This is a genomic window from Flavobacterium sp. (assembly GCF_039930565.1).
Taxonomy (GTDB): Bacteria; Bacteroidota; Bacteroidia; order Flavobacteriales; family Flavobacteriaceae; genus Flavobacterium.
Map to the genome: position 1 here is coordinate 1 of NZ_JBDTTP010000004.1, position 57,671 is coordinate 57,671.

Sequence of the window (57,671 nt, forward strand, 5' to 3'; positions counted from 1 at the left end):
TATCAACAATCATGTTTCCTTTTGGCTGCATAATATCGATACCAATACCAATTGCAGCTGCCATAGGCTCGTGAATAAGGTAAACTTCTTTTCCGTTTACTCTTTCACAAGATTCTTTTACAGCTCGCATCTCTACTTCAGTGATGCCAGAAGGAATACAGACTACCATTCTTAAAGCCGGAGTAAACATTCTTTTCTTTAATGCTGGAATACTTTTAATGAACATATTGATCATTTTTTCCGAAGCATCAAAATCAGCAATTACACCATCTTTCAAGGGCCTTATGGTCTTGATGTTTTCATGTGTTTTACCCTGCATCATGTTAGCTTCCTTACCAACAGCAATGATTTTGCCTGATATTCTGTCACGTGCAACGATTGACGGACTATCAATAACAACTTTATCATTATGTATGATTAAAGTGTTTGCGGTACCAAGGTCTATCGCAATATCCTCGGTCATGAAATCAAAAAATCCCATAAGTTTTTTAGGGGTTTAGAATGTTATAAATTATTTTGAACAAAGTTAAACAAATTAATGTTTAAAATGACGTGTTCCTGTAAATACCATTGCAAGATTATTTTCGTTGCAATAATTTATGCTTAATTCATCTTTTATTGAACCTCCTGGCTGGATTACTGCTGTAATTCCTGCATTTTTGGCTAATTCTACACAATCCGGAAATGGAAAAAATGCATCGCTTGCCATGGAAGCCCCATTTAAATCAAATCCAAAAGCATTAGCTTTTTCAATAGCCTGCATTAAAGCATCTACTCTTGATGTCTGACCAGTTCCCGATGAAATTAATGTTCCGTTTTTAGCAAAAACAATCGTATTTGATTTGGTGTTTTTACAAATTTTTGAAGCAAATATCAAATCTTCTATTTCGTGAGCGGTAGGCTCTGTAGTAGTAACGGTTTTTAAATGCTCTTTAGTATCTGTAATATTATTTCTGTCCTGAATTAACAAACCGTTAAGACATGTTCTCACTTGTCTTGAAGGTAATTCAACTTCATTTTGAACTAATATAATTCTGTTTTTCTTTTCTTGTAAAACCGCAATTGCATCGTCATCATAACTCGGAGCAATAACTACTTCACAAAACAATTTATTGATTTCCTGAGCTGTAGCTAAGTCTATTTTAGTATTCGCGATTAAAACTCCGCCAAAAGCAGATGTTGGATCACAAGCCAATGCCGCTAAATAAGCTTCGCTAATTGTTTTTCTTGAAGCCAGTCCACAAGCATTATTATGTTTTAAAATTGCAAATGTTGGTCCGTCAGTTTTAAATTCATTAATTAAATTTACTGCAGCATCAACATCTAATAAATTATTATAAGATAACTCTTTTCCGTGAACTTTTTTAAACATTGCATCAAAATCTCCAAAAAAGAATCCTTTTTGATGTGGATTTTCACCATATCTTAAAACCTGACCGCCAGCAATACTTTCTTTGTAAATAGTTTCGTCAGTATTGAAATAATTAAAAATTGCTCCATCATAGTGAGAAGAAACATGGAAAGCTTTTGTAGCCAACAATCTTCTGTTTTCAAGAGTTGTTGCCCCATTTTGCTCTGTAATCAAATCCAAAAGCACACTATATTCGTTTACTGAAGCAACAATTACAGTGTCTTTGAAGTTTTTTGCACCAGCACGAATCAATGAAATTCCGCCAATATCAATTTTTTCAATTATATCCTGTTCGCTGGCACCAGAAGCAACCGTTTTTTCAAACGGGTACAAATCAACAATAACCAGATCAATCTGCGGAATATCAAATTCTTTCATTTGCTGAACATCACTTTCGTTATCCTGACGATTTAATATTCCACCAAAAATTTTCGGATGCAGTGTTTTTACTCTTCCACCAAGAATTTCAGGAAAGGAAGTAATATCTTCAACAGGAACTACCGGAATGCCCAGATTTTTAATGAAATCTTCAGTTCCTCCAGTCGAATAAAGTGTAACGTTTTGTTCGTGTAATTTTCTAACGATAGGCTCTAATCCATCTTTTGAAAAAACAGATATTAAGGCCGATTGTATTGTTTTAGTTGTGCTCATTGTGTAGTTATAATTTTCAGACTGCAAAAGTAGTTTTTTTGATAATATATTTAAAGGAATTCTTGTAACATTATAGTAAAAAAATCTACTGATGAGTAAGTTACCTTTTATTAGGTTTTTGATTTAAATTTATTGAATTTTACTTTATCGCAAAAATAGAATGTATGATAGTTTATCTTAGGTTATTAAAAGAAAGTTTAAGCTTTGCCATAAACGCTTTACGAAATAATAAATTACGGACTTTATTATCGTTACTAGGTGTTACTATTGGTATTTTTTCGATTATTGCCGTATTGGCTGCAGTTGATTCTTTGGATAGAAAAATCTCTAAAGATTTAAGCAGCTTAGATAAAAATACAATCTATTTAATGAAATTCAGTTTTGGTCCATCTGAAATTCCGCAATGGAAGAGAGAACAATTTCCAAATGTAAAATATGATGAATACATAGCGCTTAAAAATTCACTCAGCAATACAGATCAGGTAGGATATCAGCTTTTTGTAAACAGGGAAAGTCTGAAATATGATTCTAAAACTGTTGCAGATGTAAATATTGTTCCTTCATCCTTCGAAATGGTTGATATTGATGGATTAAATTTTGATAAGGGACGATTTTATAATGAATCTGAATCGAATTCAGGAACTGCTGTAATTGTTTTAGGATTTGAAATTGCAGAAGGGCTTTTTGGTACAACAGATCCTATTGGAAAAAATATTAGGTTATACGGCCAGCGTTTTACGGTTATTGGAGTAATGTCAAAACAAGGAGCAGGATTTTTTGGTGATAGTAATGATACATCTGTTTATTTACCAGCCAATTTTTTACGAAGGATGTATGGTGACAGTGATTCGATGACTCCTGTAATTGTTTTAAAGCCTGTAAAAGGGGTAGATATGGAGGCTTACAAGGCAGAAGTTACTCAAAAATTAAGAACAATTCGAGGGATGAAAGCAGGGGATATTGATAATTTTTTTATTAATGTGCTTTCAGGATTTACTGATTTAATTGATGGAATATTAGGACAGATGAATGTAGTGGGATGGATTATCAGCGGATTTTCTCTTTTGGTTGGAGGTTTCGGAATTGCTAACATTATGTTTGTTTCGGTGAAAGAACGAACCAATTTAATTGGAATTCAAAAATCGCTGGGAGCTAAAAATCGATTTATTTTATTCCAATTTTTATTTGAAGCTGTAATTTTATCCGTAATTGGAGGTGTTATTGGGTTATTATTAGTTTGGGGGATTTCGGTTCTTTTAACCACATTACTTGATTTTGAATTTGTTTTAAGTATAGGAAATGTAATTTTAGGAACAAGTTTAGCTGCCATAATTGGATTGATATCGGGAATATTGCCAGCTATTTCTGCTGCAAATTTAGATCCGGTAGAAGCAATCAGAACAGGTATGTAGGTTTTTGATTCTAAGTTTTTGTTTTTTTTATCGGAGGTTTTATAAATTTAATTTCTTCAGGAAATGTGATTTTTGTCCTGTCCCATTTAATATTGTTTGAGAGATAGTAATCATTGTTTTTCTTATATTTAAGAACTGTATCTTCTTCTTGGGTAGTTCTTCCTATATAATAGAAATCACGATCTTTTAAAGATGCTTTTAATGCAGTAATTAAATTAAAAAAACTTTCAGATTTTAAAGTATCTAATTTTGATGAAACAAAAGTTAGATTTCGAAAATCATCCTTATAATTCAGTTTTACAAAATCAGATAAACTTTTACTTGGAATTTCGATTAAATCTTTGGGTTGTAAATTGATAAAATGTGGAATTGTGTCATTTTCAAATCCATTTCCGCAAAAAGGAAATATTGCGTTTCCTTGAAAATAATAATAAACGTATTTGTTCCGTAAATTAGAGAGCCGGGTATTGGAAGTGGAGGAGGTATTTTCTTCTTTTTTAATTCTTATGAAGTTTGACTTTGTTCTTTTGAAATAACATAAGGAATTGACTTTTGAATCTTCTCTTTTTTAGCACAATTCAAAAAAAACACACAAATAATAAAACCAATAAATATTCTTTTCATAAACTAAGATTTGAATTAAAGGTATAAAAAAATCTCACCTGCAATTAAGCGGATGAGATTTTAAATATTTTAGAAGTTTAAAAACTATCTAATATTATTATTCTGAATCAAATCAATATACAAGTTAATCTTGTCTTTCAATTCTTTTCTAGGCGTGATAAAGTCAAGGAAACCGTGCTCTAAAAGAAATTCAGCAGTTTGAAAACCTTCCGGTAAATCTTTTCCTGTAGTATCACGAACTACACGCGGACCGGCAAAGCCAATCAAAGCGCCTGGTTCAGAGATGTTAATATCTCCTAACATGGCATACGATGCAGTTGTTCCTCCGGTTGTAGGATCTGTACAAAGCGAAATATAAGGTAATTTGGCTTCTGCTAATTGCGCTAATTTTACAGATGTTTTGGCTAACTGCATTAATGAATAAGCAGCTTCCATCATGCGGGCTCCACCAGACTTAGAAATCATTACAAAAGGTAATTGGTTTTTGATAGCATGATTAATACCCCTTGCGATTTTTTCTCCTACAACAGCTCCCATAGATCCGCCAATAAAAGCAAAATCCATGCAGCAGATAACTAGTTCTTTTCCTTTAGATTTTCCTACTCCCGTACGCACAGCGTCTTTAAGATGTGTTTTTTCCATTACATCTTTCAGTCTCTCAGCATATTTTTTTGTATCCACAAAATGCAAAGGGTCTTTTGATGTCATGTTTTTATCTAACTCAACAAATTCGTTGTTGTCAAATAAAATTTCAAAATAGGTGGCGCTTCCAATTCTAACGTGAAAATCATCTTCCGGACTAACAAATAAGTTTCGGGCTAATTCGTCAGCGTCAATAATTTTTCCGGTAGGAGATTTATACCACAATCCTTTCGGAACGTCCATCTTATCTTCTGTAGCGGTCGTAATTCCTTTTTCCTGTCTTTTAAACCAAGCCATATTTATTAATTGATAATTGACAATTGATAAATATTGTGATTATCAATTGTCAATTGTTAATTGTTAACTACAAAGTGTTTACGTTATTCAAATCTGCAAAAGCTTGCTCAAGCCTTGCATTGAATGTCACTTCACTTTCACGAACCCATCTTCTTGGGTCGTAATATTTTTTGTTTGGAACATCAGCACCTTCTGGATTACCGATCTGAGATTTCAAATAGTCTATATTTTTAACCATATAATCACGGATTCCTTCAGTAAATGCAAATTGTAAATCTGTATCAATGTTCATTTTGATAACTCCGTAGCTAATTCCTTCTCTGATTTCTTCAAGTGTAGAACCTGAACCTCCGTGGAAAACAAAATCTACAGGATTGTGACCAGTGTTGAATTTGTTTTGAACGAAATCCTGGGAATTTTTTAAGATTTTTGGAGTTAATTTCACGTTTCCTGGTTTGTAAACACCATGAACGTTTCCAAAAGCCGCAGCGATAGTAAACTTAGGGCTTACTTTAGATAATTCTTCGTAAGCATACGCTACTTCTTCTGGCTGAGTATATAATTTTGAACTGTCAACATCAGAGTTGTCAACACCATCTTCTTCACCACCTGTAATTCCAAGTTCGATTTCTAATGTCATGCCCATTTTGCTCATTCTTGCCAAATACTCTTTACAGATCTCAATGTTTTCTTCGATTGGCTCCTCAGACAAATCGATCATATGAGAACTGAATAATGGTTTTCCTGTTTCTGCAAAATGTTTTTCAGATGCATCTAACAAACCATCAATCCAAGGTAATAATTTTTTTGCGCAGTGGTCAGTATGTAAAATTACAGTTGCACCGTAAGCTTCTGCTAAAGTATGAATGTGTTTTGCTCCTGCGATTCCTCCTGCAATTGCTGCTTTTTCACCTGCATTAGATAAACCTTTTCCAGCGTTGAATTGTGCTCCTCCGTTAGAAAATTGAATTATAACCGGAGCATTAAGTTTTGCTGCAGTTTCAAGAACTCCATTAATTGTACTCGATCCGGTAACGTTTACTGCCGGAAGTGCAAATCCTTTTTCTTTTGCATAATTAAAGATTTCCTGTACCTGATCTCCTGTAGCTACTCCTGGTTTAATATTGTGTGCCATTGTAATTCTTTTTTAGTTGTTTTTAGTTTTTAGGTTGCAAAAATAAGAATTAATTAGCATTAGAACGGATAATTTATCCCAAAATTTAAAACCGAGTGCCCAAAATTGTACTCTTTGAACCAACGATTACCCGGCTCATGTGCCGGATTATAAGTCTTAAACCCTAAATCTAAACGAATAACAAAAAAGCTTAAATCATATCGTAAACCAAATCCTGATCCTAACGCAATTTCTTCGAAATCGTTTAAGCTCGAGAATTTTGCCTTTTCATCAGTTACATTATCGAGTACATTCCAGATATTTCCGGCATCGGCAAAAATCGCACCTTTAACATCTCCAGCAATTTTAAACCTAAATTCACCGCTAAGGGCAATTTTCATATTGGCTTCATTAAAGTCATTTACTGCATCTGTACTTCCGGGACCTAACGCATAAGGCTGCCATGCTCTGTTATCATTTGAACCTCCGGCATAATAACTTCGTGTAAAAGGAATGTAATCTGAGTTTCCAAAAGGAATTGCGATACCAAAAAAACTTCTTACTGCTAACACTTTTTCTTTGCCAAAATCCCAGTGTTTGATATAGTCAAATTCTGTTTTTATATATTCTGAATATTCTAAATTAAAGATCTGATATTTATCATTTGAATTTTTAGGTAAACCTGCCACATTTGAAATAGCCGTTAATAAAGTGCCTGCTGATTCTATTTTAGTTTTAAATTGATAAAAAGTATTGTCTGCTAAATCTTTTTTGGTTGTTTTGGTAAAAGTATAACTTGTGGCTAAAATAAAATCATTTTCTGTAAGCCGGACTCTTCTTTCTTCGATGCTTTCTACGTTCTGATATTCATTATTTTGTGGTGTTAATAAAGTGTTTCCGGATAAAACATCATTTGTAAAGCCTCTAGTTCCTTCATTTACAATAAGATTTCCATTACTGTCAACATACGATGGATTGACATTATAAACATTTGCAATGTTGTTTAATTCATCATAAGAAGAAGTATATACTTTATAATAATTATTCGGATTCAAATTACGGATATATTGCGCATTTAGTAAATCTAATTTTGCAGTATTATATCTTTTTGGAGACCAAAGGTAGGACATTCCTCCTGTGAAGCTCTCCTTGTCCAGTCCAATGTTTCTTTGTTTGGAAAAACCAGCTGCTATTGATGTAGATGGAATCATACTTTTAGGAATAATTTTCTCTGTACCAAATGGCATTAAAATTCTAGGGAAATTAAGTTTCATATCAACCCCATATTCTGAAACATTAAAAAAATTATTATTTGGATTTGCCATGTCCTTTGAAGATCCAATATTTAAACGCGCTGAAATTTCTAAAGTTTCAGCTCTGTTAAACACATTCCGAATCGTTTCTGAAACACTGGCTCCAATTCCAAAATCCTGGATGTTAGAATGCGTTAAATCTAAACTAGCTCCAAAACTATATTTTTTTCTTGGTGTTAAATAAACATTTGCAATTAATGACTGAGCTGTCGAATCACGTTTGTCTACTTCATATTGTATGGAAGGATAATTGAAAATTTTCAGATTGTTTAAATAACGCGATGAAAGAGTCGTTCTAAAATCGGCATAAGTCCCCCCCTTTGTAATAAAAATGGCATCTGTAATAGCACGGGGTTTGTATTTTAATTTATCATAACTATACAAATTAAAGTTGTTGTAAGTGGTACTATCCTTAATCCGGCTTTTTGCACGTGCAGGAGAATAATCAGTATAAATATTAACATCACTGATTTTATAAAGTTTAAAGGGTTCGGTTCTACTGGAATCCTTTTCCTGAATACTATTGTTTTTGATAATTAAATTGATATCAGCCTTGTTTTTTTTACCGATAGTATCAACGTCAAAAGTAACATAAGTGGGTTGAAAATAGTAGGCTCCATGATTTCTAAAATAGGTCGTAACACGATTCTTTTCTTCTTCAAAATCACTGCTTTTATATTGATTTCCTGATTTTAAAAAAGAGGGTTCCGGGTTTTTTTTATGCAATGAATCTAGAGCCGGAGTACTAATGGTACTTTTAATAGAATCTAAAATGAAAGCAGGGCCAGTCGTAATGTTGTAATTGATTTTTCCTCTTTTATGAGCCAAAGTGTCAATATCATAATTTGTTGCTACATTAAAATAGCCATTATTAAAATAATAAGATTTTAAGCGAAGTAAAGTTTTTTTAGTTTTTGAAGTATCAATAATTACCGGCGGTTCGCCAGTTCTTTTTAAAAAATCATGAATTCCTTTGTACCAAAATGATTGTCCAAGACGGTCAACTTGTTTAGCAGATAATATTTTTGATTCCCGTTCGTATTTTCCCGGATTATGTTTAAATTTTGCCTGATAGGTGGAGTCAGGATTTAAATTGGCTAGATTGTATAAATTCAAACGCAATTTGTAACCTAATAAAGTACTGTTCGGGTTTTGGTACATTTGGTTTACTGCAGTTTCGTCATTGGTAGACTTTCCATTAGCCAGAATATTGTTTTTTACAAGAAGCATTTTCCCATCCGGAACTCTTTTTACGGCATTACAAGCAGAAATAAATATTGCTATTAAAATAAATGCTCCTATTTTTGTCGAATTCTTTTTCAAGTGTTTTTAATATTTAATTCAAAAGTACATTATTTTATGGTTAGTAAAAACCAAATAAAACTTATCTCAGGTTTACATCAAAAAAAGCAACGTTTCGCAAATCAATTATTTTTCGCAGAAGGGATAAAGGTAATTCAGGAATTATTGCAATCCAATTTTGAATTAGAGCATTTGTTTACCACGCAAAATGATTTTGAAACGGTTGAATTTTCAAAACGTATTTCTATTACAGAACAGGAACTTAAAAAAATAAGTGCTTTAACAACTCCAAATTCATGTTTGGCTGTTTTTAAAATTCCTTCGGAAAATAAAATAATCAACTCAGGTTTAATTGTAGCCTTAGACGATATTCGTGATCCCGGAAATTTAGGGACAATTTTACGCCTTTGCGACTGGTTTGGTATTAGACAAATCATTTGTTCTAAAGAAACCGTTGATATTTATAATCCGAAAGTAGTTCAGGCCACAATGGGATCTATAACAAGAGTAAATGTAAATTATGTCGATTTGAAAGCTTTTATCACTCAAACAGAATTACCGGTTTTTGGAACTTTTATGAACGGAGAAAACATTTACCAATCGAATTTGCCTCAAAACGGAATCATTATTATGGGTAATGAAGCCAAAGGTATTTCAGAAGAGATTGAAAAAATGGTCACAAACCGACTCACGATTCCCAGATTTGGAGCGATGCAAAAAACTGAAAGTTTAAATGTAGCTACCGCAACAGCAATTATTCTTAGTGAGTTTAAACGAAATACTTAGGGTTTTGTTTTAATGAAAAGTAAAATTTATTAAAATTGCCCTTGATTTCATAGAATCAATATTGTCTGTCCATGGACTAGGTGACTTACTATCGCGAATTAATTCATCTGTTATTCCGAAAACACCTCGGATCGAAGGTGAGAAAATAAAGTATTCAGAGAAAAAGTCAACACCAAAACCAAGTTCATAAGCTGATGACCATTGTTTTACCCTGAATTTTTGTTCAAAGTTATCATCCTTTGATTTTGAATTGCTGGATAAATTTAAGGTAGTAGAAAATCCTCCAACCAAAAACGGTCGTACATTTCCTGTACGTAAAGCAGAAAATTTAAGCAATAACGGAAAATGAATATAAGTACTGCTGACTTCTCTTAAATAATCCTGTTCTGAATTGAAATTGGGATAATATAAATCTCGTTTAGTGTAATATATACCTGGTTCAAAACGCAGATTAAGATATTCCTGTAATCTTACATCCGCTACAACTCCGACATTGAATCCGGTTGTTTTTTTTACCTGGATATCCTGTTGCACAACTTCTTTATAATCAAATTTAAAATCAAAACTGTTGAATCCCAAATAATAACCAAAGTAAAGGCGCTGTTTTTGCCAGTTTTCAAGGTTAATAATAGGATCTTTACTAAACATGCTTTTAGCGAATTGTGAATATCCTTTTGCTGAAAAGATTAATAAAATTAAGATTACTGTTTTTTTCATACTATTTTTTAGAAGCTGAATAAATGGTTGCAACTCCAAATGTTTGAGGCATGGCCACAACATCTATAAACCCAATTTTTCTTAAAATATTGTTTAAAGCTTCTCCATATGGAAAAACTGCTGCTGATTCTGATAAATATCCGTAGGCAGAATTGTCTTTTGAAAATAATTTGCCTATAATAGGCAGGATGTTCCTAGTGTAAAATTTATATCCCTGTTTATATGGTGTTCTATCCGGCACAGAAGTTTCTAAAATAACAAATACCCCATTTGGTTTTAAAACTCTTAAGATTTCAGCAAAACCTTTTTCTAAGTTTTCGAAATTCCTAACTCCAAAACTAACTGTTATAGCATCAAAATAATTATCCCCAAAAGGAATTTTTTCAGAATCCGCTAAAACAAGCTCAATAATAGCAGATAATTTTTTTTCTTCGATTTTCTTTTTCCCAACTTCAAGCATTCCGGCAGAAATATCCAAGCCGATAATTTTTTCAGCATTGGTTTGTGCCATTAAAATTGCAAGGTCACCTGTTCCTGTTGCAATGTCCAGAATGATTTTAGGTTTTGTATCTGAAACGATTTTTAATACTTTTTTGCGCCATTTTACATCAATTCCAAATGAAATGACGCGGTTCAGGCTGTCATAATTTCCGGAAATGGTATCAAACATTTGGGCAACCTGTTCTTTTTTGCCTAGTGTGGAATTTTTATATGGAGTTATATTTTCAGACATTTTTTTTAATTTACGCAACAAATATAAGATAAACTATTTAACTGCAATATGTTTCTTTTAATGGGTTAAAAATGTTTTTAGCACTGATTTTGCAAAATCACTAAAAGTGGGTATTGTAAGTGAGATATTTATTAATGAATTTAGCAATTGTAAAAATGTTAATATTTTCAATGATAAATAGAGGTACAATGACCCAAATCAAGTGGGTGCTGTTTGCGCTTGGCATCTCATTTGTTCTTGTAAGCTGTTTTGAAAGTACTGTTTTTGATAACAGTGTTGTATTTAAAGCGCAAAATACGTTCTTAGGATTAAATTTGTTTTTGGAAATTTTAATTTTCTTTGCCTTTAGTACCTTCGTGGTATTTGGTATTAAGGGTTTTTTTGAGATGTACTCTCAAAAAGTATCAAATGTTATTATATTTCTTTCAGGAGTATTCTTAATATTTGTAATTTTTATTTTATGTTATCAAATATTGTTTCTAGAGTAGGTCATTGCTCTACATCATTGAATTAAATAAAAACATCCTCAATAGAGGATGTTTTTTTATTTACGAATGTAAGTTTCATAAGTGTAATCGTAAAGATGATTTTCGTCTTTAAAATTTGGATCAGATTCGACTAATTGCCATTCCTTTTTAGGTATTTCAGGAAAAAAAGCATCTGCTTCAAAGCTATGGTGGACTTTGGTTATTTCTATAATGTCTGCAAACTGCATTCCTAAAGTGTAAATTTCTCCTCCTCCAATAATATAAGAGTCTTCATTTTGTGGACACATAGCTAATGCCTTTTCAATAGTGTCAACTATAATACAACCTTCCGGTTTATAGTGTTCCTGTCTTGAAATCACAATATGTGTTCTGTTGGGTAGTGGTTTAGGAAAGCTTTCAAAAGTTTTTCTTCCCATAATTATATGATGGTTTGTGGTAAGAGATTTGAATCTTTTAAAGTCATTAGGAAGGTGCCACACTAATTTATTCTTTTTTCCCAGAGCATTATTATCTGCGACTGCTGCTATTATTATAATCATGTTATGCTAAACTAATTTTTATTTTCTGAATTCCCGTTAATAGAAGATTCTAATTGATTGATTCTTTTTTGTTGAAGTGCAACCAAACGGTCAATTTGTTCTCTTTCCCATTTTTTATTCATAAATCGATCAGTAATGTAAATTTTTATGAAATGTAAAATAAATATAAAAAGCCATCCTGTAATAATCCAAACACACCAATTTTGCTCTGTTCCAATACTGAATCCAAAAAATCTGTTGGAAACAAATAAAAAGAGGCTTCCTAATGCGAAAAGAACAAAATGAAAATAAAGTATTTTTTTTTGACGAATTCTTCTGCGTGCATATTCGTATTGTTCATGTACTTCCTTTTCCATAAATGTTATTATTAAGCTTATAAAGTTATGATTTATTTTTAAAACATAATATTCTGATTGTAGAATAATTCCTTTAGCAAGGAGTAAGAATTGAAATATTGAAAATATATCAGTCTAAAATAATGAGATGTTTAAAAAAACATCCTTTTTTTGTTATTATCATAAATCGATTTTGTAAGTATTGTTTACTGAAACGAATTCACGAAATTTGTATAAATCTAAAAATGAAATAGTTATGTCTTTGAAGAAGCAATTTGTAAAAACAAAACCAGTTTGTAAAGTAACATTTGCGATTGAAGCAAAAAATGCTAACTCAGCAGCTGTAGTGGGGGATTTTAATAACTGGAATATAGAACAAGGAACATTGAGTAAATTGAAAAATGGAACTTTTAAAGCAACTTATGATTTAGTAAAAGATGCCATTTATGAGTTTAAGTATGTAGTTGACGGCCTTTATATTAATGATCCTGAAGCTGATTCTTATAAATGGAATGATTTTGCAGGCAGTGAAAATAGTATTGTAATAGTATAAGAAATCCGCTTGATTCAAACGGATTTCTATATGATTTTATACAGCAACACTTCCTTTTATGCCGGCATGTGGTTCGTAATCTAAAAGAGTAAAGTCGTTATAATCAAAATCGAAAATATTTTTAATCTCCGGGTTTAAAATCATTTTTGGTAATGGTTTCGGTTCACGGGTTAACTGCAATTCTAACTGTTCAAAATGGTTATTATAAATATGTGCGTCCCCAAAAGTGTGAATGAATTCACCACATTCCAATTCGCAAACCTGGCCAATCATCATGGTCAAAAGTGCATAAGAAGCAATATTAAAGGGAACACCTAAAAAAATATCAGCACTTCTCTGGTATAATTGACAGGAAAGTTTTCCTTTTGTTTCGCCTTTTTCAATATCGGGACTCGAAACATAAAACTGAAAAAAAGCATGACATGGAGGTAAAGCCGCTTTATTGTTGGCAACGTTTTCTTCAAATGCTTTTTTTGTATCCGGTAATACTGATGGATTCCATGCCGAGATTAACATTCTACGGCTATTTGGATTTGTTTTTAATTCAGTAATCAGTTCCGAAATCTGATCAATTTCTTCACTATTCCAGTTACGCCATTGATGTCCGTAAACTGGTCCCAAATCGCCATTTGAATCTGCCCAGGCATCCCAGATTTTCACTCCGTTTTCCTGAAGATATTTAATATTGGTATCGCCTTTTAAAAACCAAAGTAATTCGTAAATGATGGATTTTAAGTGTAATTTTTTTGTTGTAACCATTGGAAAACCTTCACTTAAGTCAAAACGCATTTGGTAACCAAATACACTTTTTGTTCCTGTTCCTGTTCGGTCTCCTTTTTGGCAGCCGTTTTCTAAAACGTGTTTTACTAAATCTAAGTATTGTTTCATATTTTTAGCTGTAAGCTCTACGATATAAGCGCTGCGCTTCAGGAATTTTGCCTAAAACCTATTGTGCTTATAGCAATAATTATCATCTTTTTGAGATTTCGTCTCTAATTTTGGCTGCTTTTTCATAATCTTCCTGGGCTACTGCCTTATCCAAAAGCTCATTTAATTCCTGCAGACTATGTTTTGTATAAAGATTACCAGACTGATTAGTTTCTTCTTCATGTCCAAAAGTTTCAGGATTTGAAAGAACATCGTCTATTTCCTGAGATCCCTGATCAGTTTCTGCCGAATTAGATTTTAAATAAATTCCTGCTTTGTCAAGAATATTTTTATAAGTAAAAATTGGCGCGTTAAATCGTAATGCCAATGCAATAGCATCTGAAGTTCTGGCATCAATAATTTCTTCGATTTTATCTCTTTCACAAATTAAACTCGAATAAAAAACACCGTCAACCAATTTGTGGATAATGACTTGTTTTACCACAATGTCAAATCTTTCTGCAAAGTTTTTGAACAAATCGTGTGTTAATGGGCGAGGGGGTTTAATTTCTTTTTCTAAGGCAATAGCAATTGATTGGGCTTCAAAAGCACCAATGACAATTGGTAATTTTCTTTCGCCATCAACTTCATTCAAAATTAATGCATAAGCGCCATTTTGAGTTTGACTGTATGAAATTCCTTTTATGGACAATTTTACTAGACTCATATATATTGGTAAAAAAGGGCATTTTACTGCCAATTTTAGTACTTTTTTAATTTAAAAATAAAGGTGCAATTTTAATCAAAAAATATGGAACAAAAAAGCTGCCTAAAACAAAGATACGATTATCTTATTTTTAGGCAGCTATATTTTTATAGAGAATTTTAAATTAAGAATGTTGAGCTTTAAAAGCTTTTAATTTTTCTGTTAGTTTAGGAATAATTTCAAAAGCGTCTCCAACAATTCCATAATCAGCAACTTTAAAGAATGGAGCTTCAGGATCATTATTAATAACTACTTTTACTTTAGATGAGTTAATTCCTGCAATATGCTGGATCGCACCCGAAATACCTACTGCAATGTATAAGTTTGTTGCGACTGGTTTTCCTGTTTGGCCAACGTGTTCACTGTGGGGTCTCCATCCTAAATCGGAAACTGGTTTAGAACATGCAGTTGCAGCACCTAAAACAGCAGCTAAATCCTCTATTAGCCCCCAGTTTTCAGGACCTTTCAATCCGCGTCCGCCAGAAACTACAATATCAGCATCAGCTATAGATACTTTACCGCTTGCTTTTTCTACAGATTCTACTTTTACACCAAAATCATTATCTCCAATTGTTGGATTAAAATCTTCTTCAGTTGCAGAACCTGCACTTTCAAAAATTCCGTAAGAGTTTTTAGCAAGACCCAAAACTTTTACATCTGTAGCGATTTCGGTAATATTGAAAGCCTTGTTTGAGAAAGCATTCCTTTTTACCTGAAAAGGTGAAGTGCTAACTGGTAATCCTACAACATTGGAAGCAAATCCAGCATTCAATGCAACAGCCACCAATGATGAAAGATAAATACTGTCTGTAGTAGAAGAAAGCAAAACTACTTTTGTTCCTTCTTTTTCAGCAGCTTGTTTGATTACGTCAGCATACGCCTTAGCTGTAAAGCCTGCTAATTTATCGTTGGTTACTTTTAATACTTTATCGACTCCGTATTTAGCTAATTCATTAACATTGCTATTGTTAACAGTTAAGGCTGTAACGGTTGTTCCTAAAATTTCGGCTAGTTTTTTAGCGTACGAAGCTAATTCAAATGCTACTTTTTTAAATTTTCCTTCTGCAGATTCTGCATATATTAATATTGACATAATTTCTATTATTTTGAATGTTGAATTATAAATTTTAATGAAATTGTGAATTTTAAATGTAAATATTAATTCACAATTTAAAATTATATAACCTTTGCTTCGTTGTGTAATAAATTAACTAACTCATCTAAATTATCAGCCGAGATTAATTTTACTGCTGATTTAGGATCAGGTTTTTCGAATTTTACTGCTTTTGTATTTACAGGGGCATCCACTGGTTCAAGAATTGTAAGTGCTTTTGTTCTGGCAGTCATAATTCCTCTCATATTTGGGATACGTAAATCTTTTTCTTCAACAAGACCTTTTTGACCGCCAATAATTAATGGTAAAGTAGTGCTTACCGTTTCTTTTCCACCGTCAATTTCACGAACAGCTTTTACATTGTTTCCATCAACAGTTAAAGAAGTACAAGAGTTTAAAAAATTAGAACCTAAAATTCCGGCAATCATTCCGGGAACCATTCCTCCATTATAATCTAAAGATTCTTTTCCTGCAATTACTAAATCATAGCCACCAGTTTTAATTACTTCAGCTAATTGTTTAGCAACAAAAAAACCATCAGTTGGATTAGCATTTACACGTATTGCTTCGTTTGCGCCAATTGCCAAAGCTTTACGCAAAGTTGGTTCAGTATCAGGACCACCAACATTTACAACTGTTACCGTAGCACCTTGTTGTTCCTGAAACCAAATGGCACGTGTTAAACCAAACTCGTCATTAGGATTAATTACATATTGTACACCACTGGTATCAAACTCTGAGTCACCATTGGAGAAGTTAATTTTTGAAGTAGTATCAGGCACATGGCTGATGCAAACTAATATTTTCATAAGTATATATTTTATATTTATAATATTCTTTTACAAATTTAGAATTTAATTTGGAATAATTATACTATGCATGCATAATATTTTTAAAAACTATTACGATTTCGGGGATTTACAATTTCAATTTAATATTTAGCAGGAAATAACCGGATAAGGTTTTATAAATATTCTGTTCTGTAAAATTATCTAATCGGGTCAGGGAAATTTGTTCATTATTTTTGATGTTCAAAATATCATAACCAATTAAACTCATCTCTACTTTAGATTTAGGAAAAACATATCTAAGTTTTGGATTTAACTCATATGTATCATTAGAGGATATATTGGACTCAAATTTCTTATAAGAAAATTTCGTTGTAAAAGAAATTCCTTTAGAAATTTTATAACTGACTTCTGTATATGGATTTATGACAGATAAGTAATTTGATGATATGTCGTCTTTGTAATTATCTTTTGCATACAAAAAGCCTGTTTCAATTTGAAAACTTGTTTCTTTAAATCTGGAAAGAATAGAAAAATAACCGGATATAGATTTAGAATTTAAACTTTGATTTTGATTGTTGTAAAAGAAATCTTTATTACTGTCAGAATATGATGCACTGCTTCTAACAGAAAATGGAATCTTAGAAAATGTTTTCTCTAAAAATACTAAAGAATTAAATCTGTTTTCTAATGGAGCTAACTTATAGGAAAGAGTATTTAAAACAGAAGTTGAAATCGAATTACTTGAAATGATATTTTTTGATTTAAAATAAGAAACATTTGCAATTAATGAAAATCTGTTTTTTGAATTAAAATAAAAATAATCCATAACTGTTTGAAAGTTAGGAGTTATAATGTCAAATTTTATATCCTGATTGGAAAAAATTGTTCTGTAATTGCTTATGATTTCACCTTGTATGAGATTGTCTGCTTTTGCTAAATTATTATTTTTACTATAACTTAATTTAAGATAATGACTCGAATTGAAATCTTTTTTTAGAGTGAATTTTGGCGCAAAAAATGTCTTGGAATTAAATTCGCTATTGAATTCATAATCTATTTTGGAATAAGATAATGATGATGTAAATGTAGTTTTACTGAATAATTTGAATTTAGTATCAAAACCTAGAGTGTTGTTTTTTTTAATGAAATCCATGTTGTTTTCAAATTGGGAAAATCGAATTTCATTATTCTGAAAAATCTCTTTTTGCCTATTTGATTCCAAAAACAAATTAAAATTCAACTTTTTTATTTTAAAAAAATAGTCTGATTTAAAAATAATTTCATTTCTGCTTATTTTAGTTTTTTGAAATATTTCATAGTTTGAATCATCAAAGATTAAATTTAAAAATTCATTGTTTGAATTTATATTCAAGCCATTCTTAGATTCTAAAATGTTTTGTTTTAGTGTTACGTTTAGACCTTTGTCTTTTTTAAAAATGGTATTAAAATTGAATTGATGGGTTAGATCAAAGTTAGAAAATTCTATTTTGTTTGATAAAAGGTTTGTATTGTTCTCAATTTCGGATTTATTATTTTTATCCAATCCGGAAAAGGAAATTTTATAGTTTAATAATGATTTTTCATTGAATTTTGCCGCAATATCGAAATGTGAAATATTAATTTTAGATTTTTCATTTATATTCTTTATTTCTTTATTGATCAAAGGATTAGGTTCGGTAAAGTACTGTTGGATGATTGATTGTTCTTCTAGTTGATCGGTATTGTTAATAATTGAATAAAAATTTATTTGTACTTTTTTTATGGGGGAATACTTTAAATTTAATCCTGTAAAATAAGAAGATCTCATTTTGACATTATTTCCGATTGTTAGAAAACGAGGAAGTTCTTCGTTTCTTGTAAAAGTGGTTTCTCCGGTTGTATTCTCTTCTTTTTGATTCACAAAATTCATGTAGTCATCAACAGAAATAGAAAGTTGTCCGGTATTATTTGAGTCGCTAATTAAACTTAATAATAACTTTTTTCTAAAGCTAAATAAAGTAGAGTGTAATTTGTATTTAGAATCATTACCAATGCCTGCCTCAATATTGCCCGTTATCTTGTTTTTAAATTGTTCCTTTATATTTATATTAATTGCGGTAATATCAGATTTTTCATTTGTTCTCAGATTTTTAAATTCAGTGTAATTCTTAATGAGCTCAATGTTTTTAATCATTTCTGAGCTTATATTTTCAGTGGCAATTTTTTGTTGATTGATAAAAAATTCTTCACCATTAATTAATAGTTTATCGACATTTTTTCCGTTTGCTTTAATTTTTCCTTGTTGGTCAATATCCAATCCGGGAAGTTTTTTGATTACATCTTTTAATGTTTCCTCAGTTCCGTTCATGAATTTTTCAATTCGGTATCTTAAAGTATCTCCGATTTCAGTAATACCTCTGTTTTCGTTTTTTATAATAACGTCTTTTAGTTCAATCTGATTTTCCTGAAGAATAATATTTTCAAGATTTAAAAATTTTTTGTCTATTTCGATTATTTTGATAAGTGTAGAGTAGCCAAATGCAGTTATTTTAAGATTATAATTAGCTTTTTCTTTTATTTCGAGCTTGTAGAGACCATTTTTGTCAGTTTGAATAAATGCTATAGTGTTGTCCGTTTTTATATTTTTTATTTGGACAGTTGCCTGATCAATAGGAATGTTTTTGGAGTTAATAATTTTTCCAGTAACGACACTTTGAGAATGTAGGGATATAGTAAACAGAAAAAAAAGCAGGTAAACTGCTTTTTTTAAATAAAATTTATTTTGTGAATGAATATTTTTTAAATAAAATTTATTTTGTGAATGAATAAAAGTCATGATTTATTTTCGTTGGGCCAGATATTCCTCAAAACTCATTTCTTTGGCTGAATTATTTGGTTGTTCAATTACTGTGTTTTCTTCGCTAAAAGCTAATTTTTGAAATGTTAAAATAGATTTATCATCTAATTCTAATTGAATGATAAAACCAGGTAAGCCACTATAAAACATAGGTCCATCATTTATGGGGATCTCTTCTGTGTACCAAGCTGTAATATTTTGATTAGAGTTAAATTCGGTATTTTTAGTTGTTGCTTTTTTGCAAGTGAAGCCGTTTATAATTTTACTTTCAGGATATAGTTTCCAATTATGTGATGGAAGTTTTATTTTGACATTTGTATCGACCCCATCGTTTGTCATTAAGACTTTATATGTTTTTGAATCAAAATCTTTATAATTAATTACTGCTGATGATAAGTGAACAGTAGAGGTTGTTGCTATTTTATCGTCGTATTTTTCTATGAAAATAGTATCAATAGATGTTTTTTGAATACTAATTAATTTTTGGATAGATTTTTTTTGAGAATAAACATAATTGAAAACTTCTGCTTTTTTTGCTTTCTCAGATAAAGATGGATTGTCTCCACTACCTTTTAGTTGTTGTCTGGTATAGATACCCTTTAGACTTTGGGATTGTAGTTGATATGAGAATAATATAAAAAAGAGTATAACAATATTTACTTTCATATTTTTTGTTGACATTAGATTTCTTACAAAGTTATTAATTTGATGTTTTATAAAGTCATAAAATCTGTACAACTTTAAATTGTACAGATTTACATGATTACAAATTCTATTTGTCTTGGTTAATTTAAATTATACCAAGTACAATGATAAGTTTCAGTAGTCGTTGTGTTACCTGCCATATCAGGAGCACTTGTGTCAGTAGATGCTAAATAACAAAACCAAACATCCTCTTCATTATTGGATTTGTCCTCATAAGTTATTACTGATTCTTTTGCAGTCAAAACAGTTGATTTAACCTCTTTGTCTTTTGCGAAACCTGAAAATGCTACAAGTGCAAAACTTAAATTTATACTTACAAAGTAAAATATAATAAATTAATTTTGAAAGTTTTTATTTACTTTTTGCTGAATTATAAAATTCAATTTGTGTTAATGTGAAATAAACAATTTATTGAGCTGAAATTTAGATTTAGCTAATTGTTTGTATTGTAAATGTAATTTTAACATTAGAATAAAAAACAAATTATTAGAAGTTTGTAGAAAAAAAATATTTATTTATGAAATTTGCATAAAGAAATCGATTTCGTAGTTATGAAATCGGTTTTTTTATAAGTCAAAACTTCAATAAAATGTAATTAATGCAGAGTGCTACTTTTTTTAAACTCAATTTATGCTTTTAAGTAATTTAAAATATTTATTTTTGCTCTTCAGAAAAAAGAACATAACATACAACTATGAGAACAATACAATTTAGAGAGGCCATTTGCGAAGCGATGAGCGAAGAAATGCGTCACGATGAATCCATATATTTAATGGGCGAAGAAGTTGCAGAATATAACGGAGCTTACAAAGCTTCAAAAGGAATGCTTGCTGAGTTTGGCGAAAAAAGAGTAATCGATACTCCAATTGCAGAGCTTGGTTTTACAGGGATTGCAGTAGGATCAGCGATGAATGGCTGTCGTCCTATCGTAGAATATATGACTTTCAACTTCTGTTTGGTTGGTATTGATCAAATTATAAATAATGCTGCTAAAATGCGTCAAATGACTGGTGGACAGTTTAATGTGCCAATCGTTTTTCGCGGACCTACTGCTTCTGCAGGTCAATTAGGGGCAACTCACTCTCAGGCTTTAGAAAACTGGTTTGCTAATACTCCGGGGCTTAAAGTTATTGTTCCTTCAACTCCTTACGATGCAAAAGGACTTTTGAAATCAGCCATTCGTGATAATGACCCCGTAATTTTTATGGAATCTGAGCAAATGTATGGTGACAAAGGCGAAGTTCCGGACGGAGAATATACAATTCCACTGGGAGTTGCTGATATTAAACGTGAAGGAACGGATGTTACTATTGTTTCTTTCGGAAAAATCATCAAGGAAGCTTTTATTGCTGCTGATGAATTAGCAAAAGAAGGAATTTCATGTGAGATTATCGATTTAAGAACCGTTCGTCCAATGGATAACGATGCGATCTTAAAATCAGTTAAGAAAACAAACCGTTTGGTAATTCTAGAAGAAGCATGGCCTTTTGCCAGTATTTCATCTGAAATCACATACATTGTACAAGAACAGGCTTTTGATTTTCTTGATGCGCCAATTCAGCGTATTACAACAGCAGATACACCTGCGCCTTACTCTCCTGTTTTGCTAAAAGACTGGCTGCCAAATGCGGCTGATGTAGTAAAAGCAGTAAAAAAAGTAATGTATAAATAATAAAATAAACAATGCTCATAAAACTTCATCAGTCATACTATAATTGATGAAGTTTTTTTTTTGCCGGATTATGAAAAAAATAATTTTACTCTGCCTGTTTTTTGTATTTGTACTTGCAAATATTGCTACTGCACAGACCAAAGTGAGTGGAATCGTTTTAGATAAATCCAATCAGCCTATTCCCTTTGCAAATGTTGTTTTTAAAGGTTCCAATACCGGAATAGTTTCGAATGAAGATGGACGTTTTTATCTTGAATCGCCCACTACCTATACCACATTAATAATAACTTCTGCTGGTTTTTCAGATAAGGAAGTGGAACTTGAAAAAGCGGTAAATTACAATTTTAAAGTTGTTTTGGGAGAAGCTGAAGCACTCAATGAAGTCGTGATATTTTCTGGTAAAACATCCAAAAAAAATAATCCTGCGCTGGATATTCTAAGAAAGATCTGGGAAAGAAAACGTAAAAACGGACTCTACCAGTTCAATCAGTATCAATTGCAGAAATACGAAAAAATAGAGTTTGATATGAACACGATTGATAGTGCTTTTATGGAAAACAAACTCTTTAAAGGAATGGAGTTTATATTTCAGCATGTTGATACTTCTGATGTAACCGGGAAAACATATCTTCCAATTTTTATCAACGAATCCATGTATGATGTTTACGGTGATAATAAATTAAAGAAAACAAAAGAAAATATTAAAGCAAGCAAAACATCAGGATTTAATGGCAATCAGCAGATTTTGTCTTTTGTAAAAGATTTATACTCAGATTATAATATTTACGATAATCATCTTACCTTTTTTGATAAAAGTTTTACCAGTCCTCTTTCAAAAACAGGAATTGATGTTTATAATTATGTATTGAAAGACAGCGCTTACATTGATAAAAAATGGTGTTTTAATATTGTTTTTTATCCAAGACGTAAAAACGAATTGACTTTTAAAGGTGATTTTTGGGTAAACGATACCACTTTTGCCATCAAGAAAATTAATATGGCAGTTACTAAAAGTGCCAATATTAACTGGATAAAAGATATTTATATCGAACAGGAATTTGATGTTCAAAATGATTCGGTTTTTCTGTTGACACGCGATTATATGATGTCTGATTTTGCTTTAAATAAAAAAGAAAAATCTAAAGGGGTTTATGGAAAACGAACTACCTTATACAGGGACCATAAATTTAATATTGAGAAACCTGAAAAATTTTATAAGGAAGAAGTTAATTATATAGATAATGAGGTTTATAATAAACCGGAAGAATTCTGGAATGAAAATCGTTTCGAAAAGCTAAATAAAGACGAAGAAGGCATTTATAAAATGCTTGATACCTTGCAGACGGTCAAGAAATTCAGGCAACTCTATAATCTGGTTTCTATTTTAGGAAGCGGATATGTAGAATTTAAAAACTTCGATTACGGGCCTATTTTTTCTACATTTGGTTATAATGAAGTCGAGGGGCTAAGACTAAGAGTAGGAGGAAGGACTTATTTTGGGCAAAATGATCCCTGGCGAATCCAGGCATACACGGCTTATGGTTTTGATGATGACAAATTCAAATATGGTGTATCCGGAAAATGGATGGTGGATAAGAAAAAAAGAGTCATAATTTCGGGAGGAAACAGACGTGATATTGAACAAATTGGCGCCAGTTTAACTACAACTAATGATGTTTTAGGCCGAAGTTTTGCATCATCTGCCCTATTTACTTCGGGAAGCAACGGAAAATTGACCAACATTAATTTGAGTAATGTTTCTGTCGAAATGGAACCCATGAAAAACTTTGTTGTTCAGGCTGGAATTTCATATCGAACCTTAGCATCAGCATCGCCAACTTTCAGTTTAGATTATTACACAACTTTGCCAACTATTGCAAATCCAGCAGGTGTTGTGGCAGGCGAAGTAAAACAGTTTGAGGCCAACGTTCAATTCGAGTTCATGCCTAATCGAAAAACTATTGGTTTTGGTGTAGAACGTGATCTTGTTGACAGTCCGTTCAGCCATTTCTTTGTTAATTTCAGTTATGGACTAAAAGGGGTTTTAGACAGTGATTTCGCTTATGAAAAAATTCAGCTATTTTATAAACAGCCTATTATCATTGGACCATTAGGAAGATCAAATATTATTTTGGAAACCGGAAAAACCTTTGGTGCAATTCCGCTGGGATTAATGAGCGTAGTTCCCGGGAATCAGACTTACTTTACAATCGAAAACACATTTAGTAACCTAAATTTCTACGAATTCATAACCGATCAGTATACCACTTTGCAATGGAATCATGATTTTGGGGGAAGACTATTCTCCAGAATTCCGTTTATGAGAAAACTAAACTGGAGGGAATTTGTAGGTGTAAAAGGAGTTTACGGAACAATCTCGAATGAAAACAGAGCGATAAACGCTTCTGATCAGCCATATGTCGCACCAGAAAATGTATACTGGGAATACAATGCCGGAATAGGAAATATCTTCAAGGTTTTCAGAATCGATTTCTCGTGGAGAGGAAGTTATCTAAACACTCCTGACGCTAATAAATTTGCCGTAAAAGGATCTTTCGGATTCTATTTCTAAAACAGATATGGTTATTTTCAATAAAAAAGAAATCTCAACATCATAACGAACCATGTTGAGATTTTTTTTTTAATTTATACAAGTTTAATTAGAAGCTATTCCCGCTATACGTTGCAATCTTTTATTTTTTAAAGAAAAAAACAAAAGGATTTCCACTGCTATCGGGGCTAAAAAACTCTTCGTCATGCAAGAAGCTATTGATTTCCTATCAAATAAAAATCCAATATTTCAGGAGATTATCGAGAAATATGGATTACCAACAATTCCCAAACGACCTCAGGGTTTTGAAACTTTGGTATTGTTAATTCTCGAACAACAAGTTTCTGTAGATTCGGCGAAAGCCACATTCTTAAAAATAAAAGCTTACACAAGCTGTATGCCAGAATCCATGTCGGTTTTGCCTGATGAAGAGTTTCGAAAATTAGGTGTAAGCAGGCAAAAAACGAACTACATTAAAATTTTAGCGCAAGCAGTTTTAAATAAAGAACTGGACATTGAAAGTCTGGCTTCAAAATCTGCAAAACAGGTTCGGGAAGAACTTATAAAGTTGAAAGGAATAGGAAACTGGACTATTGATATCTATTTAATGTTTTGCTTACAGGAACCCGATTTGATTCCGTTAGGCGATATTGCAGTCATAAATACCATCGGGGAATTACTGAATATTCATGACAAAAAAGAGATGGAAATTCATGTTGAGCAATGGAGTCCATACAGGTCTTATGCGACCTATTTATTGTGGCATTATTACTTAAATAAACGAAATCGAAAAATTACGTATTAACTATCTGTTATATAAAAGTAAAGTATATTAATTAATGAATAAAAGGGATAGATTAATGTGTTTTTTTCATTGTAAAAAAGGATTCTTTGGGTTACTTTTGCAATTGAAACCCACAAAAATAAAAAAAACATTCCGATGAAATAAAGTGGGTTCCTGACAATCAAAATTTGAATATTATCGGGAAGAATTTATAGAAATAATAAAAAGTAAAAATGACCGCAGACAAACTAACAACTTTCGATGTATTAATCGAAATACCAAGAGGAAGCAGAAATAAATATGAGTACGATTTTGAAATCAAAAGAATGCGTTTCGACAGAATGTTATTCTCTTCAATGATGTATCCTGCTGATTATGGATTTATTCCGGAAACTTTAGCTCTTGATGGTGATCCTCTTGATGTATTGGTTTTGATAAACGAACCAACTTTTCCCGGATGTGTAATAGAAGTAAAACCAATTGGTGTTTTCCATATGGCTGATGATAAAGGACCGGATGAAAAAATCATTTGTGTACCCGTTTCAGATCCAATCTGGAATTCATTAAATAATCTTTCTGATATCAATCCACACTTGTTAAAAGAAATCGAGCATTTCTTCCAGGTTTATAAAGATCTTGAAAACAAAAAAGTGGATGTTGAAGGTTGGGGAGACGTAAACGAAGCATTTGCAATTATTGCTGAATGTACCAAGCGTTTTGATGATATTGAGAACAAACCGGAAGGATTATTTAGTATTAAATAATTTTTACCCCTCTATTTTATAAAAAAAGCAATACTCCGTCAAGAGTATTGCTTTTTTGTTTAAATTCGTTTAGTTAGTTGACTATTAACCAAAAACCATTAAAATATTATGAATGCATTTATGATTTACTTGCCAATTGTAATGGCAATTTTAGGATTACTTTTCATGGGAATAAAAAGGAGTTGGGTGTTGAAACAAGACGCAGGAGATGGTAAAATGAAAGAGATTTCAGATTACATCTACGAAGGAGCGTTGGCTTTCTTAAAAGCAGAATATAAATTATTAACCATCTTCGTAATTATTGCAAGCATTGCTTTAGCAGGAATTACATTTATTCCGGGAGTAAAAACACATTTATTAATTGTAGTGGCATTTATTTTTGGGGCCTTATTCTCAGCTTATGCAGGGAATATAGGGATGAAAATAGCAACCAAGACAAACGTTAGAACCACACAGGCAGCCCGAACAAGTTTGCCTCAGGCTTTAAAAGTTTCTTTTGGAGGCGGAACCGTAATGGGTTTAGGAGTTGCAGGTTTAGCAGTATTAGGTTTAACAGGTTTCTTTATAATTTTCTTTAATCTTTTGTCAGATGGTGTTTGGAAAGACACCGAAACCATGACAGTAGTTTTGGAAACATTAGCAGGATTTTCACTTGGTGCAGAATCAATCGCATTATTTGCCAGAGTAGGTGGAGGAATCTATACGAAAGCGGCGGATGTTGGTGCTGACTTAGTGGGGAAGGTAGAAGCTGGTATCCCGGAAGATGATCCTCGTAATCCTGCAACAATTGCAGATAACGTTGGTGATAATGTAGGGGATGTTGCCGGTATGGGCGCTGATTTATTTGGTTCATATGTAGCTACTGTTTTGGCAGCCATGGTTCTTGGAAACTATGTTATTAAAGACATGGGTGGAAGTATCAATGACGCTTTTGGCGGAATTGGCCCTATTTTGTTGCCAATGGCTATTGCCGGTTTTGGAATTATATTTTCAATAATCGGAACTACATTGGTAAAAATTTCTGATGATAATGCTAAAGAAGCACAAGTACAAAAAGCATTAAATATAGGAAACTGGGTTTCGATTGTATTGACTGCAGTTGCCTGCTATTTTTTAGTACAATATATGTTACCGGAAACCATGCAAATGAGCTTTTTCGGTGAAGGTTCTAAAGATATTTCAGCCATGCGTGTTTTTTATGCCACATTGGTTGGATTAGTGGTTGGTGGTGCTATATCATCTGTAACGGAATATTACACAGGATTGGGTACAAAACCAGTTATGGCAATTGTTCAAAAATCTTCTACAGGAGCAGGAACAAATGTGATTGCAGGTTTGGCAACAGGAATGATTTCTACTTTTCCAACAGTTTTATTATTTGCAGCGGCGATTTGGATTTCGTATGCTTTGGCAGGATTTTATGGAGTTGCTTTAGCAGCTTCAGCGATGATGGCAACAACTGCCATGCAGTTGGCTATTGATGCGTTCGGGCCAATTTCTGACAATGCCGGTGGAATTGCTGAAATGAGTGAATTGCCAAAAGAAGTTCGTACCAGAACCGATATTTTAGATTCAGTTGGAAATACTACTGCTGCAACCGGTAAAGGTTTTGCTATTGCATCAGCAGCCTTAACTTCATTAGCCTTATTTGCAGCGTATGTAACCTTTACAGGAATTGACGGAATCAATATTTTTAAAGCACCGGTTTTAGCGATGTTATTTGTGGGTGGAATGATTCCGGTAGTGTTTTCCGCTTTAGCGATGAATTCTGTTGGAAAGGCCGCTATGGATATGGTTTACGAAGTGCGCCGCCAGTTCAAGGAAATTCCTGGAATTATGGAAGGAACCGGGAAACCGGAATACGGAAAATGTGTTGAAATTTCTACAAAAGCGGCTTTACGAGAAATGATGCTGCCTGGAATTTTGACAATTGGTTTCCCGATTGCAATTGTGTTATTAGGAAAATTAGTTTATGCGGATAACAATCAGTTAATTGCTGAAATGTTGGGAGGCTACATGGCTGGAGTTACTGTTTCAGGAGTGCTTTGGGCAGTTTTTCAAAACAATGCCGGAGGTGCTTGGGATAATGCTAAAAAATCTTTTGAAGCAGGAGTAATGATTAATGGAGAAATGACATACAAAGGATCTGATGCTCATAAAGCTGCCGTGACCGGAGATACAGTTGGTGATCCTTTTAAAGATACATCCGGACCATCAATGAATATTTTGATAAAATTGACCTGTCTGATCGGATTGGTAATTGCGCCAATTTTAGGAGACGGGCAAACGCCAACAGGCATAGCTCAAAAAGGTGCATCATGTTGCGCCAAAACTGAAATGCATGCAGGGATGTTATCTAAATGCGGTGATTTGTCGACTATGACTAAAGAGGAATGTATTCAAATGTGTAAAGAAAAAGGCTGCACACCAGAAGAAACAGCAAAATGTCTGGCTCACTTTAATGCAAAAGGAAAATACATTCACCAAAAAACCGATTGTTTTGATACATCAAAATACGATAAAAAACAGGTTGAGGTTAATTTGTCTACCACAAACGGTGTAACAGTTGGAACAGTAACCAAAACCGAAAATGGACAAACAACTACAGAAGTATATGAAGGACCTGAAGCTGAAGTTAAAGCTAAAGTTGCAGCAGCTCAATAAGAATAAAAAAAATAATTAAAAAAATGCCTCTAAGACTAGAGGCATTTTATATTTAAAGTTGTTCTTTCATTTCAATCAATTCCTTTTCAATATCCAAATTGATAAAATCAGATTTAAGCATACATTTCAAAAGTCTTTTCAAAAAACTATTTGGTAATTTTTCTTTCAGAATAAGATTGCTTTTATCGTATTTCAGAAAAGAAGAAAGGTTTTCTTTGCGAACATTATTTCTGAAAAATATAAAAGTGTCTTTACTAAAGCTAAATTTATTTCTACCAAGTTCGATTTCTTTTTGAATAAAAAAGTACGGAATATTTCCAACTACTGAACAGCCAAAATTATCGGATGGTAAATTCAATTTATTTTGAGATGTAGTTAAAGTGTGGATAATATATGCAAATTCATCATTACGATTTAGTACTATCAAGAATTTGTCTTTACTGTCATTTCCGTCCTGAAATTGATAATCTTGAATCAAAATTAAATGTCCTTGTTGTAAAATTTCCTCCGGCATAATTAATTTAGCTTATGCTTTCCTGAAAAGATAAAGATTCAAATGAAGATTTTGCCGCCATTTGTAAGACAGGATTGTTTTCTAATAAATCATTGAATTCAATAGAGTGATTCGTGATTTTTCCTATCTGTTTGAAGTGATCCTTTAATTTATGTTCAGAAACCATTTTGTGCCAAAGTGAACCTTCTTCGTGCAGAAAATTGATTAATTCTGTAGCATTCCAATTTCCATATTTGAAAACAATAGTCTCTAATAGCTTTAATTCATATCTGTTAAATATGCTTTCATTGAAATTACCATTAGGTTTAAGAAAAACTTCCTCTGAATTTCTCTCTGAGTTGAATTTTTTCTCTAATTGAATAGATTGTAATAAGGATAATTCTTTGCCTTGGTAGCAAAACACTTCCTGATGTTTGATTTCATTATAGACATCTATGGCAACAGGACCATTTTCCCAAACTTTATAGTCTAGCCAAGTTACAGGAGTTCCTGTTTCCTTTATGGAAGTTTCGTCCAGAATATAAAGCAGTTTTAACGTTTTGGTCATAGATAAATAATCTATTTGTGACGCAAAATAGTTTAAAACATTTCCGATTTTATCGTTATTTATTCGTCTAAACATAAGTAAATATAAAGAAATGTTTTAATATTTTTCGTTAAGGGACTGCAAATGTATGGTTTATTTGCTGAATTGAAATGAGAATAATTCTGCATCACTTAAATATTTAGATTTTAAGAATCCATTATGATCAGTTTTTTGGAATTTAAAAATATGGAAATGCCTTAATTACCTAAAAGATGTGAATAAGGCATTTTCTATTAAAATCTATTTTTAATCTACTAATTCAAAACCAGATTTCAGTTTAATATCTGCTGATGAAGTGCCAATCATAAGTTCAAAATCGCCCGGCTCAGCATTCCATTCTAATTTATTGTTGTAAAAAGAAAGTTTTTCTTTGTCAATTGTAAATTCGATAGTTTTAGATTCTCCTGCATTTAGCTTTACTTTCAGGAAATCTTTCAGTTCTAAAACAGGTCGTACAACAGAACCAAATTTATCCTGCAAATACAACTGAACTACTTCTTCTCCCATTACTTTTCCAACATTTGATAATTGAAAGGAAACTTTAATAGTTTCTGTATTTTTCATTTTTACAGCGGATAATTTCAAATCAGTATAATTGAACTTAGTATAACTCAATCCATATCCAAAAGGGTATTTAGGAGAATTTTTCAAGTCAATATAAGCCGAAACATAATTAGTTGCATTTTCATTTGCCGCAGGTCTTCCTGTACTGAAATGATTGTAATAAATTGGAATTTGTCCTATCTCTCTTGGGAATGTCATTGGCAATTTACCCGACGGATTGTAATTGCCAAATAAAACATCTGCAATAGCATTTCCGGCTTCAGTTCCGAGCCACCAAGTGTATAAAATAGCAGGAGCATTGTCTGCAGTCCAGTTAAAAACAAGAGGCCTTCCGGCATTTACTAAAACAACAACTGGTTTTCCGGTGGCCATAATAGCTTTTACAAGATCTTCCTGAACACCTGGTAAGTGAATATCACTGCGGCTTTTTGCTTCTCCGCTCATATTGTGCCTTTCACCAATACTTAAAATTACAACATCAGCTTGTTTTGCTTTTTCAACAGCTTCTGCAAAACCATCTTTATTATCACCGTCAACCTCACAGCCTTTGGCGTAGAGCAATTTCGTATTTTTGCCTACTTTGTTCTGCAGTCCATCCCATTGCGAAACTATCCATTTATCATAATTAACTTCTGGTAAATCAACAGCCCAGAATCCCATATTAGCTTTATATTCTTTTACCAGAGGACCAATAAAAGCAATAGTTTTCAGGTTTTTGGAAAGAGGCAGAGTCTGATTATCATTTTTCAATAAAACAATACTTTTTTTTGCAACTTCCAGAGCCGCTTTTTTGTTTTCAGGATTGTTCAGTTCTTTTCCTTCTCTTTTTGCATCTGAATATCGGTAAGGATCATCAAATAATCCTAATTCGAATTTTTTACGGAGAATTCTTTTTACCGCATCATCAATTAAATCAACTGATATTTTATTTTCTTTTACTAACTCGGCCAGATTATAACGATAAGCATTGCTTTCCATATCCATATCACTTCCGGCTGTTATGGCAGAAAGTGCCGCCGCCTTAAGGTCTTTTGAATAGCCGTGTGCTACCATTTCTCCAATCGATCCCCAATCTGATACTACAAACCCCTGAAAGTTCCATTTTCCTTTTAGGATATCTCTTTGCAAATGGGCGTTTCCTGTTGCGGGAATTCCATTTAGATCATTAAATGAATTCATGAAAGTAGCTGCACCGGCATCTAAAGCCGCTTTAAAAGGCGGCAGGTAAGTTTCCCATAACATTCTTTCACTCATGTCAACTGAATTATAATCTCTCCCGCCAACTGCTGCGCCATAAGCAGCAAAATGTTTCACACAGGCCATAACCGAATTCAAATCGCCCAATTTAGTACCCTGAAAACCTTTTACCCTGGCATATGCAATTTTAGAGCCTAAATAAGTGTCTTCACCTGCTCCTTCCATCACGCGTCCCCAGCGTGGATCCCGGCCAATATCTACCATTGGCGCAAATGTCCAATGGACTCCACTTGCCGAAGCTTCAGTGGCAGCAACTCTTGCAGCAAGTTCAATAGCGCCTAAGTCCCAACTTGCAGCTTCTGCTAATGGAATAGGAAAGGTCGTTTTGTATCCATGAATGACATCCTGACCAAATAACAACGGAATTTTAAGACGTGACTGCATGGCAAGTTCCTGATATTGTCTGGTATATTTTGTTCCTATAATATTAAGCATAGAACCTACTAAACCTGCTTTTATTTCGGCCTGTTTGTTTGAATTTATGGTAATGGGACCAGTAGCTGAATTGTCGCCCGTATATTGATTGAGTTGTCCAATTTTTTCTTCAATTGTCATTTTTTTTAATAGTGCATTTACTTTTTGATCTATTGTTTCTTCTTGTGCAAATCCAAAAAAAGATACTGCTAACAAAACAAGTGTTACTGTTTTTTTCATTTTTAATTAGTTAATTCAATATAAACTGGAAGATGGTCTGATGGGTATTTTAAATTTATTGCGTCACTTAGAATACCATGTTTCAAAACTTTTAAATCGCTGTTTTTAGAAATAAAAATATAATCTATTCGGAGGGTAACAGCTTCATTATGTTTGAAATTATTAAAAGTTCCTGATGGACCAAATGGTTTTTCTTTTGAGATTTCCCTTGTGTCATCCATGACTTTTTTTATCTCCAAAATTTGTGGTGTATTGGATTCTGAATTAAAATCACCCATAAAAATTACCGGATATTTTTTAGTATTAACTTCTTTTATTTTTGACAGGATAAGTTCAACTCCTCTAATTCTTGCCTCATTTCCAACATGGTCAAGATGTGTGTTAAATACCCACAAAACTTTTTTAGTTTTCAAATCTTTAAACAATCCATAAGTACAGATCCTGTTATAGGCAGCATCCCAACCTTTAGATATATTATTTGGAGTTTCTGATAGCCAGAAAGTATTTGATTTTTGGAGTAAAAATCGACTTTTATTGTAATAGATGGTACAAGCTTCCCCTTTTTCGTTTCCATCTCTTCCAATGCCCAATTTATTATAATTAGGTAATGCTGAGGCTATATCTAAAACCTGATTTGGTGTTGCTTCCTGAACCCCAAAAATATCAGGATTGTAAAATTGTATTTGCGAAGTGAAAAAATCTTTTCTGTTTGACCACGAGTTTTCTCCATCAGAAGCAATATCCAAACGTATATTATAGGTCATTATTTTTAAATTTTGACCATAAGAAAAAAGGCTAATAAAAATTAACACTAAAGAAAAAAGTAAAAAGCGAAATTTTCTCATTCAATAATTTTATTTTTGATCAGTGTTTTTACTGTCTGTAAAATCTAAATAATTCAAATTTAAACCTCCTGTTTCAAAAATTACCTTGATTTTATTAGTTCCTGATTTTAATGATATTCCAGATATAAAAATACTTTTCCAATTATCATCCCCACCAGTCGATGGCAATATAACACTTTCAGATTTTTTGCCATTTATTTCTAAATTGAGTTTGCCTTCAACATTACCTGAATAACGAATTGCTGCATTATATATTTTTTCCTTTGGAATTTTAACAGTGTATTGCAGCCATTCCCCACTTTCTATATACGAAATTTGATATCCGTTTGAGCCGGAGTCTTTACAAGGTAAAATATCAACACCATCATTTCGCATAGAATTTCCTTTGTTCCATTCTACAGAATTTCCGGTATCTACCTTGTAATTTACAAAATCCTTGTCCAGATATGCATGTTCATTGGCTCCTAAATCATATTCAGTTGCGAACATTTTTCCGGGAATAGAATGTTTTTTAAATGGTTTTGTACCATTTGTCTGAACTTGTCTAAACATGGCATCAATTACATCGGGTTTTACAGTCACATTTTCCATTTTGTAATTTTCTGCTATTTTCATTAAAGCACTTTTGGCAAAATCGACAGAAGGTTTATCTCCGCCATCTTTCCAGTATTTTAATAAAACATCATATTCAGGAGTTTTTGTAACCGAAGTTACCCCGGCAATGTTTTCTATTTTTTTCATTGGCCAGAAAGCCCAGCCTATGTTATTTTTTTCTACTAAAGAAATAGCATCCTTAAACCATACATTTGAATTTTCACCGCTTTCACCCAACCACAGAGGAACGTTATATTGTGTTCTGTAATCGAGCATTTTTTGAATAGAAGCTGTTGTGTTATAATTCCAGTATTTATGAAAACTCAACGCCATATTTTCATCCCATAAAGGAAAAATTCCATTATAGTTATTTCCCCAGCAATTCCCTTCAATAAAAATTAAATGATTTTTGTCAACTTCCCTAATAGCTTTTGTTACAGCAATCATTAATTCTCTTAAAGGACCATTTGAATTCTCGTCACAGCCATTTTTATTGGTTCCGTTAAAATTCCAGTTAGGCTCATTAATGATGTCATAAGCTCCAATCCACGGATTATCTTTATAACGTGCAGCTAACTTTTTCCATAAGGCAACCATTTTTTTCTGATTGGCTTTACTTTCCCAAAGAGAAGGTTTGGTGGTATCATAATCTGAAATAGCCGCATCATTTCCTTGTCCTCCCGGTGCAGCATGCAAATCTAAAATTAAATATATTTTATTTTCTTCACACCATTTCAATACGTTATCTGTCATAGTAAATCCCTCATTAATCCAGGTGATTTCGCCATTTTTTTCCTCTTCAATAGCAGGTGTATATAAATTATAGTGCATTGGGAGACGAATAGAATTGAATCCCCATGCAGCTAAAGAATCTATATCCCGTTTTGTAATTCCGTTGGCTTTATAAGTGTTGTAAAATTCTTTTGTGTTTTCTTCACCAATTAAATCCTGAATTTTTTGTTTAATCATATATTGCGGACTGGCGAAGGGCTGTGTTTGAAGCATATATCCCTCCTGAACCATCCAGCCACCTAATCCTAAACCTCTTAATACTATATTTTTTCCTTTGCTATCGACAATTTTTTGTCCTTCTCTGTGCAGGAAACTTTGTGCAAAAGTGGTTATTGAAAATAATAAGACCAATATTTGAATTAATTTTTTCATGATTTTAATCAATGAGAAGATGTTTTAGATTTTAAGAAATCACGTTTGAACTATGAATCTGTTGTTTTTGAAAAATTAAGCACTTAAATCTTTAATATACTAATGTTTGTATGGCATGTGGAGGAATTTTAACTGTAGTTTTTTCAAAATCAATGATAAGACTATATGCTATTTCTGTATCGGTCTGATTCATTACTATAGTTGCTATTGTTCCGTCTGTATTCAAAAATGAAGTGCTTAATAAATTACTTCTGCTTACTGCTGAACTTACACGTACTGCATCCAGATGAATAAATTTTGAGAAATGCCCAATGTAATAATAAGAAGGAGTGTATATTAATTCTCCAGTTGTTGTATCTGCATGAATAGGAGCAAAACAAAAATTACCAACATGATTTGGGCCTCCATTTTGATCTAAAAGAATGTTCCAGTCTGTCCAGCCAGTAGTTCCGTTATTGAAATCATTAATCATAGAAATACCATATCTCTCTGCATTAGGCCAAAACTGATATTTTGACGCATCAAATCTTTCTACGCACCCTTCGGTAAATAAGAGTCCCTTGTCGGGATACGCTTCATGAACTTTACGAACATTTTCAAACATTGGCAAACCTCCAGACCAGGTTTCATACCAGTGAAAACCCATTCCCCAAACATATTTGTAAGCTTCTGGATCAGAGTAAATTACATTGGCCCTTTGGTTCATTAAATCACGATTATGATCCCATGCTATGATTTTTACATCACCTAGTTTTTCTTTTTTTAGTGTTGGTCCAAGAAAGTTTTTTATGAAATCTCTTTCATCTTCAGCAGTATAAATACACGATTCCCATGTTTGTACTGCCATTGGTTCATTTTGTGTTGAGGTTCCCCAGATAGGGATTCCTTCTTTTTCATATGCTTTTATGAATTTTGTATAAAAATTAGCCCATGTCTGATAATATTCCGGTAATAGTGTTCCGCCTTTCAATACATTTTTGTTGCTTTTCATAAAAGCATTGGGTGACCATGGTGCTACATAAGTAGTTAATTTTCCGCCAGCAGTGGCTATTGCCTGCTTAATTAACGGAATTCGATATTGCTTATCATGTTCAACAGAAAAAGTCTTTAAATCCTTGTCGCCTTCTTCAATATAAGAATAGCTTCCACTGCTAAAATCAGAACTTTGTATCGTTGTTCTTAGCAATGAATAGCCTATTCCTTTTTGTTTATCGTAGTAGGCATTTAAAAATTCAGTTTGTTTTTCTTTTGAGAGTCCATCAAAAATTTCCGCACTTGCATCGGTAATAGCACCACCAATTCCCATAAAAGTTTGAAACTTTTTTGAAGGCTCAACAAATACTGATATTTCAGTTTCTATTGGCTGTTTTGAAGGAGTAAAAGATAGATTATCTGTAGGGGTTAATCTTAATTTTGTATTATCAGCAGTAGTGTATACTGTGATATTTTTATTTTTTTTAGAAAATTCCTGTATTTGCTTTTTAATTTTCTGTTGTGAATAACAAGCTATGCAAAAGCATAGACAAGTAATAATAAAGCCTATTTTTTTCATTGAATAAGGTTAATTGATTGAAGACTTTTAGATTAGTCACTTTAAAATGGATTAAAAAATAGTCCATATCAAAAGAATATGGACTATTTTAAACAACCAAACTTAAACTTACCTTTATTATAATTTTTTGATGATTCAAGAAAGGAAGCTTTAGATCTTCCATTCTCGAATACAAACTAACAAATATTAATTATTGGGGTTTGAAAACAAATGTCCATCCTGTAGCATTAGCTTCATTGTTACTTAAATAAAGTACCATTTTGTCTGCCGTAAGTGTTACGATTGTGTAAACTCCATCTTTGTTTCCAGCTGCATAACCCAGCATTTTTGATCCTATAATGGTCAATTTTTTATTTACAGGATCTAACTCAAAACTTCCCTTTGTTGGTGTTGCTGTTTGTGTTTCATAGTGATTAAAGTTCGCCCCTTTATCCAAATCAAAATGCATTTTACCTGTTGCATCACTTGGTCCACAACAGTCACCTGCATTCCACCATGCTGTCATTGCTCCGTCTGGACTGCCTGGAGGAGACATGAACCACCATAGTTTTCCAGATCCGGCAGTTCCATCAAAAACCCATGTTTTTCCTGCAGCAGTGTTTTCACTAACCAAATCATAATAATCTTGATCTAAACGAGTATCCAATTGATCAATTTGTACATCAATTGTTTTGGTGAAAAATTTGGAACCTAAGCTTCCAACATAAGTAAATGTTGATTTTCCCGGAATAGGATAAACAACGGTTACTTCATTTGTTAGTGCTTGACCTAAATTATAGTCCCAATATCCAGTAATTCCTGGTGAAGCCATTTTTAAAGTAATTTTATTTCCTCCCGGGGTACTTTGCGTAGCGATTAACTCAACCCCTGCAACATCCGTAGAATCGGTTAAATTCTGCTCATCTACAATTGAATCGCATGCTGTGAAAACAAGCAAAAATGATGCAAGGATGAGATAGATTATTTTATTAATTTTCATATTTTCTTTTATTAATAGTTATTATTTTACCATCCTGGATTTTGATTGTAAACTCCATTTGCTAATCTCATTTCCGTTTCAGGAATCGGAACCAAACCTTTAGTTTCAGTTCTGTATTTTACACTGTAAGTTGCATCAGTACCAGTATTTTTAACAGGAAATGAATCATTAAATGCAGTCTCAACATCTCCCCAGCGAACCAAATCAAACCAGTGTAGACCTTCGAATGCAAATTCATGTAAACGCTCTTCTTTTAAAGCTTCGATTGAATACCCAACAGGAGGTAATCCTCCGGCTCTTGCTCTAACAGCATTTATTCCAGCAGAAGTTTGAGTAATTTCTGAATGCATTAATAACACATCTGCAAAACGCATAAAGATAAAATCCTGTGCATGCATTAACTGCATATCTGTATTTTTCCATCCATATAACTGAACAAACATTCCTACCGTTGCTCCCGCTGCAGTTGGGTATTGTAAAGAGGTATATTTTTTATTGTAATAACCTGTTTCGTGAGTACCAAATCCAGCTACATAATTTTCTGTACCCTGATCTGCTTTACCAACTTCAAGTATAGAACCTCTTTTTCTTGGATCAAGATCTGACCAGTTATTAAACAATTTAGGGTTCACAGTACACCATCCCCAACCAGCTCCAAAAGGAACTAATGAGTTATCACGTAGAGAATTAAATAAAACAAGTCTATTTGTATAAATATTTCCATTACTCCAGCCCCAATCTCCAAATGAGAATCTTTGTACAAACATTGATTCAAAATTTCCTGTTCCAAAAGTTGGAGTAGAACCATCCTGACCAATCCAGGATAAATTTTCAGTGGTTGCCCATGGAAGAATATTTTTCCCTGAAGCTTTATTTACATATGAATACGGCCATATGTTTCTAAAATCAGATGCTAATTTATATCCACTGTTATTAATACAATCATTCAAATGAGCAGCAACATCATTAGCAGTTAATTTTGAACCATCAACTAATGGTAAATCTGTTGTAGCTTGTTTTTCAATATTAGTCATATATCCTGTGTAGAATAAAAATACACGTGCTAGATATGCCTCAGCAACCCATTTATTTGCATGCCCATACTCTGCCGTTGGAATACTCGGAAAAGGTCTTGCCGGCATTGTCTCAATTGCCAGTTTTAAATCTGAAGCAATTTGTGCAAATGTTTCTGTATATGTTGCACGTGGTCCATTTTTCACACCATCAATTGTAGTAATCAAAGGTACTCCACCAAAAAATTTAGCTAACCTGAAGTAAAAAAAAGCTCTCATGAATAATGCTTCACCAATAGCTTGCTTTTTAAACTCTTCCGCTTGAGCAGGAGTATCAAAATAAGTATTGAAGTTGGTAGCTGACGTTTTCTCAATAATTGCATTTGCTCTCGCAATTCCTTTATATGACTGACCCCACATATCATAATATGTATCATCAGTAGGATCTTCAAAATTGTCGACATACTTAGCCGATTTATCATCGGGTCCACCGCCACCTAACATCATATTATCCATTAAATTGGCAGCCATTTGTTCTTCACTATGAACATTCGTGGTGTAAATAGCATTATATACACCAGCTATTGCTTCGTTAATGTCAGTAGGTGATTTATAGAAAGTCTCGAGGCTTTTATCCTTAAGATTCTCAGTATCCAGAACATCAGAGCAACTTGATACAGCGATAATTGCTGAAATTGCTATAAAATATTTTATGTTTTTCATTGTAAATGTATTTATATTAAAAATCCGCACTTAAACCAAACATCACCGTTCTTGCTTGTGGATACAATCCAAGATCAATTCCAGAAGCCCAGCCTTCAGTGTGTTTACCTGAACTGTCAGGGCTAGTTCCAGCAAAACGTACCTCTGGATCCATTCCATCATAATTAGTAAATGTATATAGGTTGTTAACAGCTGCATAAACTTTAAGATTAGAAATGAATTTAAAGTCTTTAAGGATTTGATTAAAATTATATCCAAGAGTTACATTGTTAATTCTTAAGTAATCAGCATTTTGCATGAAAATATCAGAAATCAGCTGAGTATTCCTGTTTACTACAGAACTTAACCTTGGCATTTTATCTGACGTTCCTTCACCGTGCCAACGATCAAATACATCTGAAGTATAGTTTTGTTTTGGATTATCAGCAAAAGAGCGGTAAGATTGCATTACCTGCATTCCGAATTTTCCTGCCATAGTAGTATTCAAATAAACATTTTCATATTCGAAATTTAATTGGATACCTAATTCGAAATCCGGATTAGGATTACCAAGATAAACTCTATCGGCATCATCAATTACACCATCTTGATTTTGATCTACAAAACGAACATCTCCAGGACGTTGGTCTGCAAAATAAGGTTGTCCTGTAGGTCCTACATAAGCATTAACTTCTTGTTGATTTTGTAAAATACCATCGGCCTTATATCCATAGAAATAACCAATTGGCTGTCCAACCTGTGCTCTGGAAATTTCACCAGTACCTTGTGATAATATATTACTTGGACCATGAATTATTCCATCAGCATTATCAACTTTAGTTACTTTATTAGCATTTTTAGCTCCACTTACAGTAATGCCATATTTAAATCCTCCTATTTTATCTTTCCAATTTACAGAAAATTCAATACCCTTATTCTCAATGTCTCCACCGTTAATATAAGGTGGCGGTGCTCCTGCAGATTGACCAATAGATGCTAATACTAACCAGTCAATTGTTTTCTTTTTGTACCAGTCAAAAGTTATACCTAATTTTGAATCAAATAAACTTGCATCAAATCCTAAATCTAACTGTTCTGAAGTTTCCCATGTAATGTCTGGATTTGTAACTCTTGAAGGATATGCTGTTGACCCAGAAACTGGTTTTGTATCTCCAAAGAAGTAACCTGGGAAAACATTAGAAATAGTAGCTGAATATTGGAAATTGTCAACTGACTGATTTCCATTTTGTCCCCAGCTTCCTCTTATTTTTAATGAATTAAGTACATTAGAAGTACTAGACATAAAATCTTCTTTTGTAATTACCCAACCTGCAGATACTGACGGAAAATAACCCCATCTGTTTTCTTTTGCAAAATTTGAAGATCCATCTGCACGCATAGTCGCAGAAAGTAAATACTTTTCTTTATAATCATATTGTGCTCTCGCCATATAAGACATAATAGCACCTCCGCCAGCAGCCCAATCAAATCCGCCAGCAGTAATATCATTAATTGAAGTTACAGGTAGTGTATTGTCTAAATAAGCATATTTAGGATCTCCCGGAAATTTTAAACCATTTCTGGAACCGGAAACATTATTATTTACAATGTTTTTAATTAATTCGGTACCTACCAACGCATTAAAACTATGATCTCCAACTTGTTTCGCATAAGAAACTGTATTTGTCCATGTTGAATTTGCTCCTATATATTCACTTTGTGAAGCTCCTTCAACTGCATCATCATAAAGCCTTCCTAAATTGTATTTTGGATTCATTGATCTGCTATAGCCAAACCAAGAATCAATTCCATAAACAGATCTAAATTTTAAATCTTTAACAGGTTCAATCTCTACAAATGCATTACCAATAATTTTACCGTCTTTTGGGTAATTATAATTGCTTCTGTAAAACATTACTGCTAGAGGATTTGTTTGACCTGTAGATAAACCATCCAAGGTTGGAGTAAATCCGAATTGATCTATATTTCTATCTATAGCCGGCTGCCAGTAAGCAGGTTGCAATGGGTTTTGTACAAGAGCATTGTGTAAATCATTACCATAGATGTTACCTGTAGATACACCTCTGTTTTGAGAATTGGTATATGTAATATTTTCTCCAACGGTAATTATGCTATGACTGTCGTTCTTTTTCAAAACCATTTGAGTATTGATTCTTGCAGTCAGTCTTTTAAATCCTGCATCTACAATATTACCTCCAATTATACCATCCTGGTCAAAGTAGGAAAGACCGAATGAGTAGGTAATATCTTCACTTCCACCAGTAATATTCAAAGAATGACTTACCACAGGTGCATCTTTTCTTGTCATTTCATTAATCCAGTTCGTTCCTGTTGAACCGTTTTGTAAATTATCCCATATTTCATTACCCAATTGTGTTCCTGCACCGGGAAATCTCGTATTTAACCATTCATTAGTTCCAATAATTTTTTTCCAGTCATTTGGAGCAAGACCATCATTTACCATTCCTTCATCCATGATATACATATATTCCTGAGCATTTAAAGGATCTAAGTTTTTATATGTATTTTGTATCCCGTAGTATGAGTCATAACTGATTCTTGCAGGCCTTCCTTTTTTACCTTTAACTGTAGTTACCAAAACAACACCGTTTGCAGCTCTGGAACCGTATATTGCTGCAGAAGCTGCATCTTTTAGTACATCTATTGATTCAATATCAGATGGACTTAAATAATCAATGTTTCCAACTGAAACACCATCTACAACATATAATGGATTTGAATTTCCAATAGTACCTAATCCGCGGATAGTTACTCTTGTACCAGCACCAGGTGCTCCATTATTTCTTGTTACACTTACACCAGGAGCAATTCCCTGAAGTGATTCCATTGCAGATCCAGTGTTTAATTCCTGAAGTGTCTCACCTTTTAGATTTGTCGTGGCTCCAGTAATTAAACCTTTCTTTTGAGTACCATATCCTACAACAACTACCTCGTTTAAGCTTTGAGATGCTGTAGATAGTTTTATGTCAAGTTTAGTTCTTCCGCTTATCGTTTGTTCAATTGTATTATAGCCAACAAAACTCACTATTAATGTCCCATTGCTTGGAGCACTAATTTCATATTTTCCATCAAAGTCTGAAGCACTCGCTTTTTTTGTGCCTTTAATCAAAATTGTCGCCCCTGGGACGGGTAATCCATTTTCATCACTTATGGTTCCGTTAATCGTAATATCCTGAGCCATTACGATAACTGAAAACAGTAAAGACGAAATACAAAAAAATAATTTTGTTAATTTCATTTTTCTAAAAATTTTGGTTAATTAATTAGTAATTTGATGCAATAATAATGTTAAATTTTCATTAATTGTTTTTTATTATTATTACAAAAACACATCAAATCCATTATTAACACTTTACAAAAACCAATCATAAAAATTTTAAAACATTGATTATTAGTATTTTATTTTTTTAAATTTATTGTTATTATAATGTTAATGATAATTAAAAAACACTACATTTATTATTAATCTGTAAATACACTATTTTGCATTAATATTACAGTATTTATTATCAGTCAAAAAGTCCATTTTAAACTAAAAATAACATTAACTATAATAATATTTAAATAAATTATGAAATTGATAAATAGCATCTTTTTCAAAACTGCTTTTTTAATGCCAATATTTCTTTTTAGTCAAATAAAAAGTATAGGATTACCTAATTTAAAAAACTATAAAAGAAATGAATACAAAGGGGGAACGCAAAACTGGAGTATTGATCAGGATAAAAATGGTAATATATATTTTGCAAACAATAGTGGATTAATTCAGTTTGACGGTTCTACATGGCGAACCTATTCCCTCCCAAATAACGAACCAGTAAAAAGTCTTAAATTAGACTCATTTGGAAATATATTTGTAGGAGGAAATAATGAGTTTGGTTATTTTAAGCCAAATAGTAAAGGAGAGCTAAAGTATTTTTCTGTTTCCAAAATGGTAAGCAAAAAAGATAATCAAAATTTAAATTTAATATGGAAAATTCATATCTATAATGGTGAAGTCATTTTTCAGTCTTTTAACAAAGCCTTTTTTTATAAAAATAACCGATTAAGAGTTCTTAATGCTCCTAAAAAATTTCAATTTTCTTTTGTTGTTAATAACAGACTTTTCTTTCAGGATAGAGTTTTAGGCATTTTAGAATACAAAGACAATAAACTATTTCCGCTGAAAGGAACTACTTCTTTAAATGATAAGGAAATCTGGGGTATATTTCCATTTCAAAACAATAACCTTCTTCTGGCAACTTTAGAAGAAGGCCTTTTTATATATGACTTTAAAGAAGTAAAACCATGGAAAACAGAAGCAAATGATTTTATTAAAAAAAACACTTCACTTGGTGGTTCAATCATAAAAAATAAATTTATTGTTTTAAATTCTGTTCTTAATGGAATGGTAATTTGTGATTTAAACGGAAAAATTATCCAACATTTAAATCGTCAAAAAGGACTTCAAAATAATACAATTCTTACTTCTTTTATAGATCATAAAAATAATCTATGGCTTGGGCTTGATAATGGTATTGCTTTTGTTAATGAAAGTTCACCGTTTACTTATTTTGGTTTTAGTTACAATCTTAGTACGGTTTATGCTTCAGTTCTTCATGAAGGAAATTTATATGTAGCAACAAATCAAGGTGTATTTTACCATACGTGGAATGATAGTTTTAAGGAAAATGTTTTTAAGCTTGTTGAAGGGACGACTGCTCAATCATGGAATGTACAGGTAATAGATAATGAACTTATATGTGCAAATAATAGGGGTGCATTATTAATTAAAAAAGGAAAAGTAACTCAGATAATTGACTCAAAAAGAGGTTATTTTGGGTTCGAAAAAATATCAAATCATCCGGGATTATTTATTGGTTCAAATTATGATGGATTTGCAGTGTTTGAAAGAACACCTGACGGATTTAAATTTAAGTATCAAGTTAATGGATTTCATAGATCGTCCAGAAATTTTGAGTTCGACCAGTTATATTTATGGCTTAAAATCGATCAATCCTTATATCGCATGACTTTAAGCGATGACTTGAAAAATTTTTCGGACATCAAGGAAATATATCAGCTTAATAATAAATTTAAAAAAATAGGAAGTATTCAGAAAATTGGAGGTAGGGTATATTTTCAAACCAATAATCATTTTTATAAATATTCGGCTGAACAGGAAATATTTTATGAAGATAAAAAGTTAACGTCTCTCTTTAAAAATATTCCAATTATAAATCAATTAACAGAAGATTCACAATCAAATTTATGGTATACCTATGGTGAATCTTTGGGTGTTTTGATGAAAGGAAAAAATACGTACAAGAAAATTGACGCACCATTTTCTAATTTAACAGGAAATCTGGTCAATAGTTATTTATCGGTAAACACTATCAATTCTAAAAATATTTTTATAGGATTAACTGATGGACTCGCACATTTTGACTCGAAATTGCTTAATAATTTTGTAACCAAACCAAAAGCCTTTATCCGCAGTTTTTCCTTTCCGGATAATAATTACCTTTTAAACAATAATCAAAATAAAATTAACAACATATGCATCCCATATTCTTCAAATCATGTTCGATTTACTTTTTCATCTCCAACATATGAAAATCTTGAAAATGTACAATTTTCATATCAATTAGAGAATTTTGATGAAAAATGGAGCAATTGGTCAATAATTTCAATTAAGGAATATACTAATCTTAGAGAAGGAGATTATGTGATGAAAGTAAAAGTTAGAGACAGTTATGGGGTACAGTCTGAGCCTTCAATGATTTCGTTTACAATTTCACCGCCATGGTACAGGCACATAATAGCTTATTTTGTCTATTTCTTAATTATTTGTGGTGGTATTTATGTTACTTCGAACAGAATAAAATTAAAAATAAGAAAGAATAAATATTATGAAACAATAGAGCAAAGACGCTTGTATCTGGAAAAAGAATCGAAAATCAGACATGAACAGCATGAGTTAGAAAAAGAGATTGAGAAACTTAAAAGTGACAAACTTCAAATAAAAATTTTAGCAAAAGATAAAGAGCTGGTTAATAATTCATTACAGGTAGTTAAAAAGAATAAAACTTTAAATAGTATAATAAGCAAACTCAAAGAAATAGATGCCAATATCTTAGACGATTCAACTAAAACAGAATTTAACAAACTTCATAAAAGTATTGTAAAAGAAATAAACACGGATAAAAGCTGGAAAAATTTAGAGAAACATATTAAAAACGTACATTTTGATTTCCTAAAAAGGCTAAAAGAAAAACACCCTACAATTTCACCACGTGAATTAGATTTATCAACCTATTTGTTAATGAATATGTCCACTAAGGAAATTGCAGAGATTATGAATATATCCAATGGAGGAGTTGAATTGGCAAGATACAGATTAAGAAAAAAATTAGGCTTAAATAAAAAAGAAAACCTTATTGGCTTTTTAATGAGTATCTAAAGAAAAATGCCTCTATTAAAAGGTATTTTGAATTAAGATTAAAAAAATTAACCCAATAGCTACCCAGTAGTAGAAATAATCAGAATCCCAGTTAAGGAAAATGCATAAAAAAAGTGCAATGATCATTAATTAATGATGTTATACATGTATTTTTAATTTTTGCTTTGTACTTAAATAAATAGCATTGAAATTCAAGAATGCATTCTGAACTTTAGATTATCAAATACAGAAAAGGCAACAAATATTACTGTGATAAATGAGAGAAGATTTACTAAGAGTATTTTTGTTTTGGTTAAAGTTTTTAAATCATCATTTATTGCTGATTGGTATAAAATAAACTCCCAATAGTAATGATTCAATTTATTGTTTTGAGATGATTAAGTTTGCTAAAATAAACCATTTAATTCAGCATCAATGCGATTAATGATGTTCCCTAAATCTTCAGGATTATCTACAAAATTAATATTATCTACATCAATTATAAGGAGTTTTCCTTTATTATAAGTTTGAACCCAGGCCTCATATCTTTCGTTTAGCCTGCTTAAATATTCGATAGAGATAGAATTTTCGTATTCACGTCCCCTTTTATGAATCTGGCCAACCAAATTAGGAATCGAACTTCTTAAATAAATCAATAAATCTGGTGCTTTTACCAAAGATTCCATTAATTCAAAAAGGGAAGTATAATTTTCAAAATCACGACTTGTCATTAATCCCATTGAATATAAATTGGGAGCAAAAATATAAGCATCCTCATAAATAGTTCTGTCCTGAATAATTTTTTTACCGCTTTCACGAATTTGCTGCACTTGGCGAAACCTGCTGTTTAGGAAATAAATCTGCAAATTAAATGACCATCGCTCCATTTGATGGTAAAAATCATCTAAATAAGGATTGTCAACTACATCCTCATAATGGGGTTCCCATCTAAAATGTTTGGCTAATAATTTGGTCAAAGTTGTTTTTCCAGCTCCTATGTTTCCTGCTATTGCTATGTGCATTACGGTATTACGATTTTATAATTTGTGATTTCTTTAGCTGTAAAAATAGATAAAATTTGGTCTTTGTAGCAGAATTTATCAAAGCTTTTTTGTAAAATTTCAATTTCAGAAGCTGTAACTGAATTTGTGGAGGACGTGTTTGTGAAATACAAAAAATTACCTTTGCTGAAAATATATTGATGCGGATTAATAATTTCGATTAGATCAAAGTCTGATACTTTTCCCAATGCACTTGTTTTTCCAAAAATATCACACGAGAACCAATTGTTATTTTTATCAATCCAATAAAATGTATTAAAATCGGTTTGGTAATACTTAATTATTTCTGTCAAAGGTGTAGAAATAATTTTATATTCATTTTTTAAATAATCAAAAAGTCCTATTTGCTGGTTCAAAGTATTATAAACCCATAACTGATTTTGAGCCGACATTCCAATCGCAGTTACAAGAATTGGGGTTGTGTTCTGAGAAAAATTGATTTCTGTAATTTTATTTAATTGATTATCAAGTAACAAAACAGTATTAAAATCGTCATAATGCAATAGTATTTTAAGCGGATTTTGAAGATCAACTTTAGTAATGTTTCCTAATGAAACGTTTTTGTATTCAAAAACTTCAGTCCCTTTGGTTTTACTAAAGACATTGTTTTTTATCTGATAAGAATAGCCAAAAGAATCATAACCTAAAAAATCATCAGCATCAATTTTAAAATAAGAAACAGAAGTAATATTTAATTTTTGATTTTGTGACAAAATAGTAGAGAAAGAGCAGGCGATAAAAAATAAAAATAAAATTTTGCGCATTATCTAGCTTATGAGATTATGTTTAAGATAAGCCAAATTACAAAAACTAAATTAGGAATAAGGCTATTTGCATATTAGATTTATTTTTCATTTAAACCTTCCTGAGATTTAATAGTCTAATTAATAAGCAATTTTATCTATATATAATCGGTATTGATATATTTAATTTTCAGGAATTTAAAATTAATAATACATTTGACTGATCCACTTTAAAAAAAAATAATCTAATGAAAAAATTTTCATATTATTTGTTGTCTGTGCTTGTTTTCGCTCAGGTACATGCCCAAAAAGATTTTCAGGGAATGGCTGTTTACGAGTCTAAAACTCAAGCACCAAAGTTTGAAGGAATGCAGGGAAGTCGTGAAATAACGCCTGAAATTCAAAAAAACATGGAAGAACGGATGAAACAAATGCTGGAAAAAACCTTTATCCTAAATTTTGATAAATCGGCTTCAATTTATAAAGAAGAAGAAAAACTGGAAACACCCGGACAACAAGGCGGCGGAATGCGCCTAATGATGAACTCGTTTATGGGCGGTGGCGGCACTTTTTATAAAGATGTAAAAAGCAAATCGTATACTGTTGATAAGGAATTTATGGGAAAAGAATTCCTGGTTGTAGATTCTCTTCCAAAACTAAAATGGAAAATGGAATCTGAAACCAAACAAATTGGCGGTTATACGTGTTATAAGGCAACAGCAGTAAAAGAAGCGAGTAAAACCGACTTTAGAAATTTCAGGCCTAAAAACAATGATGATAAAAAGACGGAAGATAAAAAAGAGGTTGCCAAAAAGACATCTGGAGAAACAAAAACCAATTTTGAAGATAATTTTGAAATGCCGAAGGAAGTGGTAATAACTGCGTGGTACACGCCAGAAATTCCGGTAAATCAGGGACCAGAAAATTATTGGGGATTACCAGGTTTAATTTTAGAAGTCAACGATGGAAGAACAACTATTTTATGTTCAAAAATTGTTTTGAATGCAAAAGAAAAGACAGTAATAAAAGCTCCGGCAAAAGGAAAAGTAGTTTCTCAAAAAGAATATGATGAAACTGTAATTAAAAAAATGGAAGAATTTAGAGAGATGAATCGTGGTCGGGCAGGAGGTTCTCCGATGATGGGAAGATAAGATTTCTGAAATTAAATTTATTTACCCTAACCATTTTTCAATGACCAAAACACTTTGTTTTTTCGTTTTTTTATTTACTTCTATAAGTTTTTCCCAAAGTATTCGTTTTGATGGTTTTATTCAGGACCAACAAAAAAATCCATTAGAAATGGCTAACGTAATGGCTGTTAACAATGCAACCAAAGCAATGGATTCTTACGGAATAACAAATGATAAAGGTAAATTTCAATTGAGTCTGAAGCCAAATGCATCTTATGTAATTAAGATAAGCTTCTTGGGAATGCAATCTAAAGAAATTACAATTTCGACTAAAAGTGAAAATATTACTCAAAATATTGTCATGGATGATGCCGGTATAGAATTGGAAGGTGTCGAAATTGTTCGTGAAATGCCGGTTTCTATAAAAGGAGATACCATTATCTACGATGCGGATTCTTTTAAATCCGGAACTGAAAGAAAACTGGAAGATATTTTGAAAAAATTGCCCGGTGTTGAAGTAAATGCTGATGGGGAAATTGAGGTAGAAGGAAAAAAAGTGACTAAATTAATGGTAGAAGGAAAGGATTTTTTTGATGGAGATACCAAACTCGGTGTTAAAAATATTCCGGCAGATGCAATTGATAAAATTCAGGTTTTACGTAATTATAATGAAATAGGAGCATTAAAAGGATTGGAAAATGATCAGGATAATGTGGCTATGAATATCAAACTGAAAGACGGTAAAAAGAACTTTTGGTTCGGAGATATGACTGCCGGAATTGGTGTAGGACATCTCGACAGCCGTTATGTTATTAACCCAAAATTATTTTATTACAGCCCTGAATACAGCATCAATGTAATTACCAACTTTAATAATATTGGTGAATTGCCACTCACTGCACAGGACTATTTTAAGTTCACGGGAGGTTTTAAAAATATGATGAAAAAAGGTGGAAGTAATTTTAATGTCTCTTCCAATGATATCGGAATTTCGCTTTTGCGGAATAATCGCGCCAAGGAAATCGAAACGAAATTCGGAGCAACCAATTTTGCCTATTCGCCAACAAAAGAATGGAGTATAACCGGCTTTGGAATTTTATCTACTTCAAAAACTGATTTGGAAACGAAATCACAAACTACGTTTTTAGCTTCTGGCAATCAGGAAAAAAAAGAAGAAAAAAGAGAAGAAGCTACGCATCAAAAAAATAACCTCGGACTTTTTAAATTAAGTTCAAGCTACAAACCTAATGCAAAACTGCAGTTTGATTATGATGTCCTGACCAAACTTACTAAACAGGATGAAGACTCTGATTTGCTTCGTGAATCGATTGTAAATAATTTTTCAACGCTGGAAACTATTTTTACTAATAAAAAGCAAGATCCGATTTCTATAAATCAAAATGTAAGTTTGTATTACACACAAAGTGATAAAAACATCTTTGCTTTTGAAATGCAGCATTTATATCAGGATGAAAATCCGTTTTATAATGCTAATCTGCAAACAAACCCCTTTAAAGATGCTTTATCAGGATATATTACTGATCCAAAACAAGACAGAAATGATTATAATCAAAACCGATTTGTAAAAACCAATAAACTGGATGCCAAACTGGATTACTATTATATGGTAACGCCAAAAAGCAACATCAATATTACATTAGGAAATACGTATTCGTACCAGAATTTTAATTCTCATATTTTTCAGATTTTGGATAACGGAGATAAAAATGACCTGAACAAAACGTCAAATAATAATGATGTAAATTATAACTTTAATGATGCCTTTTTAGGGTTTCACTATAAAATTCTGAGTGGAAAATTTACCCTGACTCCAGGAATTAGTCTGCATACATACGGAATGACAAACACACAATCAGGAACAGATTATTCTCAAAATTTCGTAAAAGTGCTTCCTGATTTTTTTGCTTTATATCAGATAAAAAAAGCGGAAACACTGACATACAATTTTTCATTGTCTAATGATTTTACTGATGTCAACCAATTGGCTGAGGGTTATGTAATATCAAATTATAACAGTTTGTTTAGAGGAGATCGTTCTCTGGAAAATGCGACTTCACAAGTACATTCGTTGCGTTATTTTAAATATAATATGTTTAATTTCGAGAATATTTTCGCTAATGCAGCCTACACACGAAAAGTAGATGCGATAAAAACCAAAGCTGATTTTACCGGAATTAATCAGTCTTCAGTACCTTATAATTCGAATTTAGCTGATGAAACTCTTTCCGGAATGGGGAGTTATGGAAGATCATTTTTTAAAGAATTATAAAGCTTCTGTCAATGCAAGTCTGAACTGGTCAAAATTCAATAATATCCAAGATCAAGAATTAAGAACGACAGAAAGTTTTACTCAAAGTTATATGGTAAAAGCTTCAACAAACTTTAAAAACATGCCTAATATTGAGTTTGGTTATAATGCCTTAATCAATAAATATAGTGGTTCAACCTATTTTACAGACAAGCCTTTTGCAAGATTGGATTATTATTTTCTGGACAGCTTTTCATTTGTCTCAGAGTACGAATTTTATCATTATTACAACACCAGCAAAACAGTTAATAATGAATATGATTTTTTAAGTGCTAGTTTGATTTATCAAAAAAAGAACAGTAAATGGGAATATAAAATTGCGGCAACCAACTTATTGAATACAACTTACCTAAATGATGATAACTTTTCTCAGTTTTCAACACGTGTTTCACAATATACGGTGCAGCCGCGTTACATTATATTTTCTATGAAATATAATTTATAGTATCTATTTTGGATTTAAGACACTTGATTTCGATGATAATCAAATATCTTTACGTTTAATATTAACAAGCCAAAATTTATATTATGCGCAATTATATAGGGAGTTTCTTATTGTTTTTCTGTGTAGTGTTTGCTTCTTACTCTCAAACAAAAACAATAGAAAAAGGAACTTATTTATCTACAAACAAAGGTCAGAAAATCAAATTAAATTTATTAAAAGATAATAAATACGAATTGGTTTTTTATTCTGGTAATTATGAGATTAAAGGCGATTCATTATTGTTTACCCAAAATACAAATAAAGGAAATGCTTTTGATCTTAGCTTTAAAAATGATAAAAAAGCAAAAAAAATTAAAGTGAATTTCGTAGATCCTTCTTATTATTCATTTTACATAGGCACACAAAAAGGAACTGAAGCTGTTCAATATCAAAGATTATCCGATATTAAAGAAAATGTAAACCCTGATGGCGATAAAGTAGATGTGGAGTTTGAAATTGATCGTGCAGATTTTGTATATCTGGTTTTTGAACAATATGGCGGAGATAGTAAACTTTCAAAATTTGCTTTACCAAAGGATGTTTCCGAAATTACAGTCAAATATCGACTGGATGCTTTAGGAGATTTAAATATTTCAGGTTTTTTTGATAATAAAACTAACGAGTTACTAGTTTCTGAGCAATCAGGAAAAAATCCATTGGTTTTTCGTAATGAGAAAAATCTTCAGCCTGAGAAAATTTCAAATGTAGTTGCGTTAGAAGATAAAACAATTTCAAATTGGACTTATCCGGGCAAAGAACCTTTAGTAAGTGATGATTTTGGTTATCAAGCGGTTGATAGTATAGCTGCTGCGGCTGATAGTGTATATTATCCGTCGGCTAAATTCGATTTTAAATTTAAAATTGAAAATAATTTAAAAAGTGCTTTGAATGCTACAAAAATTACTAAAAATAAATTTCTGGTAATTTTAGCAGATACTAAAAATCCTTCTGCAAAAGCTGATTTTGATTCATTTTTAAAAGACAAGGAAACGGAAATTGGATATATCATGTATGATACTTACCTTCCCGAATATGACATTTTTAATTATTATCTGGCTACTGCAGAAGACAAAAAATGGCTTAAAGCGAATAAAATTGCGGATGATCAAACAGTAATTATTTTGAATAATGATGGAGAAGTTCTGGCAAGTTCAAAATCTGCTTTGTCAAATCTGAAACCAGAATTTGATTATTACTTTGCTAAAAGAGTCCAAAAAGTAAATACTCTTTATAGTTTTAATAAAGTAATTAAAGATAAAAAAGCAACAGATGCTAATTTAATTTTTGCTTTTAATAATGCTGCTGTAAATGAATTGCCTTATGATGATGATCAGTCAGATGATGTTAATAATGACGAAAAATCTACAAGTCTTAAATTTGTAAAAGTTACTCTAGATAAAAAAGAGGTTTCTCAAACCTGGAAAAAGCTAATCGAAGCACATCAAAAAGACACAAAACCTAATAAATATCTTGCAGAAACAATTTTGAAGGAAATTAAAAATCAAGGATTCAACAAGCAATTATTTAATGAAGAAAGGGTTTTAAATGATACTGATTTTCTAGCCATTGATTATTTATTGAAACATTACGATGCAATAGAAAAAATGAATATTGAAGATGAGAATGGACATGCAATAGTTTTATTTAAAGGAAATTTAAGTGCTGAAATTGCTTCATCTTTACAACAAAACGCTTATATAGCAGATGAAAATTTATCAGGAAATACAATTCAGAGCAAGACAATCGCTGTTTATAAAAAATTGATTGCTGCCGGAAAAGGAAACTATGACTGTTATAAAAATTATTTGGATTATTTGAGTTTACAAAGTGAAAAATCTCCGGATGATATAACTTTTTTAAAGGAATTCAATTCTTATTTTAATTCTTACCTGTCAACAGACAAAGGAAATGCGATTGAGACATTAGACGAAATGTTTTCGGCAAACAATAACTCAGATTGGAATTATGATGGATGGAGCCCATTTAAAGAATATCATTCTAATCTGGCAAATACTGCTGCTTGGGCTGTAGTACAAAAACTCTCAAATTCTAATTTTATAAAAGATGCTATAGGCTGGTCTGAATATAGTTTAATAGTAACTAAGAATAATCCATATTATCTGGACACTTTGGCGCAGTTGTATTATAAAGATGGACAAAAAGAAAAAGCAATACAAACACAGACATTGGCTGTGAAGTTTTTAAGTAATGAAGTTGAACAACAAACGGCCTTTGAAATTCGGGAAACATTAACTAAAATGGAAAACGGAACTTATTAGAATTAAATTAGGTCGAAAAATAAAGCCCGACAAAGTAAGATCTTGCCGGGTTTCTTTTTTTATTTTTTAATACCCACCATTACTTTAACCTGATAGTTTTCTAATATTTTTTTGTTGTCTTCAACTTTACCATTCGCAAGAATGTAAGTTAATAAGATTGTATATTTTGAATTCTCTATTTTTTGCTCAATTTTTTCACGGGAATCAGAATAGTCATTTCCAATTTTAAATTTTGAATTGGAATTAACAAAATCATTTATTTCTAGCGGAATTATATCCTGATTGATTTGTAAATCCTGACCGTAATCTTTTTTTATTGCTTTTACAGAATAAGATACATTATCTATTGCTATACAATTACTACATTCAAATGCATTTCCTTTAGATAAGGTAAAAATGAAATCGTAACCATGAATATTGTCTACATTATTCTCGTTGTTTTCGTAGAAATAATAACTAAAAGAATCCTTTAAATCGTCTTTTCTGGCATATTCAGATTGATATTCATAACCTAAATTTTCCATAATCTCATTTATCCCCGGATCTTTATCTTTTTTATAAAGTGCATCTAATTTCTTGTCAGCATACGGAAGCAAAACTTCAAAACCATAATTCCTTTCTAAAAAATAAACAATACTGCTCAATTGCTGTTCTTCTTCAAAAGTTAGTTTTTTACCGTCGGTTTTATTCAAATAGTTTTCAAAACGAGACAGCTGACTGTATTTTGAAACAGAATCCGCACTTTGCGGCCCGGCAATCGAAAACAATCCGGCGAGACACATACTTATCGGAATGAATTTTATTTTGGGATGTTTCTGAATTAAAAAATAACCAACGACTACAGTTAACCAAACAGACAATAACAAGACATAATAACGTTCGTGTGTAAAGCCATAAAGATTAATTCGGTATAAAATTGCCCAGAATAATAATGCCAGCAAAGGGATTAACAAAAAGTAAAACCAGCGACTGAAAGTACGCATCCAGAGATTCCCGTTTTCATTTGCAATGGGATGTACGAGTAAAAATGATAAAATTCCTGTAATAGAAAAAGCTAAAACAAGGTATGAAACCCAGCCAACAGGAAGCGAAAGAGTTAAGAGTATTTTGGCTTCATAACATATCAGAATTACCAGGTAAAGACTTATTAAAGGCAAAAGAACATATTGAGTAAAGTTTTTAAGACCTTTTGGATAATTTAGCTGCAGAGAAACCTCATGGTTGTTAATTTCAGGAACTCCGTTTAAAAAGAAAAGGGTATTAAAAATTCCTGCAATCGTGAAAAAGATGTAAAGATATATATTATTGTAAAATTCAAAATTGAATAATTTTTCGACAGCTAAAATAGCCAAAGCCAAACCGCAATAAAGAACAGCACTATATAAACCAGAAGTTAGAATTCTAAGAAAAAGCTGTTTATTGAATTCCCAAAACTCATCCTGATTGTATTTTTTAGGTAAAAATCCCGCAAAGGAAACCAGAAGATGTAAAACCAGATTAAGTACAAAAAACTGTTGAAACTCTGTATCAGTTATGTTTTCTTTAAAACTGAATATAAAAATGACAACTAATGATCCTAAAATTAAACTTGTAATAAATCGTAAGATTTTCTTTTTGTTCGAGCTAAGAAAAAATAAACTAACAGCAAGAAAAAGAACAAGGCAGAGAGAACAGCTCATTAAGGCTTTTTGGTAAAGTTCTTTGTTTGGATTATTATACTCTATTTCATTAAGAATGATGGCTAAAATAGTTCCTGCAATTGTTGCTGTTATTTCTAACGGAAACCTAAGAACTGTTTTTTGAATAGCTTTTAGTACGTTTTGTAAAGAGGGAAGTCGGCTCATTTTTTGTCGGTTATTTTGTACTAAGGAAAGGAAATTGTAACACATATACAAGTGAAAATATAATAGATAGTAATGACTTTGATATCGGGCGAAGTTTCCTTTTAAATTATTAAATTTGAGTATTAAATTAAAAATTATGAAAAATAAAATAATTTTCGTTTTGATTTTATGCGGAGGAATAGCTTTTTCGCAAACAATCAGGAAACCATTGGTTTCAGCCATTAAAGTTGAAGATCTTAAAAAGGATATGTATGAAATGGCTGGCAATCATTTCAATGGCCGTGAAGCAGGAACTTTAGATGAATTAAAAGTTTCGATGTGGCTGGCAAATAAAGCCAAAGAGGCCGGAATGTCTTCTGAAGGAGATGATGGCACTTTTTTTCAGTTTTTTGATTTGTTTAGACATCAGGTTACAGCAAATACGAAATTCAAAATTGGCACAAAAGCATATAAATTGTGGAGTGAAGTTTTAGTGGCAGAAACCACAAACATTAAGGTTGATGCTCCATTATTGTATTTGGGCACAGCAACTAAAGAAGAAATTGAAAAAGCAGATATTAAAGGAAAAGCAGTTGTTTTATTAGCTTCAAAAGAAGGAATTGCAGATGATATTTCACTATTTGACAGACGTTATCCAGGTCTTGTCAAAAGTAAATATTATGATCTTTTAGTTAAAAAAGGAGCAGCGGCAGTAATTTTTGTTGCTGATAAACTGGGAGAAGAAAGCTGGTTTCAGGTCGAACCACAAATGACAAGAGGAATTTACGGGATCGAAGGTGTGAGAGAAAAAATGGGTTCAACAATACCCGTTTTTTGGGTGCATAATGATCAGTTGGCCTATTTAAAAACCACCAAAGATCTTTTGTCAACAGAAGTTGTTTCTGAAACCTATAAATATCCGTCTGTAAATATCATTGGAAAGATAGAAGGAACAGATGCTAAATTGAAAAATGAATATGTACTTTTTAGCGGTCATCAGGATCACGACGGAGTAAGACAAAAATATGGACAGGATTCTATTTATAATGGAGCAGATGATAATGCCAGTACTTGTGTAGCGATGTTGGCGATTGCCAGAGCTTATAAAAAACAACCGGGAAAAAGAAGTGCTTTATTTGTGTTTCATGGTTCTGAAGAGCGTGGTTTATTAGGGTCAAGATGGTATGCATCGCATCCTACAGTTCCTGAAAAAGACATTGTTGCAGTTTTAAACGGGGATATGATCGGGAGAAATAATGTTAATCAGGCTGCACTTTTAGGTTCTACTTCTCCACATGAAAACTCTTCAGATTTGGTTGCTATTGCAAAAAAAGCAAATGATGAAGGTCCGAAATTTGACTTGGATAAACTGTGGGACAGACCAGAACATCCCGAGTATTTTTACTTCCGTTCAGATCATTTGCCTTATGCTCGTAAAGGAATTCCATCGGTTTTTTTTACAAGTGTTTTGCACAGCCAATATCACACGCCTATGGATGAAGCAGAAAATATTGATTACGTAAAATTGCATAAAATGACCGAGTGGATGTATCGTACAGGTTGGATTTTATCTAATGATGCAGCTCGTCCTAAAACATTGCCAAACGTACAATTGGAAAGATAAATTCAAATTGTTTTAAATGAAAAGAGGCTGTCTAAAAATATAGGCAGCCTCTTTTTGTATGGTAAGTAGTAGATTGAATTTACAATCCAAAAGCGGTTTTTACCTGGTCAACAAAATCAAGTTTCTCCCATGTAAATAACTCAACAGTAACTGTTTTTGAATGTCCGCCCGGAGCAGAAAAAGTTTTAGTTACAGTTTCCGGTTTACGGCCCATGTGTCCGTAAGCAGCAGTTTCGCTATAAATTGGGTTTCTTAATTTCAAACGTTGTTCAATGAAATAAGGACGCATATCAAAAATAGCTTCTACTTTTTTAGCGATTTCACCGTTCGTTAAGTTTACTTTCGAAGTTCCGTAAGTATCAATAAAAATACCCATTGGTTGGGCAACTCCAATTGCATAAGAAACCTGAACTAAGATTTCGTCAGCAACACCGGCAGCAACCAGGTTTTTAGCGATATGACGTGTAGCATACGCCGCACTTCTGTCCACTTTACTTGGGTCTTTTCCGGAGAAAGCACCACCACCGTGAGCTCCTTTTCCACCATAAGTATCAACAATGATTTTTCTTCCCGTTAAACCAGTATCTCCGTGAGGTCCTCCAATTACGAATTTTCCTGTTGGGTTAATATGGTAGTTAATTTTGTCGTTAAACAAATGAACGTATTGAGGATATTTTGCTTTAATTCTTGGAATCAAGATAGAAACTAAATCACTTTTAATTTTAGTCAGCATTTCTGCTTCTGGAGCAAAATCGTCGTGTTGAGTTGAGATTACAATTGCATCAATTCTTTGTGGCTTGTTGTCATCAGAATATTCTAGAGTAACCTGAGATTTAGCATCTGGACGTAAATAAGTAATTTCAGAATTTTCTCTTCTAAG

General features: G+C 32.2%; 40 protein-coding genes and 1 pseudogene (1 of these 41 running past the window's edge). 13 read left to right on the forward strand and 28 right to left on the reverse strand.

Annotated elements, in window-relative coordinates; genetic code table 11:
* Both ABI657_RS02160 and purH read right to left on the reverse strand, forming a co-directional pair.
* Positions 1 to 481 (reverse strand): rod shape-determining protein (locus ABI657_RS02160; RefSeq protein WP_348095594.1); only part of this gene is annotated, 481 nt, incomplete at its 3' end.
* A 54-nt stretch (positions 482 to 535) separates the two neighbouring features.
* Positions 536 to 2,062 carry a bifunctional phosphoribosylaminoimidazolecarboxamide formyltransferase/IMP cyclohydrolase gene (gene purH / locus ABI657_RS02165; RefSeq protein ID WP_348095595.1) on the reverse strand — a complete coding sequence of 509 codons (1,527 nt, stop codon included), beginning with the start codon at positions 2,060 to 2,062 and terminating at the stop codon, positions 536 to 538.
* A gap of 164 nt (positions 2,063 to 2,226) precedes the next feature.
* On the opposite strand from purH, the gene ABI657_RS02170 reads away from it, so the two are divergent.
* On the forward strand, positions 2,227 to 3,474 hold the full coding sequence (locus ABI657_RS02170) for an ABC transporter permease (RefSeq protein WP_348095596.1): 1,248 nt from the start codon (positions 2,227 to 2,229) through the stop codon (positions 3,472 to 3,474).
* Positions 3,475 to 4,182: 708 nt separating this feature from the next.
* On the opposite strand, the gene accD is transcribed toward ABI657_RS02170, so the two are convergent.
* The 3 genes from accD to ABI657_RS02185 form a co-directional block, all read right to left on the reverse strand.
* On the reverse strand, positions 4,183 to 5,037 hold the full coding sequence (gene accD / locus ABI657_RS02175; RefSeq protein ID WP_348095597.1) for an acetyl-CoA carboxylase, carboxyltransferase subunit beta: 855 nt from the start codon (positions 5,035 to 5,037) through the stop codon (positions 4,183 to 4,185).
* Positions 5,038 to 5,104: 67 nt separating this feature from the next.
* Positions 5,105 to 6,172, reverse strand: coding sequence for a class II fructose-bisphosphate aldolase (gene fbaA / locus ABI657_RS02180; RefSeq protein ID WP_348095598.1), 1,068 nt, complete (start codon positions 6,170 to 6,172; stop codon positions 5,105 to 5,107).
* A 59-nt stretch (positions 6,173 to 6,231) separates the two neighbouring features.
* Positions 6,232 to 8,787 carry a BamA/TamA family outer membrane protein gene (locus ABI657_RS02185; protein ID WP_348095599.1) on the reverse strand — a complete coding sequence of 852 codons (2,556 nt, stop codon included), beginning with the start codon at positions 8,785 to 8,787 and terminating at the stop codon, positions 6,232 to 6,234.
* Between the two features lie 36 nt (positions 8,788 to 8,823).
* On the opposite strand from ABI657_RS02185, the gene ABI657_RS02190 reads away from it, so the two are divergent.
* The gene (locus ABI657_RS02190; protein ID WP_348095600.1) at positions 8,824 to 9,552 is read left to right on the forward strand and encodes an RNA methyltransferase; all 729 of its coding nucleotides are present in this window, start codon (positions 8,824 to 8,826) and stop codon (positions 9,550 to 9,552) included.
* Positions 9,553 to 9,561: 9 nt separating this feature from the next.
* Here the strand turns inward: ABI657_RS02190 and ABI657_RS02195 are convergent, their stop codons facing one another.
* The 4 genes from ABI657_RS02195 to ABI657_RS02210 all read right to left on the reverse strand — a co-directional run bounded on the left by ABI657_RS02195 (position 9,562) and on the right by ABI657_RS02210 (position 12,385).
* Entirely contained in the window at positions 9,562 to 10,269 is a 708-nt protein-coding gene (locus ABI657_RS02195) for a porin family protein (RefSeq protein WP_348095601.1), read from the reverse strand.
* Position 10,270: 1 nt separating this feature from the next.
* Entirely contained in the window at positions 10,271 to 11,002 is a 732-nt protein-coding gene (ubiE, locus tag ABI657_RS02200) for a bifunctional demethylmenaquinone methyltransferase/2-methoxy-6-polyprenyl-1,4-benzoquinol methylase UbiE (protein WP_348095602.1), read from the reverse strand.
* A gap of 544 nt (positions 11,003 to 11,546) precedes the next feature.
* Complete coding sequence (locus ABI657_RS02205) at positions 11,547 to 12,029, reverse strand: dihydrofolate reductase (protein WP_348095603.1); 483 nt, start codon at positions 12,027 to 12,029, stop codon at positions 11,547 to 11,549.
* Between the two features lie 11 nt (positions 12,030 to 12,040).
* Positions 12,041 to 12,385 (reverse strand): 2TM domain-containing protein, encoded by a 345-nt coding sequence (locus ABI657_RS02210; RefSeq protein WP_348095604.1) that lies wholly within the window; start codon positions 12,383 to 12,385, stop codon positions 12,041 to 12,043.
* A gap of 235 nt (positions 12,386 to 12,620) precedes the next feature.
* Here ABI657_RS02210 and ABI657_RS02215 point away from each other — a divergent pair, with 235 nt between their 5' ends.
* Positions 12,621 to 12,917, forward strand: a complete 297-nt coding sequence (locus tag ABI657_RS02215) for an isoamylase early set domain-containing protein (RefSeq protein WP_348095605.1) — start codon at positions 12,621 to 12,623, stop codon at positions 12,915 to 12,917.
* Positions 12,918 to 12,953: 36 nt separating this feature from the next.
* Here ABI657_RS02215 and ABI657_RS02220 read toward each other — a convergent pair whose 3' ends face one another.
* The 6 genes from ABI657_RS02220 to ABI657_RS02245 all read right to left on the reverse strand — a co-directional run bounded on the left by ABI657_RS02220 (position 12,954) and on the right by ABI657_RS02245 (position 19,957).
* A complete protein-coding gene (locus tag ABI657_RS02220) occupies positions 12,954 to 13,805 on the reverse strand; it encodes a thymidylate synthase (protein WP_348095606.1) in 852 nt (283 codons plus the stop codon).
* Between the two features lie 82 nt (positions 13,806 to 13,887).
* On the reverse strand, positions 13,888 to 14,511 hold the full coding sequence (locus tag ABI657_RS02225) for a bifunctional nuclease family protein (protein WP_348095607.1): 624 nt from the start codon (positions 14,509 to 14,511) through the stop codon (positions 13,888 to 13,890).
* 163 nt (positions 14,512 to 14,674) lie between these two features.
* Entirely contained in the window at positions 14,675 to 15,643 is a 969-nt protein-coding gene (locus ABI657_RS02230; protein WP_348095608.1) for an electron transfer flavoprotein subunit alpha/FixB family protein, read from the reverse strand.
* Between the two features lie 83 nt (positions 15,644 to 15,726).
* Positions 15,727 to 16,473, reverse strand: coding sequence for an electron transfer flavoprotein subunit beta/FixA family protein (locus tag ABI657_RS02235; RefSeq protein ID WP_348095609.1), 747 nt, complete (start codon positions 16,471 to 16,473; stop codon positions 15,727 to 15,729).
* Between the two features lie 109 nt (positions 16,474 to 16,582).
* On the reverse strand, positions 16,583 to 19,270 hold the full coding sequence (locus ABI657_RS02240) for a carboxypeptidase-like regulatory domain-containing protein (protein ID WP_348095610.1): 2,688 nt from the start codon (positions 19,268 to 19,270) through the stop codon (positions 16,583 to 16,585).
* 3 nt (positions 19,271 to 19,273) lie between these two features.
* Complete coding sequence (locus ABI657_RS02245; protein WP_348095611.1) at positions 19,274 to 19,957, reverse strand: GLPGLI family protein; 684 nt, start codon at positions 19,955 to 19,957, stop codon at positions 19,274 to 19,276.
* A 733-nt stretch (positions 19,958 to 20,690) separates the two neighbouring features.
* Between ABI657_RS02245 and ABI657_RS02250 the strand changes: the two genes are divergently transcribed.
* The 5 genes from ABI657_RS02250 to ABI657_RS02270 all read left to right on the forward strand — a co-directional run bounded on the left by ABI657_RS02250 (position 20,691) and on the right by ABI657_RS02270 (position 28,431).
* A complete protein-coding gene (locus tag ABI657_RS02250; RefSeq protein WP_348095612.1) occupies positions 20,691 to 21,668 on the forward strand; it encodes a pyruvate dehydrogenase complex E1 component subunit beta in 978 nt (325 codons plus the stop codon).
* A 70-nt stretch (positions 21,669 to 21,738) separates the two neighbouring features.
* Entirely contained in the window at positions 21,739 to 24,240 is a 2,502-nt protein-coding gene (locus ABI657_RS02255; protein ID WP_348095613.1) for a DUF5686 family protein, read from the forward strand.
* A gap of 184 nt (positions 24,241 to 24,424) precedes the next feature.
* On the forward strand, positions 24,425 to 25,024 hold the full coding sequence (locus ABI657_RS02260; protein ID WP_348095614.1) for a DNA-3-methyladenine glycosylase 2 family protein: 600 nt from the start codon (positions 24,425 to 24,427) through the stop codon (positions 25,022 to 25,024).
* A 212-nt stretch (positions 25,025 to 25,236) separates the two neighbouring features.
* Entirely contained in the window at positions 25,237 to 25,767 is a 531-nt protein-coding gene (locus ABI657_RS02265; RefSeq protein ID WP_348095615.1) for an inorganic diphosphatase, read from the forward strand.
* Positions 25,768 to 25,875: 108 nt separating this feature from the next.
* Complete coding sequence (locus ABI657_RS02270; RefSeq protein WP_348095616.1) at positions 25,876 to 28,431, forward strand: sodium-translocating pyrophosphatase; 2,556 nt, start codon at positions 25,876 to 25,878, stop codon at positions 28,429 to 28,431.
* 52 nt (positions 28,432 to 28,483) lie between these two features.
* On the opposite strand, the gene ABI657_RS02275 is transcribed toward ABI657_RS02270, so the two are convergent.
* The 9 genes from ABI657_RS02275 to ABI657_RS02315 form a co-directional block, all read right to left on the reverse strand.
* Positions 28,484 to 28,945 carry a hypothetical protein gene (locus ABI657_RS02275; RefSeq protein WP_348095617.1) on the reverse strand — a complete coding sequence of 154 codons (462 nt, stop codon included), beginning with the start codon at positions 28,943 to 28,945 and terminating at the stop codon, positions 28,484 to 28,486.
* A gap of 7 nt (positions 28,946 to 28,952) precedes the next feature.
* A complete protein-coding gene (locus tag ABI657_RS02280; RefSeq protein WP_348095618.1) occupies positions 28,953 to 29,567 on the reverse strand; it encodes a Panacea domain-containing protein in 615 nt (204 codons plus the stop codon).
* Between the two features lie 210 nt (positions 29,568 to 29,777).
* The gene (locus tag ABI657_RS02285; protein WP_348095619.1) at positions 29,778 to 32,006 is read right to left on the reverse strand and encodes a glycoside hydrolase family 3 N-terminal domain-containing protein; all 2,229 of its coding nucleotides are present in this window, start codon (positions 32,004 to 32,006) and stop codon (positions 29,778 to 29,780) included.
* Between the two features lie 2 nt (positions 32,007 to 32,008).
* A complete protein-coding gene (locus ABI657_RS02290; protein WP_348095620.1) occupies positions 32,009 to 32,851 on the reverse strand; it encodes an endonuclease/exonuclease/phosphatase family protein in 843 nt (280 codons plus the stop codon).
* 9 nt (positions 32,852 to 32,860) lie between these two features.
* Positions 32,861 to 34,609 carry a cellulase family glycosylhydrolase gene (locus ABI657_RS02295; protein WP_348095621.1) on the reverse strand — a complete coding sequence of 583 codons (1,749 nt, stop codon included), beginning with the start codon at positions 34,607 to 34,609 and terminating at the stop codon, positions 32,861 to 32,863.
* Between the two features lie 91 nt (positions 34,610 to 34,700).
* Entirely contained in the window at positions 34,701 to 36,161 is a 1,461-nt protein-coding gene (locus ABI657_RS02300; protein ID WP_348095622.1) for a glycoside hydrolase family 30 protein, read from the reverse strand.
* 190 nt (positions 36,162 to 36,351) lie between these two features.
* Positions 36,352 to 37,140: a hypothetical protein gene (locus ABI657_RS02305; protein ID WP_348095623.1), complete on the reverse strand. Its 789-nt coding sequence runs from the start codon at positions 37,138 to 37,140 to the stop codon at positions 36,352 to 36,354.
* A gap of 26 nt (positions 37,141 to 37,166) precedes the next feature.
* Positions 37,167 to 38,876 (reverse strand): RagB/SusD family nutrient uptake outer membrane protein, encoded by a 1,710-nt coding sequence (locus ABI657_RS02310; RefSeq protein ID WP_348095624.1) that lies wholly within the window; start codon positions 38,874 to 38,876, stop codon positions 37,167 to 37,169.
* A 16-nt stretch (positions 38,877 to 38,892) separates the two neighbouring features.
* Positions 38,893 to 42,135 carry a TonB-dependent receptor gene (locus ABI657_RS02315; protein WP_348095625.1) on the reverse strand — a complete coding sequence of 1,081 codons (3,243 nt, stop codon included), beginning with the start codon at positions 42,133 to 42,135 and terminating at the stop codon, positions 38,893 to 38,895.
* 375 nt (positions 42,136 to 42,510) lie between these two features.
* Between ABI657_RS02315 and ABI657_RS02320 the strand changes: the two genes are divergently transcribed.
* Positions 42,511 to 45,339 (forward strand): triple tyrosine motif-containing protein, encoded by a 2,829-nt coding sequence (locus ABI657_RS02320; RefSeq protein WP_348095626.1) that lies wholly within the window; start codon positions 42,511 to 42,513, stop codon positions 45,337 to 45,339.
* Between the two features lie 386 nt (positions 45,340 to 45,725).
* Here the strand turns inward: ABI657_RS02320 and ABI657_RS02325 are convergent, their stop codons facing one another.
* Complete coding sequence (locus ABI657_RS02325; protein WP_348095627.1) at positions 45,726 to 46,340, reverse strand: deoxynucleoside kinase; 615 nt, start codon at positions 46,338 to 46,340, stop codon at positions 45,726 to 45,728.
* The gene (locus tag ABI657_RS02330) at positions 46,340 to 47,143 is read right to left on the reverse strand and encodes a hypothetical protein (protein WP_348095628.1); all 804 of its coding nucleotides are present in this window, start codon (positions 47,141 to 47,143) and stop codon (positions 46,340 to 46,342) included. The genes ABI657_RS02325 and ABI657_RS02330 overlap by 1 nt, the downstream gene beginning before the upstream one ends.
* Before the next feature lie 227 nt (positions 47,144 to 47,370).
* On the opposite strand from ABI657_RS02330, the gene ABI657_RS02335 reads away from it, so the two are divergent.
* From ABI657_RS02335 to ABI657_RS02345, 3 genes and pseudogenes are all read left to right on the forward strand, one after another.
* Positions 47,371 to 48,273 carry a GLPGLI family protein gene (locus ABI657_RS02335; RefSeq protein WP_348095629.1) on the forward strand — a complete coding sequence of 301 codons (903 nt, stop codon included), beginning with the start codon at positions 47,371 to 47,373 and terminating at the stop codon, positions 48,271 to 48,273.
* Between the two features lie 40 nt (positions 48,274 to 48,313).
* Positions 48,314 to 51,026, forward strand: a pseudogene (locus ABI657_RS02340) (carboxypeptidase-like regulatory domain-containing protein).
* Between the two features lie 83 nt (positions 51,027 to 51,109).
* Entirely contained in the window at positions 51,110 to 53,344 is a 2,235-nt protein-coding gene (locus ABI657_RS02345) for a hypothetical protein (RefSeq protein WP_348095630.1), read from the forward strand.
* 59 nt (positions 53,345 to 53,403) lie between these two features.
* Here the strand turns inward: ABI657_RS02345 and ABI657_RS02350 are convergent, their stop codons facing one another.
* Complete coding sequence (locus tag ABI657_RS02350; protein ID WP_348095631.1) at positions 53,404 to 55,188, reverse strand: DUF4153 domain-containing protein; 1,785 nt, start codon at positions 55,186 to 55,188, stop codon at positions 53,404 to 53,406.
* 136 nt (positions 55,189 to 55,324) lie between these two features.
* On the opposite strand from ABI657_RS02350, the gene ABI657_RS02355 reads away from it, so the two are divergent.
* The gene (locus ABI657_RS02355; RefSeq protein ID WP_348095632.1) at positions 55,325 to 56,791 is read left to right on the forward strand and encodes a M28 family peptidase; all 1,467 of its coding nucleotides are present in this window, start codon (positions 55,325 to 55,327) and stop codon (positions 56,789 to 56,791) included.
* A gap of 79 nt (positions 56,792 to 56,870) precedes the next feature.
* On the opposite strand, the gene metK is transcribed toward ABI657_RS02355, so the two are convergent.
* A protein-coding gene (gene metK, locus ABI657_RS02360; protein ID WP_348095633.1) for a methionine adenosyltransferase crosses the window boundary here: on the reverse strand, positions 56,871 to 57,671 show its 3' portion. It continues 450 nt past the right edge of the window; 801 of the gene's 1,251 nt are visible here — the last part of the coding sequence; its start codon lies beyond the right edge, outside the window; it ends in the stop codon at positions 56,871 to 56,873.

What these genes read in the sequence shown, in the direction of transcription:
- ABI657_RS02220 (WP_348095606.1), bottom strand. Translation starts at nt 13,805, where the DNA reads ATGAAACAATACTTAGATTTAGTAAAACACGTTTTAGAAAACGGCTGC.
- ABI657_RS02330 (WP_348095628.1), bottom strand. Translation starts at nt 47,143, where the DNA reads ATGCGCAAAATTTTATTTTTATTTTTTATCGCCTGCTCTTTCTCTACT.
- ABI657_RS02250 (WP_348095612.1), top strand. Translation starts at nt 20,691, where the DNA reads ATGAGAACAATACAATTTAGAGAGGCCATTTGCGAAGCGATGAGCGAA.
- ABI657_RS02320 (WP_348095626.1), top strand. Translation starts at nt 42,511, where the DNA reads ATGCCAATATTTCTTTTTAGTCAAATAAAAAGTATAGGATTACCTAAT.
- ABI657_RS02170 (WP_348095596.1), top strand. Translation starts at nt 2,227, where the DNA reads ATGATAGTTTATCTTAGGTTATTAAAAGAAAGTTTAAGCTTTGCCATA.
- ABI657_RS02355 (WP_348095632.1), top strand. Translation starts at nt 55,325, where the DNA reads ATGAAAAATAAAATAATTTTCGTTTTGATTTTATGCGGAGGAATAGCT.
- ABI657_RS02245 (WP_348095611.1), bottom strand. Translation starts at nt 19,957, where the DNA reads ATGAAAGTAAATATTGTTATACTCTTTTTTATATTATTCTCATATCAA.
- ABI657_RS02295 (WP_348095621.1), bottom strand. Translation starts at nt 34,609, where the DNA reads ATGAAAAAATTAATTCAAATATTGGTCTTATTATTTTCAATAACCACT.
- ABI657_RS02195 (WP_348095601.1), bottom strand. Translation starts at nt 10,269, where the DNA reads ATGAAAAAAACAGTAATCTTAATTTTATTAATCTTTTCAGCAAAAGGA.
- ABI657_RS02325 (WP_348095627.1), bottom strand. Translation starts at nt 46,340, where the DNA reads ATGCACATAGCAATAGCAGGAAACATAGGAGCTGGAAAAACAACTTTG.
- ABI657_RS02350 (WP_348095631.1), bottom strand. Translation starts at nt 55,188, where the DNA reads ATGAGCCGACTTCCCTCTTTACAAAACGTACTAAAAGCTATTCAAAAA.
- ABI657_RS02305 (WP_348095623.1), bottom strand. Translation starts at nt 37,140, where the DNA reads ATGAAAATTAATAAAATAATCTATCTCATCCTTGCATCATTTTTGCTT.
- ABI657_RS02290 (WP_348095620.1), bottom strand. Translation starts at nt 32,851, where the DNA reads ATGAGAAAATTTCGCTTTTTACTTTTTTCTTTAGTGTTAATTTTTATT.
- ABI657_RS02225 (WP_348095607.1), bottom strand. Translation starts at nt 14,511, where the DNA reads ATGAGTCTAGTAAAATTGTCCATAAAAGGAATTTCATACAGTCAAACT.
- ABI657_RS02335 (WP_348095629.1), top strand. Translation starts at nt 47,371, where the DNA reads ATGAAAAAATTTTCATATTATTTGTTGTCTGTGCTTGTTTTCGCTCAG.
- ABI657_RS02260 (WP_348095614.1), top strand. Translation starts at nt 24,425, where the DNA reads ATGCAAGAAGCTATTGATTTCCTATCAAATAAAAATCCAATATTTCAG.
- ABI657_RS02310 (WP_348095624.1), bottom strand. Translation starts at nt 38,876, where the DNA reads ATGAAAAACATAAAATATTTTATAGCAATTTCAGCAATTATCGCTGTA.
- ABI657_RS02255 (WP_348095613.1), top strand. Translation starts at nt 21,739, where the DNA reads ATGAAAAAAATAATTTTACTCTGCCTGTTTTTTGTATTTGTACTTGCA.
- ABI657_RS02275 (WP_348095617.1), bottom strand. Translation starts at nt 28,945, where the DNA reads ATGCCGGAGGAAATTTTACAACAAGGACATTTAATTTTGATTCAAGAT.
- fbaA (WP_348095598.1), bottom strand. Translation starts at nt 6,172, where the DNA reads ATGGCACACAATATTAAACCAGGAGTAGCTACAGGAGATCAGGTACAG.
- ABI657_RS02280 (WP_348095618.1), bottom strand. Translation starts at nt 29,567, where the DNA reads ATGTTTAGACGAATAAATAACGATAAAATCGGAAATGTTTTAAACTAT.
- ABI657_RS02210 (WP_348095604.1), bottom strand. Translation starts at nt 12,385, where the DNA reads ATGGAAAAGGAAGTACATGAACAATACGAATATGCACGCAGAAGAATT.
- purH (WP_348095595.1), bottom strand. Translation starts at nt 2,062, where the DNA reads ATGAGCACAACTAAAACAATACAATCGGCCTTAATATCTGTTTTTTCA.
- ABI657_RS02345 (WP_348095630.1), top strand. Translation starts at nt 51,110, where the DNA reads ATGCGCAATTATATAGGGAGTTTCTTATTGTTTTTCTGTGTAGTGTTT.
- ABI657_RS02215 (WP_348095605.1), top strand. Translation starts at nt 12,621, where the DNA reads ATGTCTTTGAAGAAGCAATTTGTAAAAACAAAACCAGTTTGTAAAGTA.
- ABI657_RS02315 (WP_348095625.1), bottom strand. Translation starts at nt 42,135, where the DNA reads ATGAAATTAACAAAATTATTTTTTTGTATTTCGTCTTTACTGTTTTCA.
- ABI657_RS02300 (WP_348095622.1), bottom strand. Translation starts at nt 36,161, where the DNA reads ATGAAAAAAATAGGCTTTATTATTACTTGTCTATGCTTTTGCATAGCT.
- ABI657_RS02230 (WP_348095608.1), bottom strand. Translation starts at nt 15,643, where the DNA reads ATGTCAATATTAATATATGCAGAATCTGCAGAAGGAAAATTTAAAAAA.
- ABI657_RS02190 (WP_348095600.1), top strand. Translation starts at nt 8,824, where the DNA reads ATGGTTAGTAAAAACCAAATAAAACTTATCTCAGGTTTACATCAAAAA.
- ABI657_RS02205 (WP_348095603.1), bottom strand. Translation starts at nt 12,029, where the DNA reads ATGATTATAATAATAGCAGCAGTCGCAGATAATAATGCTCTGGGAAAA.
- accD (WP_348095597.1), bottom strand. Translation starts at nt 5,037, where the DNA reads ATGGCTTGGTTTAAAAGACAGGAAAAAGGAATTACGACCGCTACAGAA.
- ABI657_RS02235 (WP_348095609.1), bottom strand. Translation starts at nt 16,473, where the DNA reads ATGAAAATATTAGTTTGCATCAGCCATGTGCCTGATACTACTTCAAAA.
- ABI657_RS02285 (WP_348095619.1), bottom strand. Translation starts at nt 32,006, where the DNA reads ATGAAAAAAACAGTAACACTTGTTTTGTTAGCAGTATCTTTTTTTGGA.
- ABI657_RS02270 (WP_348095616.1), top strand. Translation starts at nt 25,876, where the DNA reads ATGAATGCATTTATGATTTACTTGCCAATTGTAATGGCAATTTTAGGA.
- ubiE (WP_348095602.1), bottom strand. Translation starts at nt 11,002, where the DNA reads ATGTCTGAAAATATAACTCCATATAAAAATTCCACACTAGGCAAAAAA.
- ABI657_RS02265 (WP_348095615.1), top strand. Translation starts at nt 25,237, where the DNA reads ATGACCGCAGACAAACTAACAACTTTCGATGTATTAATCGAAATACCA.
- ABI657_RS02240 (WP_348095610.1), bottom strand. Translation starts at nt 19,270, where the DNA reads ATGACTTTTATTCATTCACAAAATAAATTTTATTTAAAAAATATTCAT.